The organism is Gordonia sesuvii, from assembly GCF_036350415.1.
Classification (GTDB): domain Bacteria; phylum Actinomycetota; class Actinomycetes; order Mycobacteriales; family Mycobacteriaceae; genus Gordonia; species Gordonia sesuvii.
Genome location: NZ_JAZDUF010000007.1, coordinates 57,122 through 113,261, shown reverse-complemented (window position 1 = coordinate 113,261; position 56,140 = coordinate 57,122). Strand labels below are relative to the sequence as shown.

Below are 56,140 nucleotides of genomic sequence, written 5' to 3'. Positions count from 1 at the left end.
GTCCTCCATCGCCGAGCAGCCGCCCTGTCCGATGTCGGGCGTGGTGTTGTGTGCGGCGTCGCCGAGCACGGCGACCCGACCCTTCACCCAGGTGTGGAACGGATCGAGGTCGAGGATCTCCACGCGGTTGGTCGTCGCGGGGTCGAGTTTGTCGATCAGCTTCTGCACGCCCGGTGCCCAGCCGGTGAAGTTCTCGGCGAGGACCTCCCGCGCGGTGCCACGCTCGAAGGGCTGTCCCTCGGGCATCGTCACGTCGAAGAAGAAGTAGAAGCGGTTGTCGGCGATGGGCATCACCGAGACCCGCTTGCCGTCGGCGACATAGGTCGTCCATTCCGTGGCCGGTCCGATCGCTTCGTCGACCTCCACGAGGCCGTTGAAGTTGACGTAACCGGCGTAGCGGCGCTCCACGGGGTGTCCCAGAACGTATTCGCGGGTCAGTGATCTGGCGCCGTCGGCGCCGATGACGAAGTCTCCTTCGGCGGTGCTGCCGTCGGCGAATGTGACTGTCGCGGAATCGGGTCCGTCGGACACGGCCACCATCTTCTTACCGAAGTTGATGTCGGCCATCCCGTAGGCCTCCATCAGCATCAGTTGCAGCTCGGCACGGGCCACGGGGTAGGGACGTTGGCCGACCTCCTCGATGAGTGGCTGCATGCTGAACCGGCACATGGTGTCGCCGGTGAGACCGTCGACGTAGGACATCGTGTCGACGATGCCGCCCAATGCCGCGGTCTCACTCTCGAGTCCGAGGTGGTTGAGGCACTTGACCCCGTTGGACCACACCGATATCGCCGCTCCGACGGGCTTGTTCTCCGTGACCTGTTCGTAGACCTCGACCTCGAGTCCGATCTTCGTGAGTGCGATACCCGCGCTCAGGCCACCCATACCGGCGCCGATGATGACAGCCTTCACCTCGTGGAGTCCCTTCTGTCTGGTGTCACCGGCCGCACACGAAGGCGATCCGACGAATCCTTCAAGGCTAAGTCGCCGGACGTGCGGGCGCAGCGCAGCCTCGGCGACCCGACGTCACGACTCGGCGACTCCGGCGGCGAGTGTGCGGACCATGCGCTCCCATTGATCGGTGATCGTCGCGAGGTCCAATCGGGCGATGTCACGCAGGTGCTTGACGGCGGCGGCGTTGAGCGGTGCCTGCACCGCAGCCGCGACGACGTCGATCTGATCTGCGAACCCCAACTGGCGCAACAGGATCTGCACATGACTGTTCGACGCCGCCCACACCGGGTGATTCATGAAGTCGCCGGTCGCGGCACCCGCCTCGATCAGCACGTCGAGGTGATCGTCGGTCAACTTGAGCCGCGCCCGGCCGTAGGCGAGTAGGCGGTCCAGCGGTGGTGCGCCGGGACCGAGGGGCTGCGGGCCGGACAGGAACGCCCGCTGGATCTCGGCCTCCGAATGGTCGAGCAGGGCGAGCATCAAACCGGTGCGGCTGCCGAATCGGCGGAAAACGGTGCCCTTGCCGACGCCTGCCTGGCGTGCGACGGCCTCCATGGTGACGGCCGCCGCCCCATGGTTGTCGATGAGGGTCTTGGCGGCGGCGAGCAGCAGTCGACGATTCCGTGCGGCATCGGCCCGTTCGGTGTCGGCACGGTCGCGGACGCCGTCGCCGATGCGCAGGGGTATGAGACCGCCGTCCGGACCGTTCGACACAGTGACGAGGGTAACGGTTGGGGTGTGGCGGGAATCGGTCGGAGTGTGCGGGCGTTCACTAGTTCGGCAAGCTAAGCATTTGCCGAACCCAACGATCAGAAGGAGCGCCGTGACCGAGCGAAATGTGGAGATCGTCGCATTGGTGGGCAGTCTGCGCCGGGAGTCGATCAACCGGCGACTGGCCCAACTGGCGGCCGACAAGGCGCCGGAGGGCGCGAGCGTCACGATCGTCGAGGGTCTCGGCAAGCTCGCGTTCTACAGCGAGGACGACGATCCGTCGACCGCGGCCGGCGCGACACTTCCGGCGGGTGTCGCCGAGCTCCGCGAGGCCGTCGCGGCCGCCGATGCGGTGCTGCTGGTGACTCCGGAGTACAACGGCACGATGCCCGCGGTGCTCAAGAACGCCATCGACTGGCTGTCGCGCCCCTTCGGGGCGGGGGCGCTCTCGGGCAAGCCGGTGGGCGTCATCGGGGCAGCCCTCGGGCGGTATGCCGGCACGTGGTCGCGTGAGGACACCCGCAAGTCGGTGAAGATCGCCGGCGGCCATGTGGTGGAGGAGGTCGAGTTCGGCATCCAGAGCGCGAACCTGACCGACGACGGTTTTGCCGATCCCGACGTCGTCGCCGGAGTGCTCGGCGCACTGAGCCGGCTCCTGGACGAGGTGTCCGTCAACGCCTGATTCTCCCGCCGAATCGACTGTCTGAATCAATCACGGCAACGCGCCGCCGTGGGCCCCGCGGCCCACGGCGGCGCGTTCGTCCGTACCGGCCTGTGGACTGTCGTGGGACACCTTGTGGATCGCCCGTGGACAGGGTGTGGACGACACGCCGGACACGCCCGGCTTCACGATTGCGGATGCCGCCCGACCTGCGACTTTCACGAATGTTATTCACAAGTTCTAGTGGTGACTCCAAATGTCGGGCACTAGGTGTAGTGTTTTGGGCACCAGCAAGGCACCGACGTACATCGATGTGATTTCACCGAGGATGCCGCCGAAGACGGTGATCTGGGTCACCATCTTCACGTTGGGAAAGTGTTGGTCACCGCACAGCGTTGAACCCTTATGAGTGTGAAATCCGAAGGGTTCGACAGAGGTGACGGTTCGCTCCCGACCGGGAGGGGACGGTGACGGCCCTGCGGGTCGTGCCCAGCGACAGCAGTGGATACGACAGACGACCGACCGACGTGAGAAACCGGCCGCCCGGCGGGCCGGGGCCGCGTCCAGCAGACCAGCCTGATCCAAGCAGACAGCCAGATTGCGCAAGGAGAACTTTGATGGCCATCACCGTCTACACCAAGCCCGCCTGCGTCCAGTGCAACGCCACCTACAAGGCCCTCGACAAGCAGGGGCTGGCGTACGACGTCGTCGACATCAGTCAGGACGACGAGGCGCGCGACTACGTGATGGCGCTCGGCTACCTGCAGGCCCCGGTCGTCGTCGTCGGTGACGACCATTGGTCCGGCTTCCGCCCGGACCGCATCAAGGCGCTGGCTGCGACTGCGGCCTGACCTCGGTCCGGTCGGCCTGATGGGGAAGTCGGGTCCGGCTCGGGTATGTCGTGGAGCAGGGCGAGTAGAGCAGCAGTCGGTGACGAGCAGTCGAGTCGGGAGCATGGAGGTCGGTCATGATCGAGACCTCGAGTCCGGTCGGCGGCGCCCCACTGGTGGTCTACTTCTCGTCGGTCTCTGAGAACACCCACCGATTCGTCGAGAAGCTGGGCATGCGCGCCGCGCGCATCCCGGTTCTCGGCGATCCGTCGACCTTCACTGTCGATGAGCCGTTCGTACTGGTCCTGCCCACCTACGGAGGTGGCAAGGCGACCGGCGACCGATCCGGCTACGTGCCGAAACAGGTCATCAAGTTCCTCAACAACCACCACAACCGGGCGTTGATCCGCGCCGTCATCGCCGCCGGCAACACCAACTTCGGCGAGGAGTTCTGCCTTGCCGGCGACATCGTGTCGCGCAAATGCCGTGTGCCCTACCTCTATCGATTCGAGCTGATGGGCACAGTCGACGACGTCGAACGGGTGCGGGAGGGTCTGGCCGAGTTCGCGCAGAGCACGGCCTTCGCCCACCCGGAGCGGACCGAACTGACCGCCGCGCGCGGCTAGTTGTCGGACCGTCCGGATATACAAGTCATCACCACCAACTGCAGGAGTCTTTCGTGTCGCCAACCGCAGCACCCGTCTCGGACACCGCCTCGGCCAGCAAGTCCGGTGTGCACGCCGGGCCGTCGGGCCACGAGCCCGGCGAACTGGACTATCACGCGCTCAACGCGATGCTGAACCTGTACGACAGGGACGGCAACATCCAGTTCGACAAGGACCGCGAGGCGGCCAATCAGTACTTCCTGCAGCACGTCAACCAGAACACGGTCTTCTTCCACGACCTCGACGAGAAGCTCGACTACCTGCTCGAGGAGAACTACTACGAGCCCGAGGTCCTGGCCAAATACGACCGTGAGTTCGTGAAACTCCTGTTCGGGCATGCGTTCTCGAAGAAGTTCCGGTTCCCGACGTTCCTCGGTGCGTTCAAGTACTACACCAGCTACACGCTCAAGACGTTCGACGGCAAGCGGTTCCTCGAGCGCTTCGAGGACCGTGTGTGCATGGTCGCGCTGACGCTGGCCGACGGGGACACCGCGCTTGCGCGCCACCTCGTCGACGAGATCATCGAGGGGCGATTCCAGCCGGCCACCCCGACCTTCCTCAACTCGGGCAAGAAGCAGCGCGGTGAGCCTGTGAGCTGCTTTTTGCTTCGCATCGAGGACAACATGGAATCGATTGGGAGATCGATCAATTCGGCTCTCCAGCTGTCCAAGCGCGGCGGAGGCGTGGCGCTGCTGCTGTCCAACATCCGCGAGCACGGTGCACCGATCAAGAAGATCGAGAACCAGAGCTCGGGCGTCATCCCGATCATGAAGCTGCTCGAGGACTCGTTCTCGTACGCCAATCAGCTCGGTGCGCGCCAGGGCGCCGGCGCGGTGTATCTGCACGCGCATCATCCCGACATCTACCGCTTCCTCGACACCAAGCGCGAGAACGCGGACGAGAAGATCCGCATCAAGACGCTGTCGCTCGGCGTGGTGATCCCTGACATCACCTTCCAGCTCGCCAAGGACAACGACGACATGTACCTGTTCAGCCCGTACGACGTCGAACGCGTCTACGGGGTGCCGTTCGCCGATGTGAACGTGACCGACAAGTACCACGAGATGGTCGAGGACAAGCGCATCCGCAAGACCAAGATCAAGGCGCGCGAGTTCTTCCAGACCCTGGCCGAGTTGCAGTTCGAGTCCGGCTACCCGTACATCATGTTCGAGGACACGGTGAACCGGGCCAACCCGATCGACGGCAAGATCACCCACTCCAATCTGTGCTCGGAGATCCTGCAGGTCTCCACCGCGTCCGAGTTCAACGACGACCTGTCCTACTCGCACATCGGCAAGGACATCTCCTGCAACCTGGGGTCGCTGAACATCGCCAAGGCGATGGACTCACCCGACTTCGGACAGACCATCGAGACGGCCATCCGTGGGCTGACCGCGGTCAGCGATCAGACGGCGATCACGTCGGTGCCGTCGATCGAGAAGGGCAACAACGAGTCCCACGCCATCGGCCTCGGTCAGATGAATCTGCACGGCTACCTCGCCCGCGAGCGGATCTTCTACGGCAGCGATGAGGGCGTCGACTTCACGAACATCTACTTCTACACCGTGCTGTTCCATGCCCTGCGGGCGTCGAACAAGATCGCGCGCGAGCGCGGCACCGCGTTCGGTGGCTTCGAGAAGTCGAAGTACGCGAGCGGGGAGTTCTTCGACAAGTACACCGAGAAGGTGTGGGAGCCGGAGACCCAGAAGGTGCGGGACCTGTTCGGGCAGGCCGGGATTCACATCCCGAACCAGGACGACTGGCGCGAGTTGAAGGCCGCCGTGCAGCGCGACGGCATCTACAACCAGAACCTGCAGGCCGTGCCTCCGACCGGCTCGATCTCCTACATCAACCACTCGACCAGCTCGATCCACCCGGTGGCGGCGAAGATCGAGATCCGCAAGGAAGGCAAGATCGGTCGCGTCTACTATCCGGCGCCGTACATGACCAACGACAACCTGCAGTACTACCAGGACGCCTACGAGATCGGGTACGAGAAGGTCATCGACACCTACGCGGCGGCCACCCAGCACGTGGATCAGGGCCTGAGCCTGACGCTGTTCTTCAAGGACACCGCCACCACCCGCGACGTCAACAGGGCCCAGATCTACGCGTGGCGCAAGGGGATCAAGACGCTGTACTACATCCGTCTGCGTCAGCTCGCTCTCGAAGGGACTGAGGTGGAGGGCTGCGTGTCGTGCATGTTGTGAGGACTGATCGTCGATGACGCCCGAACAGTGGCTGACCGTGATCCGCGCCGAGAGCGCGGTCCTCGCCGACACCGGTGCCGCGATGTTGGGCGCCGACATCCCGGCCTGCCCGGGGTGGACGGTGCACGATCTGCTGGGGCATGTGGGCGCCGTCCATCGGTGGGCGGCCGACCGGATCGACGGCACACGCCTGTACCGGGGTTACGACGGGATCGAGGTCCCCGCCGGGGAGGCGGTGATCGACTGGTACGTGGAAGGTCGTGATCAGCTGGTCCGGTCGCTCACCGGCAAGGACCCGGACGACACCGTCCCCGCGATCGGCGGACCGAAGACCGTCGCCTTCTGGTATCGCAGGCAGGCGAACGAGCTCGCCGTCCACCGGTGGGATCTCGAGTCGGCCACTGTGCCCGGCCGCCAACGTCCGATCGATCCGGCCATTGCGGTCGACGGCATCGACGAATGGCTCGACCTGTTCGCGCCCCGCTTCATCGCCCGCGGCAACGGCGTTCCCGCGGGCCTCGTCGGACGCACCGTCCATCTGCATGCCACCGACATCGACGACGGTGAATGGCTGTGGGAGATCACACCCGACGGCATCGCACACCGGCGCGGCCACGCGAAAGCCGATGTGGCGCTGCGCGGTCCGATCTCCGACCTGCTCCTCATGCTCTGGCATCGACGATCACACAAGGATCTCGACGTCGTCGGCGACGACACGTTGCCCGTCCCGATCCTCGATCTCGTACATGTGACCTGACCACCAACCCAGAACCGCTCCCATCCGCCGTAGGAGGCGACAACGATGACCGCAGCACCGCACAGCCCTGCCGACGGCGCACCCATCAAGCTGGTGAGTCGCGTCTCCGCGATCAACTGGAACCGCGTCCCGGACGAGAAGGACGCCGAGGTGTGGGATCGACTCACCGGCAACTTCTGGCTTCCGGAGAAGGTGCCGGTGTCCAACGACATCCCGTCGTGGAACACGCTCACCGAGTACGAGAAGCAGTTGACGATGCGGGTGTTCACCGGCTTGACGCTGCTCGACACCATCCAGGGCACCGTCGGCGCGGTGTCACTGATCCCGGACGCGACCACGCCGCACGAGGAGGCGGTGCTCACCAACATCGCGTTCATGGAGTCGGTGCACGCCAAGAGCTACAGCTCCATCTTCTCGACGTTGTGCTCCACCAAGGAGATCGACGAGGCGTTCCGCTGGTCGGAGGAGAACGAGCAGCTGCAGCGCAAGGCGCAGATCGTCATGGACTACTACCGTGGCGAAGACCCGCTCAAGCGCAAGGTCGCCTCGACCCTGCTCGAGTCGTTCCTGTTCTACTCCGGCTTCTATCTGCCGATGTACTGGAGCAGCCGGGCGAAGCTCACCAACACCGCCGACCTCATCCGCCTGATCATCCGCGACGAGGCCGTCCACGGCTATTACATCGGCTACAAGTACCAGCGCGGTCTCGAGGTCGAGACACCCGAGCGTCGCCAGGAGCTCAAGGACTACACGTTCGAGCTCCTGTTCGAGCTCTACGACAACGAGTCCGACTACACCGAGGCGCTCTACGACGAGGTCGGTCTCAGCGAGGACGTCAAGAAGTTCTTGCGGTACAACGCCAACAAGGCGCTGATGAACCTCGGCTACGAGGCGATGTTCCCCAAGGACGAGACCGACGTGAACCCGGCCATCCTGTCGGCGCTGTCACCGAACGCCGACGAGAACCACGACTTCTTCTCCGGTTCGGGCAGCAGCTACGTCATCGGCAAGGCGGTCAACACCGAGGACGAGGACTGGGATTTCTGAACGAGCCGCTCAGAGCCGGCAGGGCAGGAGTGCGAGTGCGGTGACCGCACACACGCTGCGGTTGCTCAGTTTCCACTCGCCGCCGGTCCACACCCACGTCAACTGTTGGGTCCGTGAGCCCTGGCCGACGAGGGTCATCTTGAGGGGTGCCGACATGGTGGATCCGTTGGTCGTCACCGGACCGACCATCTCGTAGCTGAATCCGATGTTCCCGTAGCTCGCGAGTGCCCGGGCGACGGCATCGGCCTCGCCGAGTGCACGGGCTCCGCCTTCGAGTTCGGCGGCGCGCGCGGTGCGTGAGGCCTGGGGGTTCATGATCAGGGTGACCTTGGAATTCAGCTGCGCGGGGGACAGGGCCGTGGGTGCGGCGGTCCGTGCCGGAGTCGTCGCCTCCGGTGCCGCGGGAGGCGCGGCCGCCTGGGGTGGCGCGGGCGCCGCCGGCGCGGCTGCGGCGGGCATCTGTTCGGCAGGCGCCGGAAGGGCCGGGACCCCGGCCGCAGGGTCGGTCGGCGGGAGCGCACCGGGAGCTCCGGGCGGTAGCGCTGCCGACGGAATGCCTTGCTGCCCGGCCTGTGCGCTGCCGAGGTTCACCACGGTCGGTTGGGCGGCGCTGGTGTCACCGTCTCGGACATTGTCGACCGCCAGCAACCCGATGGCGCCGATCGCCACGAACAGCGCCGACGTGACGGCGGCGACACCTGCGGAGGCGATGACCGTGGGGACGTTGATGCCCGAACCGCGCCGGCCGGATGGCGGATCGCCCGCCGAGCCGGTGTCGCGCTCGTCCCCGTACGTGGTGTCACCGTACGTCTCGTTGCCGTACGCATCGTTGCTGTGGGTCATCATCACTTCATTCCCCCGAACCGAATGTTTGGTGTCGCAGCATACAGGGCCGGGGCCATCGACTCCGCCGACCTATCGGTTCGGCTCTTCGCGGTCGCGCAGCCGCTCGTACAGCTCGTCGAGCAGATCGACGGCCTCGCCGATATCGGCGGGTGCGATACCGGAAGCGCGCAGCGCCTTGCGCAGGGCGGCCGGATCGAGCTCCATGATCGGGTTGAGTCGGGGTGGACTCGGCAGGGGCGGCAGGACGGCATTCGTCCCGTAGAAGTCGACTGCGGGCACCTCGTCGCGCTGTGCCGGCTCTCCGGGTTCGACCGACGATGTGACGTCGGTGGCGTGGTCGCTCGCACTGGCCAGCAGTTCGGCGGTGTCCGTGCCCATCACGGTGAGCAGCGTCGTCGCATCGCGGTCGATCTGGGCGGCCACCTCGTAGGCGACACACAACACGTGGATGCACCTCGTCGAGGAGTCCGGGCAGGTGCAGTCCGCGGCGATGTCGGCCGATTCGGTGGGCAGGATCAGGGCGCCGAGCGCCGCGGGCTGGTCTCCACGGGTCAGCGCCATGAGGTCGCCGATCGCATCGCGGCTGCGCAGGAGCGCTATCACGGTTGCCGGATCCACCGGGCGCATCGTCAGGGTGACGTCGAACGGGTCGAGCTGACTTCCGCGCACCGACGCCGTCACGGTGCCGCCGACGATCCGGACCGCCTCGGCGTGATGGTCACGGAAGTACCTGCGTGCCTGCGTGATCCGCCGGAGGTCCGCGTCACCGTCACGTGCGCCCTCGACGACGTCGACGAACGCACGGCCCCAACGCGTTACCGCATATCCGCGCGTCGACGACCGACCACGGGTGCGCGGGCTCACTCGCTGACCGCCTCGTCGCGCAACCGGAACAGATCGAAGAGTTCGTCGTCGCCGAGGTCGGACAGCCAGTTCTCGCCGGCGCTGACGGTCAGCCGGGACAGTTCCCGCTTGGCCGCGATCATCTCGTCGATCCGTTCCTCCAGGGTCCCCACGCACAGGAATCGGTGCACCTGGACCCGCTGATGCTGCCCGATCCGGTAGGCACGGTCGGTTGCCTGATCCTCGACGGCGGGGTTCCACCACCGATCCACATGCAGCACGTGATTCGCCGCGGTGAGGTTGAGCCCGGTGCCGCCGGCCTTCAACGTCGCGATCAACGCCGGCGGGCCGTCGCCGGCCTGGAAGCGTGCCACCATCGCGTCCCGGTCGGTGCGGCCGACTCCTCCGTGCAGTACCGGCACCGGCTCCCCGAGCGTCGGGGCCAACCACTCCGACAGCATCTGCCCGAACGCGGCGAATTGGGTGAAGACCAGGGCACGATCACCCTCCGCGGCGGCAGTGGTGAGGACATCGACCAGCAACTCGACCTTGCCGGAGCGATGTCGATTGCGGCGCAACATGTCCGACGAGTCCGCGAGGTAGTGGGCCGGGTGATTGCACACCTGTTTGAGGCGGGTCAACGCGGCCAGGATGTTGCGGCGCCGGATCGTCCGCTGCTGTTTGCTGCGCAGCGCCTCCATCAGTTCGTCGATCACCGCTCGGTACAACGCTGCCTGCTCGACGGTCAGGTTGGTGCGGACGGTGATGTCGGTCTTCTCCGGCAGGTCGCCGATGATCGTCGGGTCGGTCTTCTCCCGGCGCAGGATGAACGGGCGGGTCAGCGCGTTCAGGCGCCGGACCGTTGCGGTGTCACGATCCCGCTCGATCGGTTCGGCGAATCGGGCACGGAACTTCGACGCCGAACCCAGTAGACCGGGGTTGACCAGGTCGATCACCGCGCGCAGGTCTTCGAGCCGATTCTCGACGGGCGTGCCGGTGAGTGCGATCCGATGGTCCGCGCGGATCGCGCGCACCGCCTTCGACGCCTTGGTGGCCACGTTCTTGAGGTGCTGCGCCTCGTCGACGACGACCCGGCGCCACCGGTGTCCGGCGAGCATCTCGCGGTCCCGTGTCGCGATGGCGAACGTGGTCAGCACCACGTCGGCGCCCGACAGCACATCACCGATGGTGGACCGCACCGCGCGGGAGCTCCCGTGATGGACGACGACTCGAAGATGTGGTGCGAACCGGGCGATCTCGCGTTCCCAGTTGCCGACGACCGACATCGGACAGACGACGAGCGTCGGATCGACGGTCACCCCCGCGGGACGCTCATGACAGAGCAACGCGATGATCTGGATGGTCTTGCCCAGGCCCATGTCGTCGGCCAGGACCCCGCCGATCCGATGGGTCGACAGATAGACCAACCACTCCACTCCGCGTTGCTGGTACGGACGGAGCTCGGCGTGGAGCGTGGGTGGCGGGGCGATCGGGGTGGGCCGGAGCCTGCCACCCGCGGCGATGTCGTCGAGCCAGCGCAGGCCCTCGATCGACGTGACCGGCACCGGCACGGTGTCGACGACGAGGTTGAACAGTTCGCCCATGTCGGCCGGATGGTCGGAGGCCGCGTGGGCCTTCTGCGCCATCACGAACGCGGCGGCCCGGGTGAGAGCGGCGTGCTCGGCACGCACCCAGGTACCGCGGACCTGCACCAGATCTCCCTGTCGACGTGCGAGGTCGGCGAGGTCGGCATCCGACAGGGTCATGGCGGCGGGATCGTCGCCGAGGGCCAGCCGCCATTCGAACTCGTCGATCTCGGCGGCCCCGATCTGCGCGGCGCGCCCGGTACTGGTTGCCACCGGTCGTGCCCGGAGCCCGAGAGTGGGTCGGACCTCGGCGATCGTGCGAGGCAGGAGGACGGGGCACCCGGCCGCGGTGAGCGTGGCGGCGCCGTCGGTGAACAGCATCTCGACCTGCGGTGTGGTGAGCAGGAAGTCGAGAGTGTGGCGGTCGGGTTCGGCCTGCGACAGTTCGGGAAAGGCGCGGACCGCGGTGGCCAGCGCGCTGGTGACCCGGTCGAGTTCGTGTTGGTCGAGGCGGTGGGGTGCGACGGCGATGATGCGGCCGTCCGGGTGGCGGCGGCACACCTGAAGGCGCCACAGGGTGGTCTCCGCCGGCAGGTGGGGTCGCCAGGAGTCCTCGGATTCGTCGTCGGGTTCGTGTAGCCGCAGCAGCACGATCGAATCATCTTGCGGCCCAGCGGAGTTCCAGGCCATCCAGGCTGCGGATGCGGACCGGAGACGTTGTTGGAGCGCCATGGGCAGGTCGGGCGGGTCGATCCCCAGTCCCTCCGCCAGCCATCCGCCGGGTCGATCGTCGGTCCCGATCGGCCCCGCCGCCGCGATCCGGCCGCGGCACTCGTGGTCGAGGAGTTCGGCGATCAGATCGGTGACCGTCTCGGTACCGCCGTTCGCCGTGACGACGGCCGGGGCCGTGGCGGTGACCACCGCGACCCAGCTGCGCCAGGCGGGTGTGGGCACGGCCTGCCACCGCATCATCGTCTCGCCGGCCACGTCGGCCGCGCCCGGGGCCACCGCCCCCGATCCCACATGACGACGGATGCCGTCGAGTACGTAGCGGCACCAGGCGATCTCGCCGCTCACCGGGTGGGGTCGACTGACGTCGAGGAACGCCACCGCCGACCCGGCTCCGAGGGTCATCGTCGTGACGAACTCCCGCCGACCGGCTGGTCCGATGATCCCGAGGTCACGGCGGGCGCGTCGTGGTCGGAGCAGGTCGGCGAGGGCCTGCGGTAGGTCGTCGGGACCGGCGTCGCCGTTTGCCCACCAGAGGGCGAGTCCGACACCCGGCCGCCAGAGGCCGTGCAGCGGAAGAGTGCGCCGGTCCTCGACCGAGGACGGCGAGCGTGCGTCGAGTGGCATCGAGAACCATCATCGCCCGAGTGGCCGGACCGGGCCACCATCGCAGGGCGTCAGTGGGAAGGGCGTCACGGGGAAGGGCGTCACGGGCAGGGCGTCACGAGTTGCCGTCGAGCGACACCTTCACGTCGTTGAGCACCAGCCAGGCCGCGGCCAGGCCATCGCCGCCGTACCAGATGGCGTCGTCGACGGCGAGCACCCGCTTCCACGTGGGCGCACCCATGTCCAGCCACCGATCGCTCAGGAGGACGTCCTCTCCGTGCGCGAGTCCACGTTCGCCGAGGAAGCTCACATAGATGAGGTCGGCGTCGGCGTCGGTGAAGTTCTGATCGGTGACGGTGAACGAACCCTCCGAGCGCTGCGGCTCCGGGCGTTGCACACCGATCGACGCCAGGATCTGCCCGGCGAAGGTGTCGGTGCCGGCGATCATCTCCGACTCGCCGGTGAACCGGACGAGCGACACCTGACTGTGCGCGGCGTCCATCCGGCGCCCGGTGCGTCGGGTCTCCGTGTCGAACTCCTCGAGCAGACGCGCGCCGCTCGATGACCTGCCCAGCGCGTCCGCGACCGCCGTGAACTCCGACCGCCAGTCCCCGTCGCCGGGGATGGTCACGGCGCGGGTCTCGCCGAACGCCTCGGCCGACCCGGCAGAGCGTGGGGTGGAGAGCACGATGTCGGGAGCGGCCTCGGCCGCAGCCGCCGGGTCTGGCGTCGCCCCGATGGTCGGTACCGCGCCGAGCTGCGGCCCGAGATAGGCGGGCACCGTGCCGGCGTCGGCGGCGACCGCGACCACTTTGGGGCCGATGCCGAGCGCGCAGATCGCGTCGAGCAGCGAGGGGTCGGTCACCACGATGCGCGCGACATCGGCCTGTCCGGGATCGGGTGCCGTCGGCGCCAGACACGTGCGCGCCGGGTCCCGGTCGGCATTGACGATGTTCACCTCGGCGACGCGTGTGGTCACCGTGGAGATGGGGGAGCCGTCGGGGGTCGTCAACGGTTGCTCACCGGCACAGCCCGCCAGCGCGGCGAACGCCACGACCGATGCGACCGCACCTGCCGCCCGACTTACCCGCCGACCGTTCGGGAGCCGGCGCCGGGCCGCCGGAACAGGGGTCACGCCGCTGCGTTGCACGCGATCACGCTAGCACCGGCGCCACCGATGACCGCGCCGGGCGGCCGGCCCGTCGCAGCCACCCGTCGACGCCGTCCGCGAGCCCGTGCGCGTCGGTCTCCGCGAGGGCACTGAACTGCGGTTTCATCGCAGTTCGCGAACCAAATACGACGGATCGTAGGACCCATGCGGCCACCGCCGGTATGAGGGTTTAGGATCAGTTACCAGCGCTCGTTTTGTTCATGTGGCGACCGCGGGGAAGTGGCAGGTGACCAGCCCCGGCGGTTGCGCAACGAGGAGGATCTGTGACCGCGGTTGACCAGCCCACCACGCAAGTGGCTCCAGAGCGTCCCTTTCCGGAGCGCTATCAGCCCAAGGGTTCGTTCATCTACAAGCTGATCACCACCACCGATCACAAGCTGATCGGCATGATGTACATCACCGCCTGCTTCGCCTTCTTCCTGATCGGCGGACTCATGGCGCTGCTGATGCGTGGCGAGCTCGCCCACCCGGGCATGCAGTTCCTGTCGACCGAGCAGTTCAACCAGCTGTTCACCATGCACGGCACGGTGATGCTGCTCTTCTACGCGACCCCGATCGTCATCGGCTTCGCCAACTTCGTGCTCCCGCTGCAGATCGGATCGCCCGACGTCGCGTTCCCGCGGCTCAACGCATTCGGCTTCTGGCTGTTCGTCTTCGGCGCGACGACCGCGCTCCTCGGCTTCCTGACCCCCGGTGGTGCCGCCGACTTCGGCTGGACCGCCTACACCCCGCTGACCGACGGCATCCACTCGCCCGGCATCGGCGCCGACCTCTGGATCATGGGTCTCGGTGTCTCCGGCCTCGGCACCATCCTCGGCGCCGTGAACATGGTGACGACCGTCGTCTGTCTGCGCGCCCCCGGCATGACCATGTTCCGGATGCCGATCTTCACCTGGAACATCCTGGTGACCAGCATCCTGATCCTGCTGGCGTTCCCGCTGCTGACCGCCGCGCTGATGGGTCTGGAGGTCGACCGGCAGTTCGGTGCCCACCTCTACGATCCCGCCAATGGTGGTGTGATTCTGTGGCAGCACCTGTTCTGGTTCTTCGGCCACCCCGAGGTCTACATCATCGCGCTGCCGTTCTTCGGCATCGTCTCCGAGGTGTTCCCGGTCTTCGCCCGCAAACCGATCTTCGGCTACTCCGGCCTCGTGTACGCCACAATGGCGATCGCCGCCCTGTCCGTCGCGGTGTGGGCGCACCACATGTACGTGACCGGCGCCGTGCTGTTGCCCTTCTTCTCCTTCATGACCTTCCTCATCGCCGTACCGACCGGTGTGAAGTTCTTCAACTGGGTGGGAACGATGTGGAAGGGGAACATGACGTTCGAGACGCCGATGTTGTTCTCCGTCGGCTTCATCGTCACCTTCTTGTTCGGTGGCCTGACCGGTGTGCTGCTGGCGAGCCCGCCGCTGGACTTCCACCTGTCCGACAGCTACTTCGTGGTCGCACACTTCCACTACGTGCTCTTCGGCACGATCGTGTTCGCCACCTATGCCGGCATCTACTTCTGGTTCCCGAAGATGACCGGACGCATGCTCGACGAGCGGCTCGGCAAGATCCACTTCTGGCTGACGTTCATCGGCTTCCACACCACCTTCCTGGTGCAGCACTGGCTGGGCAACGAGGGCATGCCGCGCCGCTACGCCGACTACCTGCCGTCCGACGGCTTCACCACGCTGAACATCGTCTCCACGGTCGGTGCGTTCGTCCTCGGCCTGTCGACGCTGCCGTTCCTGTGGAACGTCTTCCGCAGCTACCGCTACGGCGAGGTCGTGACCGTCGACGATCCGTGGGGCTTCGGCAACTCGCTGGAGTGGGCCACCAGCTGCCCGCCGCCGCGGCACAACTTCACCGAACTGCCCCGAATCCGTTCGGAACGGCCGGCGTTCGAGCTGCACTACCCGCACATGATCGAACGAATGCGTGCCGAGGCACACGTCGGGGCCGGTCACAACTCGGGCAAGGATCGCCACATGGAGGACGCCCGACGTAGCCCCCTGACCGTCGGTGACCACGAGGGTTCCCCGGACCCGGATCCACGCTGACGCGCACGCACTCTGCGAAACACGTGGTCAACGAATCGAGCGACACCACAGTTCTGATCACCGTCACCGGGCCGGATAAACCCGGCGTCACCTCGGTGCTGATGGGTGCGCTGGCGGGCCAGCGCGTGAGTCTGCTCGACGTCGAGCAGGTGGTGATCCGCGGGCGACTCACCCTCGGGGTGCTGGTGTCCGCCTCGGGCGACGCCGAGGAACTGCAGGACGTCGTCGAACAGGCGATGGCGTCGATCGGTATCGACGTGATCGTCGAGGTCGGTGCCGCGAGCGCCGGACGCCGACCGTCCAGCCATGCGGTGGTGGTGCTGGGCAGCCCGGTGACCGCCCGCGCCTTCCGTGCCCTGGCCGGCCAGCTGGCGGGACAGGGTGTCAACATCGACTCCATCCGTGGTGTCGCCGACTACCCCCTCACCGGGCTGGAACTGATGGTCAGCGTCGGCCGCGACGACGTCGCCGCCGACGCCGCGTTGCGGAAGGGGCTCGCGGTGGTGGCCGCCGACCACAGCGTGGACATCGCGGTGGAGCGGGGCGGACTGGCCCGTCGCGCCAAGCGGGTCATCGTCTTCGACGTCGACTCCACCTTGATCCAGGGTGAGGTCATCGAGATGCTCGCGGCGCGTGCTGGCCGTGAAGCCGAGGTGGCCGCGGTGACCGATGCGGCGATGCGCGGTGAACTCGATTTCGCCGAGTCGCTGAACCAGCGTGTGGCGGTGCTCGCCGGGCTGGATGCCGGGGTGCTCGACGACGTCGCGAGTTCGCTGCAGCTGACTCCGGGCGCACGCACCACCATCCGGACCCTTCATCGTCTCGGCTATCACTGTGGTGTCGTGTCCGGCGGTTTCCGGCAGGTGATCGACGGGCTGGCGCACGAACTCGAACTGGACTTCGTCCGCGCCAACACCCTCGAGGTCGTCGACGGCAAACTGACCGGCCGGGTCGTCGGCGATGTCGTGGACCGGGCGGGGAAGGCGAAGGCGTTGCGTGCCTTTGCCGATCAGGTGGGCGTCCCGATGGAACAGACCATCGCGGTCGGCGACGGCGCCAACGACATCGACATGCTCAGTGTCGCCGGTCTGGGCATCGCCTTCAACGCCAAGCCCGCGCTGCGCGAGGTCGCCGATGCCGCGCTGAGCCACCCGTTCCTCGACGCGGTCCTGTTCATCCTCGGTGTCACGCGTGACGAGATCGAGGCCGCCGATGCCGCCGACGGGGTGATGCGGCGAGTGCCGCTCAGCTAGTGCCCCGCGTCGGAAATTCGTTGATGATTTCGACGCCCAGGCGGCGCCTCGCTTCGTTGGCGTCGTCGCAGGTACATCCAGTACCCGCCTCCTCCGCCGCCTCGCGATGCATCCACCTGGACCGCCGAACTCATGAAACGAATTTCCGACGCGGGACACCAGATGTCGCGTTCGTTCTAGTGTCGGTCGGTCATGGGCGACGATGATCGGTGGATCAGATCGCACCGAGAGGACTCGACCGATGACCACTTCAGAACCTGTCGCCAGCCTGGCGATGATGACACTCGATTGTGCTGACGCCCGTGTCTCGGCCGAGTTCTGGTCGGCCGTGCTGGGATGGGAGATCGTCGGGGCCGGCGACGGCTACGCGATGCTCAAAGGACCCGAGGGAGCCGCGCTGGGATTCGGGTCGGTTCCTGACCACCGGCCACCGGCATGGCCGAACGAGAACGGGTCCAAGCAGTTCCACTTCGATCTGGCGGTCGACGATCTGACGGCCGCGGAGGGCCGCTGCGTCGAGCTCGGCGCGACGGTACCGTCGGAGCAGCCGGGGGAGACCTGGCGGGTGCTGCTCGATCCCGCGGGGCACCCGTTCTGCCTGACGAAGGCCGAGAACTGGGGGTGATGCGATGTGACCGGACGGTCACCTCATCCGATCGGCGATTTCTCGGGGCCGGCTGACTCCGACACGGACACCCGGCTCGCGTTCGAGGATGCGTACCGGCGCCTGGCCGACTATCGCGGTGGTGGCAGTGATCCCGCGGATCCCGGCGACGTGCTGGCGATGCAGATGGTGATCCGGATCGAGAAGTCACATCCACCCGCGCGGGTGGACGCGTTGACCGCTGCAGCCCGTGCGGTGGCGCTGCTCTGTCTCGACGACCGTGCGGGCGGCGCAGGGCCGTGGGTGTCGGACCTGGATGCCTGGTGCGGGGCCCGCATCCGCAAGATCGCCCGCCGTGCGCGTGGCGCGCAGTGGGCTGCGGCGCAGGAGGTCTGGGGCCTGACCGTCGAGACCGGGTCGGCGCAGGCCCGGGCGCTGGTGCCCGGCCGCGTCGGTGATGTCGACCGTCGGATCGCCCGGTTGCAGATCGGCGGTACGGAACTCGATGGTTCGCTGTCGACCCAGGCGCCCGACCGCGGTGTCTGCCTCTGGATGAATCCCGATCTGCCGATGACAGTGGGCAAGGCCGCCGCCCAGGTGGGCCACGCCTCGATGCTGGCGGTGACGTCGATGACTCTCGAGCAGGCGTGGGAATGGCGTTCTGCCGGCTGCCCTCTCGTCGTCCGCGAAGCGTCCGGTCAGCGATGGGCGGATCTCCTGACCGCGGACGCCCGGGGCGCGGCGATCGCGGTGCGCGACGCCGGTTTCACCGAGATCGCCCCGGGCTCGGTGACCGTGATCGCCGAGGTGACGGACAGATGACCGACGACCGGCTCCCGGGCTGGGCGCGTGACCTCCACCTGACGCCGCACCCGGAGGGCGGTTGGTACTCCGAGACCTGGCGTAGCGCCGTGACGATACCCGGGGCAGCGCTGCCGCCGGAATTCTCCGGAGATCGCGTCGCCGCCACCGCGATCTACTTCCTCCTACTGCCCGGCGAGCAGTCGGCGTGGCACACCGTGCGAGGTGCCGAGCTGTGGCTGTTCCATCGTGGCGCCCCGGTCCTGCTCGAACTCGGCGGCGACGGCCCGGAACCTCGAACGCCCGCGGCGGTGACGGTCGGCCCCGACGTGGAGGCAGGTCACCGACCGCAGGCCCTGGTACCGCCGAGGACGTGGCAGCGGGCGCGACCTGCCGGAGACGAGCCGTCACTGGTCAGCTGCATCGTCGCCCCCGGCTTCGACTTCGCGGACTTCCGCCTCGCTCCCGACGTGGGGACTCACGGCCCTCACGCCGGATGACGGGCCACGGCCGCGAGCGCCGGCGCAGGGAACCGCACGACGCCATCGGTTCCCGCGAAGACCGCCAGATCGCGTGCGGCCGCCCGTAGCAAGTGCTCGTACTGGTCGTCGTCTATCAGGTCCCCGAGGGTCCAGCCCTTGACGTCGGTCCGGACCCACGCCTCGACCGACGGGAAACAGGCCTCTCCGTCGAGCCGGACGATCTCCACCTCGGCGAACGCGTCCGCGAGTTCGTCGCGGAGCAGCTCGGGTGTACCGATGACGAAAGGGGCGAGCAGGGCGTCGGCCTGCACGTCGCCGAACAGCCGGCGCACCAGTGTTGCCATCGCGTCGTAGCCCGGGTTCTCGGCCACCTGCGCCCACGTGAGAATGCCGAGGGAGCCACCCGGACGGAGAACTCGGGCCATCTGTGCCACCGCCCGCCGACGGTCGGTGCAGAACATCAACACGAACTGACACACCACCCGGTCGAACGAGTCGTCGGCGAACGGAAGGTCTTCTGCGACACCGGCATGGAGCAGGGCACCGGGGCACATGCGCGCCGCGACGGCCCGCATCCCGTCGTTCGGATCGATCGCCGCAACCGAGCCGTCGGGGCCGACCCATGCCAGCGCCTCGCGGGTCAGCGCACCGGTGCCGCATCCCACCTCCAGCACCCGCTCGCCCCGGCGGACCCCCGTCCTGTCCAGGAGTCGCGGTGGCCACTGGTCGAACAGCGCCGGCACGAAGAACTCCTCGTAGATCTCCGCGGCGGCATCACCGATCTGACCGGTACGGGCCTTGCTCATGGGACAAAGCGTCCCCCTCGAACGCGCCAGACCCAAGACCGAGAATCGAACTCCGGCACCCTCGGGCTTGCCTGCACCCGCATCGCCTCGCGACGATGGAGGGGTGCGCAGCTACGGCCAGTACTGTCCGATCGCGCGGGCCTCGGAGATCCTCGCGGAGCGCTGGACGCCGCTGGTCATCCGCAATGTGATGATGGGCGCCGACACCTTCACCGACATCGCGCACGGCGTCCCGCAGATGTCGCGGTCGGTTCTGGCCACGCGGCTCGCACAACTCGAACGGTTCGGTGTGCTGGTCCGAACACCGAAACAGGTGGGGCGGGGTTCGAGGTACGCGTTGACCGACGCCGGCCGCGACCTGGCGACGGTGCTCGACGAGTTCGGGCGGTGGGGTGAGCGTTGGGTGGAGATCGGACCGGAGATGACCGATCCCGGGTTCGCGTTGTGGGCGTGGTGCCACGCCCAGCTCGACACCGCACAGCTACCCCATGAGCGCACGGTGGTCGCGTTCTGCTTCCCCGACCAGCCGATGGGAAATCGCTATTACTGGTTGCTCGTCGACGCCGGTGATGCGGAAGTGTGTTACTCCGACCCCGGAGGTGAACCGGCCGCCGAAGTGGTCGCCGACTCGACGGCGTTCATCGCCTGGCACCGTGGGCAGCTGCCGTGGTCACGTGCGCTCGCCACGGGGCGGATTCGGATCGCGGGGGACCGGTCGGTGACGGCGGTTCTCCCGAGATGGAACCGCCGCACCGACGTGCCGTTCAGTCCGCCGACGACAGCGAACGCGCCGGCGCGATGAGACCCAAGGTGTTCAGCCACACGTCCCGGTCGGGTGCGATCGATGCGACGATCAGTTCGTCCGCCTGCGCATGCCCGGCGAACCACTGGAGATAGTCGTCGACCTGACTCGGGGTCCCGATCCCCGCGTACGTCATCATCGCGTCGATCTGACGACCCTGCGGCATGTCCAGGATCATGTCGGCCTCCTCGTCGGTGAAGCGACGATCACGGGCGAACAGTGCATTCACCCGCGCGCGCTTGGCCTTGCGGAGTTGGTCCTGCGCGACCTCCTCGTCGTCGTCGGCGATGGCGCACACACCTGCGATCACGTACGGGGAATCCAGTTGCTGAGACGGCTGGAACTCCCTGCGGTACAGCGCAACAGCTTCTTCCAAGGCCTGCGGGGCGAAGTGTGAGGCAAACGCGTACGGCAGCCCGAGGGCCGCGGCCAGCTGGGCGCCGAACAACGACGAGCCGAGGATGTAGAGGGGGATGTCGGTGCCCGATCCGGGGGTCGCGCTGACGCCCTCGACGCGCGAGGCGCCGCGCAGGTATCCCTGGAGTTCGAGCACGTCGGAGGGGAATCGATCCGCCGACGCCATCGTCCGGCGCAGGGCCGCGAAGGTGTTCTGGTCGCCGCCGGGTGCCCGGCCGAGGCCGAGGTCGATCCGGCCCGGGTGCAATTCCGCGAGGGTGCCGAACTGTTCGGCGATGGCCAACGGCGAGTGGTTGGGCAGCATCACCCCGCCGGCGCCGAGGCGGATGGAGTCGGTGTGGGCGGCGATGTGGGCGATCAGCACCGCTGGTGCTGCCGACGCGATACTCGACATGTTGTGGTGCTCGGCGTACCAGATCCGCCGGTAACCCCACTTCTCGGCATGCTGCGCCATGTCGACGCTCGCCGCGAAGCTCTCGCCGACCGTCTCACCGGAACCGACCTGCGCCAGGTCGAGAATGGACAACTCAACACTCATCTTCTTCTCAAGGCGCGTCGAGCGCAGCGTATTCCTTTCTCCCTGAGCACGTGTCGTCCCGGTTGGCGCGCGGGCCTGCTTCGTGGTGCACGATAGGGGGGTGACGAACGCGAGTGATCCGGCCGGTGCAGACGACGAGTACGAATCCGATCCCGACCTCCTGGTCGACTTCCGCGACGTCACGCTCGTGCGTGGGGGGAACACCCTGGTGGGCCCCGTGTCCTGGCAGGTCGAACTCGATGAGCGCTGGGTCGTCATCGGACCGAACGGCGCCGGCAAGACGTCGTTGATGCGGCTGGCATCGGCGCAAGAGCATCCGACGGCAGGCACCGCGTTCATCCTCAACGAACGCCTCGGCAAGGTCGAGGTGCGGGAACTGTCCACCCGGATCGGGGTGGCGAGTTCAGCGCTCGTGGAGCGGGTACCGCCGGACGAGATCGTCACCGACGTGGTGATCTCGGCGGGGTATTCGGTGCTGGGTCGCTGGCGGGAGAGTTACGACGACGTCGACCGCGAGCAGGCGGTCGACTCATTGGAGTCGATGGGTGCCGAGCATCTCGCCGACCGGACCTTCGGCACTCTGTCGGAGGGCGAACGCAAGCGGGTGATGGTGGCGCGGGCGTTGATGACCGATCCCGAACTGCTCCTGCTCGACGAGCCCGCCGCCGGCCTCGACCTCGGCGGTCGCGAGGAACTCGTGGACCGGCTGGGCAGACTCGCCACGGACCCGGAATCGCCGGCGATGGTGCTGGTGACCCATCACGTCGAGGAGATCCCGGACGGCTTCACCCACGCGATGCTGCTGTCCGAAGGCGAGGTGGTGGCCCAAGGGCTGCTCGACGACGTGCTCACCAGTGAGAACCTGTCGTCGGCGTTCCGGCAGCGGATCACCCTCAGCCGGCCGGGCGGTCGGTACTTCGCCCGACGGGTGCGACGGCCGGGTGGGCATCGCCGCGCAGCTGGTTGACCGGCGAGGGTTACCCTCGGTGGGATCGCCGTCGGACAGGAGACCCATGAGCACATCGCAGGCCGAGCCCGCCCCGCTGCGCGACGCAGCCACCGTGGTGCTGGTCCGGGACACGCCCGACGGGATCGAGGTGTTCCTGCAGCGCCGAGTGCGGCAGATGGCATTCGCCGGTGGTGTCACGGTGTTCCCCGGCGGCGGGGTCGACCGGCGCGACGCCGACGCCGACATCGCCTGGACCGGGCCGCCCCCCGCCTGGTGGGCCGAGGCCTTTCACACCGACGAGCACACCGCGCAGGCGCTCGTGTGTGCCGCGGTGCGCGAGACGTTCGAAGAATGTGGCGTCCTGCTGGCCACGCGATCGGACGGTTCGTTCCCTGACCCGGACGTGTACACGACCGAGCGTGACCAACTCGTCGACAAGTCGTTGTCCTTCGCGCAGTTCCTGCGCGACACCGGATTGAGCCTGCGAGCGGATCTGCTTCGGCCGTTGGCACATTGGATCACCCCGATCATCGAGGAGCGCCGCTACGACACCCGGTTCTTCCTCGCCGCGCTGCCGGACGGCCAGACCGCCGACGACAAGACCACCGAGGCCGAGGTGGCCCACTGGGCCACGCCGGCTGCGGCCCTCGATGCCTGGGCTGCCGACCAGCATGCGTTGCTCCCGCCGACGTGGGCGCAACTGAATCATCTCGCCGACTTCGACACCGTCGCCGCGGCCCTCGCGGCCGAACGCCACGTCGAGGCGATCGAACCATCGGTGACGCCCGGAGCCGGACTCGCGGGACTCAAATTCGACGGATCCGATCGCTATTTCTCCGTCATCGCCGACCGTGAGGTCCCCGGTCTGAGTCGTTGAACGGTCTGAGTCGTTGAACGGTCTGATTCGTCGACCCCGCGCGTCAACGCGGCGACGAATCCAGGCCCGCGAGGACTCCGGCTGCGGCCGGTCTCCCTGCGAAGACCATGACGATGTCGCGTATCGGGGCTTCGACGGGCCGCCCCGCTCCGAACTCGAGGTCGACGTCGGTGGCGATGAAGCGGACATCCGTGTGGTCGCGCCGGGGATGAAACGGAAACCGCATCGGCCACAGTCGTTGCGCGACCGCGCCTGCGGCGTCGGGTGGCATCGACCGGCTGATCCCCACGGGCACGGCGATGTCCTGACCGTGGATCAGCACATCGAGCAGCGGTTCCATCTCGGTGGTGCCCATCGCGTGACGTCGCGACCCGACCATGGCACGCAGCTTGTCGGCGGCTGCACGCGCCGGGGTCGGGTCGTCGACCGCGAGGCGGTGGACCATGACGTTGAACCGCAAACCCGAACGCACCATCGCCCCCAGCACTCGCGATGGAGGCATGTGCGCCTGTGTCAGGTGCACCGCCACGTCGCGCACCGACCAGCCGACACACAGTGATCCGGTGGCGAACTGGTCATCGGTGAGGGTGTCGAGGAGGTCGGCGACGTCGAGCCGTTGCTCGTCCACGTGGCGCCAGATCGTGTCGGAATCCATGGCGTGCCTCCGTGTGCTCGGCGGCAGCAGCGGCGTTGCCCTGAGCGTCCGTCAATTGGTCAGGATACCTGACTGATTTTAGTCAGGGAGGCATACTAAAGTCAATGACCATGACCGACGACCAGCCGCCGACCGGGGTGCTCATGTTCATCGCGCACCGGGCGACCGAGCAGCGGGTGATGACACGGATGGCCGAGGTGGGCGCCACCGACATCACGCTTGCCCAGGCGCGACTCCTTCAGCGCCTGGCGCCCGAGCCGATGCGGCTGACAGACCTCGCCGAACAGGCCGGCGTCACCAAGCAGACCGCGGGCGGACTCGTCGACCAGTTGGAAGCCGCCGGATACCTGCGGCGGGTGCCCGATCCGTCCGACGGCAGAGCTCGCCTGGTGACGTTGAGCGAGCGGGCTGTCGAACTGTGCGCCCTGGCCGCGCGCGAGGTCGAGGTCGTGGAATCGGAGTGGCGGGAGTACCTGGGCGCGAGTCGGTTCGACGACATGCGTGCGGCCCTGATCAGCTTGCGCGAGATCACTGATCCATATCGATGACGTCGTCGGCGTCCTCGGCGCCGATGTCGTCGCGATCGGCCCAGTCCAGCAACGTGTCCAGTCGGTAGGCGACATCGTCGATCTCCGCGTGCAGATCACCGACCTCGGCGAACCGGGCGGGCATCGTCGCGATGGTGAAATCATCCGGTGCGACATCGTCGATCTCGGACCACCGGATGGGTGCGGACACCGTGCCCCGCGGATTGCCCCGCACCGAGTACGCCGACGCCATGGTGTGGTCGCGGGTGTTCTGGTTGTAGTCGACGAATACGGCTGCCGGATCGCGATCCTTGCGCCACCACGTGGTGGTGACATCGTCGGGCGCGCGACGTTCGACCTCGCGGGCGAACGCATGGGCCGCCCGGCGCACCTGGGGGAATCCCCACTCGGGTTCGATCCGGACGTAGATGTGCAGGCCGCGGCCACCGGAGGTCTTCGGGAAGCCGCGGATACCGAGTTCGTCGAGGACCTCTTCGACCACGTGCGCGACGCGCTGGATGCGCGAGAACGGGCAGTCGGGCATCGGATCGAGGTCGATGCGCCACTCGTCGGGTGACTCCGGGTCGTCGCGGCGGGAGTTCCACGGGTGGAACTCGACGGTCGACATCTGGACCGCCCAGATCACGCTGCCGAGTTCGGTGACACACAGTTCGTCGGCGGTCCGGCCGAAGCGTGGGAACCACAGTTCGACGGTCTCGAGCCAGTCCGGCGCACCCGCCGGAATGCGCTTCTGGTGCACCTTCTTCCCGTCGACACCCTTGGGGAAACGATGCAACATGCACGGCCGGTCGCGCAGCGCACGGACGATCCCGTCACCGACCGCCAGGTAGTACTCGGCGAGGTCGCGTTTGGTCTCACCGCGCTCGGAGAAGTAGACGCGGTCGGGACTCGACAGTCGGATCGCTCGCTCGCCGACCCGCAGTTCGATCGGCTCACCCGCATCGTTCGAGGCCTGGACCATGCCACAACTGTATGGCCTGGACATCCGGGCGGGCCGGGCAAACGGTAGCCTTCGCACCATGGCTGAGTTCGTCACGCTCGAGACATTCGATGACCATCCCGGGGTCGGCACGATCCTGTTGAACCGTCCACCGATGAACGCGCTGAACCGGCAGGTGCAGACCGAGCTGGCTGCCGCGGCCGACGAGGCGACCGTGCGCGACGACATCAAGGCGGTCGTGATCTACGGCGGCCCGAAGGTGCTGGCCGCGGGTGCCGACATCAAAGAGATGAACGACATGACCTACGCCGAGATGAGCAAGGTCGCCGGCCGGCTGCAGTCCGCGCTGGGCGCCATCTCGGAGATTCCCAAGCCGACCGTCGCCGCGATCACGGGCTACGCGCTCGGCGGCGGCCTCGAGGTCGCCCTGGGTGCCGACCGCCGCATCGCCGGCGACAACGCGAAACTGGGCGTACCGGAGATCCTGCTCGGCGTCATCCCCGGCGGTGGCGGCACCCAGCGGCTCGCCCGGCTGGTGGGCCCGGCCAAGGCGAAGGACCTGATCTTCACCGGACGTTTCGTCGCCGCAGCCGAGGCGCTGGAGATCGGACTCGTCGACGAGGTGGTTGCACCCGACGACGTGTACGACACGGCGCTGGCCTGGGCCGACCAATTCGCGAACGCGGCGTCCATCGCTCTGGCGGCGGGCAAGAAGGCCGTGGACCAGGGACTCGGTGTGGACCTCGCCACCGGCCTCAAGATCGAGGAACAGCTGTTCGCCGCCCTGTTCGCCACCGAGGACCGGGCGATCGGCATGAAGTCGTTCGTCGAGAACGGGCCCGGCAAGGCGCAGTTCACCGGCAAGTGAACGAACGCCAGCGCCCAGCACCGACCATCAGGAAGTAGCCGCAGATGACGACGAACATGACACCGGGGAACATGACACCGGAGAACACGACCCCGGCTGAAACGACACCGGGGACCGATCCCGAACCCAACCCGCACGCCACCGAGGAGCAGGTGCAGGCGGCGTTGGCGGACTCCAAGCTGGCGCAGGTGCTGTACCACGACTGGGAGGCCGAGACCTACGACGACAAGTGGTCGATCTCCTACGACGAGCGCTGCATCGACTATGCGCGCGGTCGTTTCGACGCCGTCGCCGCCGATCAGCCGCTTCCGTACGAGCGTGCGATGGAACTCGGTTGCGGCACGGGCTTCTTCCTGCTGAACCTCATGCAGTCTGGCGTGGCGAAGAAGGGTTCGGTCACCGACCTGTCGCCGGGCATGGTGAAGGTCGCGCTCCGCAACGCCGAGAACCTCGGCCTCGATGTCGACGGTCGGGTCGCCGACGCCGAGAAGATCCCGTACGACGACAACACCTTCGACCTGGTCGTCGGACATGCTGTGCTGCACCACATCCCGGACGTCGAGCAGGCGTTGCGTGAAGTACTGCGCGTGCTCAAGCCGGGCGGCCGGTTCGTGTTCGCCGGCGAGCCGACCACCATCGGCGACTTCTATGCTCGGTGGATGAGCCGGGCGACCTGGGCCGCGACGACCAAGGTCACCAAGGTCGGTCCGTTGCAGTCGTGGCGGCGGCCGCAGGAGGAGCTCGACGAGTCGTCGCGGGCGGCGGCGCTCGAGGCCGTCGTCGACATCCACACTTTCGATCCCGCAGAACTGGAGCGGATGGCGCGCAGTGCCGGTGCCACCCAGGTGGGAACTGCGACAGAGGAACTCGCCGCCGCGATGCTCGGTTGGCCGGTGCGGACCTTCGAGGCGGCCGTTCCGCCCGAGAAGCTCGGGTGGGGCTGGGCGATGTTCGCGTTCAACGGTTGGAAGCGGCTGTCCTGGCTCGACGAGAAGGTGCTGCGGAAAGTGGTGCCGCCCAAGTTCTTCTACAACGCGATCGTCACCGGGATCAAGCCGCGCGCCTGAGCACCGAACCCCACGTGCACGCGTGCACGTGGGGTTCGGTTGGGCGAGATCAGTTCTCGACGGGGTTGAACGTCGAGGTGGCGACCGGGATACCGAGCACCGAGTTGATGGCCTTGTACCCGTCGTCGGTCTTGATCAGCGTGATCCGGCTGACCGGTTCGATGTCGGCATATCCGCCGGTGGGGGTGTCGACGAGGGTCAGTGGTGTCCCGGCTGAGCCGATGAGCGAATCGCCCTCGACGCGATACTCCCCGCAACGCTCCTCCACGGAACTCCCGTAGCGGGTCTGGATGCAGAGGTTGTACGTTCCGTCCTCGACCTCCGCGTTGGCGTGTCCCGCCCCCGCGACGAGCCCGGCTCCGGCGCACCCGGCGCCGATCAGAAGTGCGATCGCTGTTCTCTTCACAGCCCGAGATATTGCCTTAGGCTAACCTAACTCGTCACTCGTCGACTGTGCCCTACTTTCCGTCGACTGTGCCCTGTATCTGGTCGAGTGGGCGCCGAATATGTTCGAGTGGGTGTGCGTCGGTTCGCGCGCGTCGGGATCGTGAGCCTGTCGTCGAGGTCGCAGCGCCCAGTCGACGAGAATCAGCGCCCAGTCGACGGAATACGGCACCCAGTCGACGGAATACGGGACCCAGTCGACGCGATCGGTGACGCATGAGCAAGATGGACCGCGATGGGATACCGATTCACGCTCGACGACGTCGCCTTCCTGCGGTCTCCGCAGGGGCTCGACGCGCTCGACGACGCGGCGCGGCTGACCTTCGGCGCGTCGTCGATGCTCGCCGACATCGGCCACGTCCGGAGCCGATGCGCGCCGCATGACGGTGCGGTGGTCGAGACGGTTCTCTGTCGTCGTCGTGGGCGAGCGAAACTCCGTGCGGCCGACGACATGCTGTTCACCGACGACGCGCTGCAGCAGGCCACGCCCTCGGCTGTGGCGCGGCGCCGGGCCGAGGAGATCAGCACACGTCTCCCGGGCGCCGTCGTCCACGACCTCACCTGCTCGATCGGCGCCGAGCTGATGGAACTGTCTCGCCAGGAGGGAATTTCGGGCGTCATCGGCAGCGACATGGATCGGGTGCGGCTCGCGATGGCCCGGCACAACACCGCACTCGACGGAAGTCGGGCGACGTTGCTGGCCGCCGATGCACTCACGTCCACGTCGAGTGCCGACATCGTCCTCGCCGACCCCGGGCGCCGGGCGGGATCGTCACGAGTGTTCCGCCTCGATCAGCTGACGCCGCCCCTCCTCGATCTCCTGGACGTGTGCTCCGGTCGGCCCGCGGCGGTGAAATGCGCTCCGGGACTGGACTATCGGACGCTCCGCGATACTCACGGGTTCGTCGGACAAGTGCAGATCACCTCGCTCGACGGGGCGGTTCGCGAGGCCTGTCTGTGGACCGAACGCGACGGCGAGCCGGCACAGCGCGCCACGGTCCTGCGCACCGACGCCGACGGCTCGGTCCGGTCCTTCGACGTCACCGACCACGAGCCCGACGATGTCGCCGTCGGCGAGGTCGGGGAGTGGGTCATCGACCCGGACGGTGCCATCGTCCGCGCCGGGCTGGTCCGCAACTTCGCCCACCGGCACGGGTTGTGGCAACTCGACCCGCGGATCGCCTACCTCACCGGCGACACGGTGCCGCCCGGTGAGCGAGGGTTTCGCGTCCTCGACGTCGCCGGTGTCACCGACAAGGAGCTGCGCAAGCGTCTCACCGCGCTGGACTGCGGTTCGCTGGAGATCTTGGTCCGAGGCCTCGACATCGATCCCGATCGGCTCCGGAAACGCCTGAAACCCAAGGGCTCACGTCCGCTCGCGCTGGTCCTGACCAGGATCGGCCGCAAGGGGGTCGCCCTGATCTGCGAACCCGGGGTCCGGGTGCCGTAGCGCCACTGACCTCTCGGCGAACCGGCGTCAAGGTGACCTTGACAAGCAACGTGTTGTCAATGCATCCTTTACGCATGACCGAAGTGGACGATCTGGCGAACCAGGTCCAGCAGTTCGCTCGCAGCATCGCCGCCGGGGGCGCCGACTCCCGCGCCGCCGCGCTGACGAAGGTGTATGACGCCCTGCAACTCGGGCGGCGGGCCGAGGAGTTGCTCAGCGCGACGGCCCGCCATGCACGCGAGTGTGGCTGCACGTGGCAGGAGATCGGCGACGTCGTCGGCACCACGCGACAGGCGGCGTTCCAACGCTTCGGCAAACCCATCGACCCGAGAACAGGAGAACCGATGACCAGAACACCGATCCCCAGCGCCGAGATCATGGCCGACGATCTGCTGGACAAGTTGCGAGCAGGTCAATGGTCAACTGTCGCATCGCGATTCAACCCGACGATGGCACGTGCGCTCGACGACTCCGGCCTTGCCGATGCGTGGGCCTCGGTGATCGCCCTCGGTGGTGAGGTCGACTCCACCGGCACGCCGTTCGTACGACTGCACGGGCTGCACACGGTGGTCGATGTGCCGATCGAGCAGGAGGCGGGGGCGACCACGATGCGGGTCGCCTACGACACCGACGGCCTGATCGCCGGACTCTTCCTCCTGACACCGGAGGCCGCGCAGGAACCGCTGTAACGCAGCTACCTGCTCTCGATCGCTTCTCTGCTGTCGAAGAAGTACACCTTGCCGATGTTGGTCGCGGTGGCGATCTGCCCGGACGGTGAGACGGCGACACCGGTGGCGAAGCCGACCGACTCCGGCAGCGGCAACGTCCGTGTGGTCGCGCCGTCCTCGGTCGACACCTCGGTGAGTGACAACGTGTCCGCGCCGGCGTCGCGCACCACCGTCCACGCGGTTCCGGCATCGGTGAGGGTGGAGAGACTGACGACGGCGAGATCGTCGCGCTGCCACACCTGTTCGGCGCGGTCACCGGCATCGCGGAGCATCCTCAGCGGAGCGCCGAGAATCCCGGTCGGGATGATCAGCCCGTCCGGTGACACGCTCATCGTCGCGAAACCGTAGCCGCCGTTGTCGTAGGTCCATCGGGTATCGCCCGACTCGGCATCGAGCGCCACGATCTGCCCGAGACGGGTGAACGCGTACACCGTCGAACCGTCCGCGGACAAGGTCGGCGCTCCGATCACGCCCCCGGGCAGGTCGGCGTGCCAGATCTCGCGCATCGTGCGGTTTCCGTCGTCCGCCGCGTAGCTCATCGCCCGGATCTGTGACGCGATCGCGCCCTGCGGCCAGAAGTTCAGGAAGAACCGCTCGTTGTCGACGTCGACGGCGGGCGGGGCCGGAATCGCGCAGCGCGGCCCATTGGTCACGCACTCGCCGAACCCGAACGTCGGGTCGTCGGGGTTCGCGTCGGCGCGCAGCCGGACCTCGGGTGCGGTGAACTCGCTGGTCTGTGAGTTCAGCATCAGCAGCTGACCCTGCGTGGTCGCCACGAGTACCTCACCGGGAGCCGCGAACTTGGCCGACAGCGGGACGCCGATCACCGGCATGCGCCAGCGGATCGCCCCACCGGCGTTGAACGCCAGGAACATCGTCTCCTCGCCGACGTAGGGCTGATCGAACTGGTCGACGAGCATCGCGTTGACCTCGATGCCGGGACGCATCCGTTTGCAGAAGTTCTTGCGGCCGTTGCGGGGATCGAGGACCAGCAGGTTGCATCCGTTCGCGGGATTGGACGTGACACCCACGTTGGAGTTCCCGGAGATGGTGACCGGCGCGGTGACGGGTCCGCCGGTCGGTCGCGTCCAGCTCAGCTCGAGGTCGTCGGGCACGGCGGGGTAGGCGAAGTTCGAGTTCGCGGCATTGCCGCCGAAGCCGGACCACCCCGCGCTCGCGACCGAACGGACGTCGACCTGTCCGTCCGAGCAGGCGGCCACCATCACGGCCAGCACGCACAGCAGAACTGTCGCGGGCAGTCGACGGCGGTGTCCTCGTCGCCGGCCTGCTGCAGCCATCGGCGCTCCTGTTCTGGTCGCGATGCACCCCGTCGGTCGACGTGCCAGTCTCAGAGCCTAACGTGGGGGCGAATTCGACTCGATTAGGGTTTGTCGTCATGACCACGATGTGGAACGCCTCGTACCGGTCCCGCTGGCGTGCGGGTCGTCGACGCGATCCCGCTCAGGCCCGGTTCCTCACCCGTGACTCGCTGCGGTGGGTGCTGCGCAATCGTGCGTACACCCCGTGGTACCTGGTGCGTTACTACCGCCTGGCCCGGTTCCGGATGGCGAACCCGCACATCGTGTTGCGTGGCATGGTCTTCCTCGGACGCAACGTCGAGATCCACGCGACGCCGCAGATGTCGCGGCTCGAGATCGGCCGTTGGGTGCACATCGGCGACGGGAACTCGATCCGCTGTCACGAGGGCAGCCTGCGGATCGGCGACAAGACCGTGTTCGGCTGCAACAACGTGGTGAACTCCTATCTCGACCTCGAGATCGGTGGATCGACCCTCGTCGCGGACTGGTGCTACATCTGCGACTTCGACCACAAGATGGACGACATCACGTTGCCGATCAAGGACCAGGGCATCGTCAAGGGCCCGGTGCGAATCGGCCCGGACACGTGGATCGCCGCGAAGGTGTCGGTGTTGCGCAACACGATCGTCGGACGCGGCTGCGTGCTGGGCTCACATGCGGTGGTGCGCGGCGTGATCCCCGATTACTCGATCGCGGTGGGGGCACCCGCCCGGGTCGTGAAGAACCGCAAGGACGACTGGGCGCACAACGCGCAGGAACGCGCCGAACTCGAACGCGCCCTCGCCGACATCGAGCGCAAGAAGGCCGAATCGCGCAAGAGCAGCGGGCCGCGCGAAGCCTGACTGCCGCGCGATACCCCGGTCAGCGGGTCGCCGCGGCGGCGACACCCTCGCTCGGTTGTACGACGACGAATCCCGGACCGTGGAACGCGAGCTGGAACGACTCGCCCGAACCGCGGCCGATGAGAGATCCCATCTTGAAATCGTTCTTGACACCCGGGGTGAGATTGGCCGACCAGCACACGGCCGCCTGGGGATCGACGAAGGTGGGTTGCACCGAGCAGTCCAGGATCATCGGCGGGCCGTCGCTGGCGATCCCGACGGTGCCCTGGCCGGACAGGGTCAGGTTGAACAGCCCGCCGGCGAGCATCCCGGCGTTGCCGATCGAGGTGATCTTCCAGTCGAGTGAGGCGTCGAACGCCAGCAGGCTCGCCGTGTTGATGGTGATCGCGTCGCCTTCCAGGTCGATCGTGAACACGTCGCTGTTGGCCTTGGCGAAGAACACCTCACCCTGCCCGCGCACCCGCATCAGCTGGCCGCCCTCGTTGGTGACCGCCTTCTTCAGGAAGTTCGAGACCGAGCCGGAGCCTTCGTGGGCGAACTCGAACTGCCCCTGATAGGCGACCATCGCCCCCTTCGCCGCGAGGGCTTCGGGACCGAATCCGACCCGCAGCATCTTGCTCGACTGCATCGTCCACCGCGCGGAGCTCTGCTTCTCCTGGTTGACCTGATCGAAGATGGGGCTGCGCACAACGTCTCCTCTGCTCGGCGTCTGGCCTGTTCGGTTCCGGGCCTGTTCGGTTCCGGGAGCTACACCGATTGTGCCGGATCCCGCTCGGGCAACGGGCGTTCCGGAATCTGCGGTCGGCCGACTGGATGACGGACACGTCGCTTCGCGGCGAGATACACGGCAGCGGTGCGTTCGGCGACCTCCGTCCACGAGAAGTCGACCGTGAGCCGCTCGCGGGCGTGCCGGGCGCGGACGGCGGCTGCGGCCGGGTCGCCGAGGCCGGTCCGCACGGCGTCGGCGAGTCCGGCGACGTCGCCGGGGGAGAAGGTGAGGCCGGTCGTCGGGTCCGACACCGCCTCCCCGAGGCCGCCCGCGGTGGACACGATCAGCGGGATGCCGGTCGCGGCCGCTTCCAGTGCGACGATGCCGAAGGGCTCGTAGCGGCTGGGGAGCACGATCGCGTCGCAGCGATGCATGAGCCCCACCAGATCGTCGTGGCCGAGGGCGCCGAGGAACCGGACGGATTTCGCGACCCGATGCCGGCGGGCTTCGTCGAGCAACCACTCCTGCTGGGTGCCGTCACCTGCGATGGTGAGCGTCGTTCCGGGGTGGCTGCGGCGGATGCGTGGCAGCGCGGCGATCAGATCCTGGATGCCCTTCTCGTACTCGAGTCGGCCGGCGAACAGCAGTTCGGGTGGTCGGCCGGAACTCGCGGGGCGGGGGGCAAACGGCCATGTCCGGATGTCGATGCCGTTGTGGATGACCGACACGTCGGAGATCTCCGGGCCGAAGAGCTGAGTGACCTCGTCGCGCATCGACGCCGAACACGTGATGAGCGAATCGGATTCGTGCGCCAGCCACCATTCCACCGAGTGCACCTGCCGATTGGTGGGCCCGCTGACCCAACCGCTGTGGCGGCCTGCCTCGGTGGCGTGGATGGTGGACACCAGGGGCACATCGAAGAACTCCGCGAGCGCGATCGCCGGGTGGGCGACGAGCCAGTCGTGGGCGTGCACCACGTCGGGTTCCCATGGCCGGCCAGCTGCCGGATCACCTTGTCCGCCCAGTGATCTCAGCGCCGCTCGGATCAGTGAGTGGCCCATGGCCAGCGTCCAGGCCATCATGTCGCGCCCGAACTCGAACTCGGGCGGGTCCTCGGCGGCGGCGATGATCCGCACGCCCTCGCGTCGCGTGTCGGTGGTGGGATGGCTGACTGCGTCGGTTCCCGTCGCCCGCCGGGTGACGACGACGATGTCATGGCCCTGCGCCGCGAGTTCGGTGGTCAGGTGGTGGACGTGTCGGCCCAGGCCGCCGACCACCACCGGTGGGTACTCCCACGAGACGATCAGCACCCTCATCAGCCATCCCCCATTGCGCTCAACTGCCGGTGTCGCTCGGCAGGGCGGCGGTGTACAGCCGCCGCGCGTCCAGACCTGCGAACAGGTTGTCGGCCTGTGACCAATTGTGGGCCAGCCTCTCGGCCAGTCCCGCCCGACCGCGCAGTGCAGCGTCGCAGATCTCGCGGGTCGCATGCGCATGTTTGTGCGCCCGATCGACAGCGTAGTGCGCCGCGGTGTCCTTGGAGACCATGAACGGCCAGTCCGACGACACCGTCAGGAGTGTTTCCCGGACGATCTGGTCGGCGACGCGGCTGCGGCCGCCGCGGTATCCGCTGGGGTGGCGCGGACCGGCCGGGTCGACCAGTTTGTCGACCGCCTCGAGCGCGGTCTCGGTGACCTCGGCGTTCAGTCGCACCAGGTGCTCGACCTGCGGCCCGTTCCAGACCCGCCAGTCCTTGCCGGAACCCCAGGACGACGCGGGGAGGTCGACGGGGGCGCCGACGTACCCGTCGCGCCGGGCCGTCGCGAGGGTTCCGACGCGGACCCCGGCCTCCGGCAGACGGCGCAGTACCCGCTCCAGCCAGATCGGACCCTCGTGCCACCAGTGCCCGAACAACTCGGTGTCGAACGCGGCCACCACGAGTGCCGGGCGGCCGATCCGCTCCGACTCGCTGATGAGTCGTCGTCGCACGTGATCGACGAAATCGTCCACGTGCCTGTCGATCACGTGGTCTGCCCGCTGCGGATCGTAGGGCTTCTTGTCCGCCGACGAGACGGATCGGCCGGTGACGCGTGCCGGTTTGAGGCCGGTGAGGTGGTCGTAGGTGTGGAAGTCGCGGTACATCGGGTGCCCCGGGTAGCCGGACTTGGGGGACCACACTCGGTAGCTGATGGTGAGATCCCGCCCGAATGCGACGACGTCGGTATCGCCGACCGGTCGGCCGAGGGCGGTGTCGCCGCGCAGCGTCGGGCCGTCGACCATGAAGTGCTCGACGCCGTTCGTCGCATAGTCGAGTTCCATTCCCGGTGCGAAACCGCATTCGGGTGCCCAGATGCCCGCCGGCTGCCGCGCCCACCGACCGCGCGCGTCGGCGAGGCCCTCGCGTAGGGAGAACTGCCGCACCCGCGGGTCCAGCAGGGGTGCGAACGGGTGGGCGAGGGGACCTCCCAGGATCTCCATCACCCCGGCCGACGCAAGGCTGCGGATCTGCGGGCTCGCGCCGTGACGCCAATGCATCTCGAAGTCGGCGATCGCCGCGGCGGCGCTCTGGAACTCACGAACGCCCAGCTCGCGGCGTGTGGGGTCCGGCGCGGTCGCCGCGTCGGTCGCGCGCAGCTGCCAGTCCGCGAGCCATTCGTACATCGAGGCCGCGCAGTGGGGATCGTCGAGCTGGGCGGCCAGCACGGGGGTGACCCCGAGGGAGAGCTGATCGGTGGCGCCGTCCTCGGCGAGGCGCCGCAACATCGCGACGACCCGCAGATACGAGCCGGCCCACGATTGGTAGAGCCACTCTTCGCCCACCGGCCACCGGCCGTGGTTGGCCAGCCACGGCAGATGGGAGTGCAGGACGATGGTGAACTGGCCGGGCACCGTCCGTGTCGGGGTATTCACAGGCGGGGTGCTCACGGTCGGCGGGCGCACGTCAGGAGATCGAGGCTCGCGTCGATGTCGGTGTCCGACTCCCGTGCGTCACGGATCACGAAGTCGCCGATCGCGATTCGGGCGACATCGGCGGCCAGGTCCGCCGGCCACGGTTCGCCGGCCAGCGCGCGCACGATCTGCGCGTCGATGATCGATCCGCCCCACTTGGCGTCGAGCGCCCGCAGGCTCCCGGCGTGGTAGATGCCGCAGGTCGATTCCACGTCCAACCCGCCGTCGGTGAGCAGCTCACTCAGTTCGGCGGCGTCGAGTTCGCGCGTGTGGAAGGGGTTGAGCGGGGTGTCGCGGCCGGGCGAGAAGGTGATGCGGTTGGGGGTCGAGATCAGGAGCACGCCGCCGGGGCGCAGTACGCGTCGGCATTCGGCGATGAATCCGGCCTGATCCCAGAGGTGTTCGATCACCTGGAAATTCACGACCACGTCCACCGATTCGTCGGCCAGCGGGAGGTCGATGAGGTTGCCCCGGTGCACGGTCAGCTCCGGATAGCGGCGACGGGTGTGCGCCACCGCCGACTCGTCGTAGTCCACGCACACGACCGAACGCGCCACCTCGGCGAGCATCGCCGCACCGTATCCCTCACCCGAGCCGGCCTCGAGCACCTCTCGCCCGGCACACCGGTCGAGAATGTGGGCGTAGGCGACCTCATGGCGGCGGAACCAGTAATTCTCCTCCGGAATTCCGGGGACGGTCCGTTCGCCGGTCAGCGCCAGGGTCTCGTGGGACTCGGTCATCCCCACGACAGTAGTGGGTCGGGTCGGACGCCGATCGGCGATGCTCCTCGCGGACCACTCGTCGCCGCCGATCGCGATGATCGATCGGCCTGCCCGTTATGTGAGGTAGTCGATGTTCAGAGCCGACCGAGCAAGCGCTAAAGTAGGGGAGACCGAATCCAACTTACTGGGCAGTAAGGTGGAGAAACCGACGCAGGAGGTCGACGCAGACCCATGACAAACATTGTCGTTCTGATCAAGCAGGTCCCTGACACGTGGTCCGAGCGCAAGCTGACCGAGGGTGACTACACCCTGGACCGCGAAGCCGCTGACGCCGTTCTCGACGAGATCAACGAGCGCGCGGTCGAGGAGGCCCTGAAGATCAAGGAGGCCGAGGGCGGCGAGGTCACCGTGCTGACCGCCGGTCCCGAGCGGGCCACCGAGGCCATCCGTAAGGCGCTGTCGATGGGCGCCGACAAGGCCATCCACATCAAGGACGACCAGATGCACGGCTCCGACGCCGTTCAGACCGCCTACGTGCTCGCCCGCGCGCTGGGCACGGTCGAAGGTGTCGAACTGGTGATCGCCGGCAACGAGGCCACCGACGGCCGCGTCGGCGCGATCCCGGCGATGATCGCCGAGTACCTGGAACTCCCGCATCTCACCCATCTGCGCAAGCTGACACTGGAGGGCGAGACCCTCAAGGGCGAGCGCGAGACCGACGACGGCATCTTCCACATCGAGGCCCAGCTGCCTGCCATCGTGAGCGTCAACGAGAAGATCAACGAGCCGCGCTTCCCGTCCTTCAAGGGCATCATGGCCGCCAAGAAGAAGGAAGTTCAGGTCGTCACCCTGGCCGAGATCGACGTCGAGGCCGGCGATGTGGGCCTCGAGAACGCCGGCAGCCAGGTCACCTCTTCGGCGCCCAAGCCGCCGAAGGCCGCAGGTGAGCGCGTCAGCGACGAGGGCGACGGCGGTACCAAGGTCGCCGAGTACCTGGTCTCGCAGAAGATCATCTAGTCCGCGGGCACTGACTGACCACTGGCGAAGATAGACATTCAGGAGATAGAAGAACATGGCTGAAGTACTTGTGCTCACCGAACAGGACGCCGAAGGCGCCCTGAAGAAGGTCACCAGCGAACTGATCACCGCCGCCCGCGCTCTCGGCACCCCGTCGGCGGTCGTCGTCGGCAAGCCCGGATCCGCCGACGGCATCATCGACGGTCTCAAGGAGGCCGGCGCAGAGAAGATCTACGTCGCCGAGTCCGACGACGCCGGGTCCTACCTGGTCACCCCCCAGGTCGACGTGCTGTCGTCGATCGCCGAGCAGGCCTCGCCCGCCGGCATCCTGGTCGCCGCGACCGCCGACGGCAAGGAGATCGCGGGCCGTCTGGCCGTGCGTCTGGGCTCGGGCGTGCTCGCCGACGTCGTCGACGTCCAGGAGGGTGGGGTCGGCATCCACTCCATCTTCGGTGGCGCCTTCACCGTCGACGCCCAGGCCAAGGGCGACGTCCCGATCTTCTCGGTCCGCCCGGGTGGCGTCGAGGCGGCTCCGCAGGCCGGTGCCGGCGAGCGCGTCGACGTCGAGGTCCCGGCCGCGGCCGAGGGTGCGGTGAAGATCACCAAGGTCGAGCCGAACGTCGGTGGCGACCGCCCCGAACTCACCGAGGCCTCGATCGTCGTGTCCGGTGGGCGTGGCGTCGGCAGCGCCGAGAAGTTCTCCGTCATCGAGGAGCTCGCCGACTCGCTCGGCGCGGCCGTCGGTGCCTCCCGCGCGGCGGTCGACTCCGGTTACTACCCGGGCCAGTTCCAGGTCGGCCAGACCGGCAAGACCGTGTCGCCGCAGCTCTACGTGGCGCTCGGCATCTCCGGTGCCATCCAGCACCGCGCCGGCATGCAGACCTCGAAGACGATCGTCGCCGTCAACAAGGACGAAGAGGCGCCGATCTTCGAGATCGCCGACTACGGCGTCGTCGGCGACCTGTTCAACGTCGCACCGCAGCTGACCGAAGAGGTCAAGAAGCGCAAGTGACGCGCGCCTGATCACCACCGATGACCCCGGGTGTCCTGTGACACCCGGGGTCATCGGCGTCTGCGGGGGCGGCGCGGCGATCACCGACGTTCACCGCATGAGAACCGACACGTCACGTCGTCGTGGCTGTCGTGTCGAGCTGGGCAGATGTCATCGGGGCATGACAGTCACCGCTCTCGCCACACCGGGATACGCGCCCACGGTCCCACCCGCGGTGGCGCGGCCGATGGCCCCGGCTGTCGATCCACCGCAGGTGGCCGAGCATCTCGCGGATCCGCCACGGCACCCCTGGTACCCCCGCAGCGGGTGCGACAGCCGTTGCCGGGCGGCTGACGGTGCGAGCGCGTGGCGAGCGCCGGCACTCGTGACCCGGCGGGCGATCGGCCTGCTCGCGACGGTCGCGTTCATCGCCCTCTCCGGGCCGTTCGTCGCGGTGATGCCGCGGGTGGTCCGTCGTCGGTATCTGGGTCGGATGGCGCGGGTCCTGCTGTCCTCCATCGGGCTTCGGGTCCGCGTCGATGATCGGCGGCCGTTCGCCGGCAGCACACGCGGACTCATCGTCGCCAACCACATCTCGTTCCTCGACATCTTCGCGCTTGCGGTGGTCAGCCCGGCCCACATGGTCGCGAAGGACGACGTCGCCGCGATGCCCGTCATCTCGGGCCTGGCCCGACGCCTCGGTGTCATCACGATCGACCGGTCTGCGCTGCGGGCACTCCCCGGCACCGTCGAGCGTGCGGTGGCCCGCCTGCACCAGGACAGTTCGGTCGCGGTGTTCCCCGAGGGCACCACCTGGTGCGGTCGAGACGCGGGGCGGTTCCGGCCGGCGTTCTTCCAGGCGGCCATCGACGCCGGCGTCCCGGTCATCCCGGTCCGGCTGACGTTCACCGCCGCGGACGGATCTGTCACCGCCGCACCGAGTCTGATCGGCGACGACTCGCCGATGGACACCCTGCGGCGGGTGATGGGCGCGCGCGGGCTGACCCTGCACATCAGGGTGCACGAGGTACAGCTCCCCGATGCCGATCGGCGTGAGCTGGCCGCCCGCTGTGAGCAGATGGTCGCAGCCTGACCCAGCGTGCACGGGACTGCACAACGCCGCTGAGACACTTTCGGCGCCGCGTTTCATCGGCTGACATATCTCATATATGTTGAGGGGGGTCGAGCAATCGCTCGGCGTCGAGATCCGACCACAGGAGGACTCCCCGACATGACCACTGCACCCGGCCTGTCCCGGACCGAGGCCAAGGCCCGGTTCGCCGAACTCCGCGCAGCCACCGGCCGCGTCGACGATGCCGAGCTCGACGCGATCTGGGGGGCGTTGGAGACGCTGCGCCCCGAGGAGATGTTCGGTGCCTGGAAGGGCGGCGAGTTCACCACCGGACATCCGGTGAACGGGATGCTGGAGAAGGCCGGCTGGTTCGGCAAGACCTTCACCTCGCGTAGTGATGTCCAGCCGCTGATGTGCCGGGGTGAGGACGGAAAACTGTTCTCCGACAAGAAGCTCGGCAAAGGCGAGGCGAGCCTGTGGGCGATCGAGTTCCGGGGTGAGGTCACCGCGTCGATGGTCTACGACGGCCAGCCGGTCATCGACCACTTCAAGCGGGTCGACGAGACGACCGTGATGGGCATCATGAACGGCAAGGGCGGTGTCGTCGACGGCCGCCACCTGTACTTCTACCTCGAACGGGTCTGACGCCCGTGCAGATCGACGCGGCGGTCGTCTCCACTCCCGGCGGCCCTTTCGAGGTGAAGGGCGTCGAGATCGACGAACCCCGGGCCGGCGAGGTGCTCGTCGCGATGCGAGCGGTCGGTATCTGCCACACCGATCTCGGCATGAAGGCGACCTGGTCGAAGCGACGGCTGCCGCAGGTGTTCGGGCATGAGGGGGCCGGCGTGGTCGAGGCCGTCGGGGACGGTGTCACCGGGCTCTCACCGGGACAGTCGGTCTGCTTGACCTTCCGTAGTTGTGGGCGGTGTGGCCAGTGTCGCTCGGGCCATCCCGCCTACTGCACCGCGGGCCTCAACACCGCGGGCCGATCCGACGGCACACCGACGCTCACGCGTGACGGCGCCCCGGTGTACGGCGGCTTCTTCGGGCAATCGAGCTTCGCCACCTACGCACTTGCCCACGCGGACAATGCGATCCCGGTTCCCGCCGAGCTGGCTCCGGCGATGGCTGCCCCGCTGGGGTGTGGCGTGCAGACCGGCTACGGGACCGTCACCCGCGTGCTCCGGCCGGCACCGGGCGCGACGATGACCGTCTACGGCGCCGGCAGCGTGGGACTCTGCGCGGTGATGGCGGCGGTGCGGGCGGGTGCAGCCGTGGTGGCCGTCGATCCGATCGCCGCCCGACGTGAGCTCGCCATGAAGTTCGGAGCGGTCGGCACGGTCGATCCGACGGCCGTCGACGACGTCGCCCGGGCGGTACGCGACGTGCACGGCCGAGGAACCGATCACGCCGTCGACACGACGGCCCGCCAGGACGTGTTCGCCGCGGCCGTCGACGCCGCCGAGCCACGCGGCGACATCGCGCTCGTCGGCATCGGACGCACCCTCGAGTTCGACGTCATGCGCGTTCTGTACATGGGTCTGTCGATCCACGGCGTGATCGAGGGCGACGTGGTCCCGCGGGAGGTCATCCCCGAACTGGCCTCGCTCTACCTTGCCGGTGGGCTTCCCCTGGACGACCTGGTGACCGTCTACCCGTTCGCTGACATCGAGCAGGCCGCGGCCGATTCGCTCGCCGGCACGGCGATCAAGCCGGTGCTCGTGTTCGACGACTGACCCGGCGCTCCGGCCGGTCGGTGTGTGTCGATCGTGTCACCGCCCGACGCGCGGGAATTGGTAGGCCGTCGGTGCGCGTTTATCCTTGCAAAGACATGTCCACGCCCTCTCGAGCCCCGATCTACCTCGACCACGCCGCGTCGACGGCCATGCTGCCGGACGCCGTCGAGGCGATGACCGCTGTCTTTGCCCAGCCGGGAAATGCCTCGTCGTTGCACGGTTCCGGGCGTTGGGCCCGGCGTCGACTCGAGGAGGCGCGTGAGTCGGTGGCCGCGTCGGTGGGCGCACGCCCTTCCGAGGTCATCTTCACCGGCGGCGGTACCGAGTCCGACAACCTCGCCCTGAAGGGGATCTACTGGGCGCGCCGCCGGGCCGACGCGCGCAGACGGCGGGTGATCGTCTCCGCGGTCGAACACCACGCGATCCTCGATCCGGCGATCTGGCTGGCCGATGCCGACGACGCCGAACTCGTGATCGCGCCGGTCGATGAACAGGGTTTCGTGTCGCCGTCCTGGCTCCGCGCGGAACTCGCCGAGCACGCCGACGACACGGCCGTGATCTCGGTGATGTGGGCGAACAACGAGGTCGGGACCATCCAGCCGATCACCGAACTCGCCGCCATCGGCGCCGAGTTCGGGGTCCCGGTCCATTCCGACGCCATCCAGGCCGTCGGGCACATTCCGGTCGATTTCGGCGCGAGCGGACTGAGCGCGCTGAGTCTCGCGGCCCACAAGTTCGGCGGCCCGCAAGGTGTCGGCGCGTTGCTGTTGCGCCGCGACGTCGACTGCGTGCCCCTGCTGCACGGCGGTGGTCACGAACGCGACGTGCGGTCGGGGACACAGGATGTCGCAGGCGCGGTGGGTATGGCGGCCGCCCTGCGGTGGTCGGTCGACCACATGGACGCCAATGTCGACACGGTGACCGCGCTGCGCGAGCAGCTCTTCGCCGCCCTCCTCGCCGTCGGCGGCACCACGGCCAACGGACCGCGCGACACCCGTCGGTTGCCGGGCAACGTGCACGTGTCGTTCGACGGATGCGAGGGTGATTCACTGCTCATGCTGCTCGACGCCAACGGCGTCGAATGCTCCACCGGTTCCGCGTGTACCGCGGGCGTCGCGCAGGCCAGCCATGTGCTGTTGGCGATGGGCCTCGACGTTCCGACCGCCCGTGGGTCGCTGAGGTTCTCGCTCGCACCCACCTCGACGACGGCCGACGTCGAGGCGGTCGCCGATGTCATCGGTCAGATCGTCGATCGGGCTCGCGCTGCGGGCCTGGTCTCGTCACCGAATGGGGAGGTGCGCTGATGCGGGTACTCGCAGCGATGAGCGGGGGCGTCGACTCCTCGGTCGCGGCCGCCCGAGCCGTGGACGCCGGACATGATGTGGTGGGCGTGCACCTGGCATTGTCGACAGCGCCGGGAGCGCTGCGCAGCGGATCACGCGGGTGCTGCTCGCGGGAGGACGCTTCGGATGCCCGACGCGTCGCCGACGTTCTCGGCATCCCGTTCTACGTCTGGGATTTCGCGGACCGTTTCAAGGACGATGTCATCGACGAGTTCGTCGGCGCCTACGCCGCCGGCGAGACCCCGAATCCTTGTCTGACCTGCAACGAGAAGATCAAGTTCGCCGCACTCGCCCAGAAGGCCGTCGCCCTCGGGTTCGACGCACTCGCCACCGGGCACTACGCGCGCCTCACCGACGGTGAACTGCGCCGAGCGGTCGACGAGGACAAGGACCAGTCCTACGTGCTCGCCGTCCTCACCGCCGAACAACTCGGCCGGGCGATGTTCCCGATCGGCGACACCCCGAAGGGCGAGATCCGGGCGGAGGCGGCCCGACGCGGTCTGGCCGTCGCGGAGAAGCCCGATTCCCACGACATCTGCTTCATCCCGACCGGCGACACCCGCGCGTTCCTCGGTGCGCGCATCGGCATCCGCCCCGGAGCCGTCGTCGACGCCGACACCGGGGATCGGCTCGCCGATCACGAAGGCGTGCACGGATTCACCATCGGCCAGCGCAAGGGTCTCGGCATCGAGGCCCCGGCTGCCGATGGCCGGCCGCGCTACGTGACCGACATCGATCCCGCGTCGGGCACCGTGACGGTCGGCTCCGCTGAGCACCTCGATGTCTGGTCGATCACCGCGCACCGCGCGGTCTGGACGTCGGGTGAGGCGCCCGATGGACCCGTGGATGCGATGGTGCAGGTCCGGGCACATGGCGGTCTGGCGCCGGCGCGTGCGACACCGGTGACCCGCGACGGTGAATCGATGATCGAGATCGCCCTCGCCGAACCGCTGACGGGTGTGGCCCGGGGTCAGGCGGCGGTGCTCTACGCCCCCGATCCACGGCACGGAGACCTCGTGCTCGGGTCCGGTCGGATCGCCACGACGGACTCCGATCCCGCCACCGGTGTGCCGCGACTGCGGGCCTCGGCCGGCGCCGACCGGTGACGCGCGACGACGTCGCCGCCGATGCCCTGATCACCGGCGGCACCGGGACGGGCGTCGGCTCCATGCCCGGGACCGATCCGCGTGAGGCGGCGGCCGTCGTCAACGGTGAGCTCGACCTGGCCCATCTCGTCGAGCTGCCGGCGCGCGGCATCGGTGCCGACATGGTGGGGCGGATGGCGGCGATTCTCATCGATCTGCCGATGGATGCCGACACCTGGGGATATCGTCTCGCGGCCCGTGGCTCCGGCGCCGCCCGGAGCGCCCGCGACTTCCTGCGGGTCGACTTCGACGCCGTCGAAGAGCTCTGGGACACAGCGGGTTTCGTCGGGACCGCGCGACCCTTCAAGATCCAGGTGGCCGGGCCGTTCACGTTGTCGGCGTCGGTCGAGCTGCCGACCGGGCACAAAGTACTCCGTGACCGCGGCGCCGTGCGTGACGTCGTCGCCTCGACCGCCGAGGGCATCGGTGAACTGGTCGCCGAGGTGACCCGCCGGCTCGGTGCCGAGGTCATCGTCCAGATCGACGAACCGATGATCGGCCAGGTGATCGACGGGACCGTGCCGCCGCTGACCCGCTTCGACACCATCCCCGCCGTGCCGGTCGTCGAGGTCGCCGACGCCCTGCGCGGACTCGTCGAGCAGGTCGGACGTCCCGCCCTCGTGCACAGTTGTGCGCCTGTCCGATGGGACCTGATCCAGCGCATGCGGGGTGTCGGATGGTCGTTGGACCTCACCACGACGACAACGGAGGACCTCGACGGGCTCGGGAATCTGCTCGACCGCGGCGACCTGCTCGTGGCGGGTGTGGTCCCCGCCGTCACCGCTGAGCGCCGGGTGCGCGCCGAATCGGTGGCGCAGCGGTTGGCGGGCTTGACCGACCGCATCGGACTCGATCGAAAAGTGTTGGCGCAGAGCGTCATCGTCAGCCCCACGTGTGGGCTGGCCGGAGCCGACCCGGGATGGGCGAAGGCCGCGCTGGCGATCTGTGCGGCGGCCGGGGAACTGCTCGGCACCGATCCTGACGCGCTCTGAGCGCGCCGGTCCGGCAGTGGCCTACCGGGACTCGAGTTTCGCGATCGACTTCTTGGGTGCGATCTGCCGATAGCTCGCGTCGAGCAATTCCGACACCTCGATCCAGTCGGTGTCGTCGTCGAGCAGGATGCCCAGCCAGCCGTACGCCCCGAGGTAGGCGGGCAGATAGAACCGGGAATCCGCGAGCAGAGCCTCCCGCTCCGATGTGTCCGGGATGAAGAGCAGCGACTGGTCGTGGCGGTCCTGGCTGCCCTTGACGCTGCCCCCGTAATTGCCGAACATCTTGCCGCACCGAAATGTCGGCCGCCCGTGCGCGACGACCTCGGTCGTATCGGGCAGAGCCAGCGCGACTTCGCGGACACGCAGCAGATACGGGTCGTCGTCGGAGAACATGATCGGGTGCGGCATGCGGGGCCTCGCTCGGTCGTGATCGGATTCAGAAATCCGCGCTGACAGTTCGTCGTCGGCGGATCACCGCCCATACAACCCCCGCGATCAGCACCGTGTAAAGGACGATCGTGATCGGACTGCTGATCAGCACCATCGGATCGTTGCCGGAGTTGACCATGGCGTCGCGCAGTGAGTACTCCGCGAGTGGCCCGAGGATCACGGCGATCAGCACCGGGGCGATCGGCACGTCGTAGCGTCGCATCACGAATCCGAGCAGGCCCAGCGCCAGCATGATCAGCAGATCGGTGACGCTCGACGCTGCCACGTAGACGCCGAAGGCCGCCAGCAGGGCGATGCCGGCGTACAGGTACGCCTTGGGCACCTTGAGGAGATTTGCCCACAGCGGGGCCATCGGCAGGTTCAGGATCAGCAGCACGACCATCGCGATGAACAAGCTGGCCAGCAATGCCCACACGATCTCCCCGTTGCGCTCGAACAACAGCGGACCGGGTTGCATGCCGTACTGGCGGAACGCGATCAGCAACACCGCAGCGGTGGCCGACGTCGGCAGCCCCAATGCCAGCAGTGCGCCCATCGCGGTACCCGCGGTCGCGTTGCCGGCCGCCTCCGGCCCGGCCACGCCCTCGATGGCACCCTTGCCGAACTGTGAGTCCTTGCGCCGGCGCGCCAGAGTGCGCTCGGCGCCGTAGGACAGGAAGGTCGGCACTTCGGCGCCGCCGGCGGGGATCACGCCGAACGGCACACCGAAACCGGTGCCGCGCAACCAGGCGGGAAGCGCCTGACGGAACTCGCCGCGACTGAGGAAGGGCCGTCCGCCGCTGGAGAGCAGTTGGGCCTCATCGGGTCGACCGATGCGCGAGGCCTGGTAGATCACCTCGCCCAGCGCGAGCAACGCGACGGTGATCACCACGATGTCGATCCCGTCGAACAGTGTGCGGACACCGAAGGTGAGCCGCTCGGTACCGGTCGGCTGATCGATGCCGACCATCGCGATGGCGAGACCGATCGCCAGTCCCGCGAGGCCGCGTACCGCCGAGTCCGACACCACGGTCGAGATCGCGACGAACGCGAACACCGCGAGCGCGAAGAATTCCGCCGGGCCGAATCTGGTCGCCGCATCCGCCATGGCCGGTGCGAAGAACACGACGAGCACGGTCGCGATGATGCCGCCGAGGAACGCGCCGATCGCAGCGGTCGCAAGGGCTTGCGGGGCCCGCCCCGACCGGGCCATACGGTGGCCCTCCAACGACGACGCGATCGCCGTACTGTTGCCCGGCGTGTTCATCAGGATGCCGGCGATGGAGTCGCCGAACAGACCACCGAAATAGACGCCGGCGAACATCGCGAGGGCGCCCAACGGATTCAGGCTCGCGGTCAACGGCAGCAGCAGCGCGACCGCCATGGCCGAACCGAGGCCGGGCAGCACGCCGACAGCCGTCCCCAGCAGGGCGCCGACGAGAACGAACAGCAAGTTGTTGAGCGTGAAGACGTCGCCGAAGCCGGTGATCAGGTTGCTCAGTTGATCCATGGTGTGCTCACCCCAGGATGCCCGGCGGGATGTAGATCCCGAGCAGACCGCTGAACGCCAGTTGGATCACCGCGGCGATACCGAGTCCGCCGAGCACGCTCGCGATGTGGTTGCGGGCACCCAGACCGACAGCGACGATGGCGAACAAGAGGGTCCCGGAGATCAGCCACCCGATCGGCTCGAGTATCAGGATGAACAACAGGACGCCACCGACGACGATCACGACCGACCGCCAATTGCTGGCCTCTGCCGGTGCGTGCCCGTGATCGAGGATCAGGTCGGCCTCGTCGCCGGGGTCGGCCGATGGCGGCCGAGGCGTCGGCCGGAACACGGAGACCGCCATGAGGACCGCCACCACGTAGCAGAGCACGGCGACGATCCACGGGAATGCCTTGGCCCCGAACAGTCCTCCGTCGCCTGCCTCGTCCATCGTGACGATCCCGGCGACCACAACCGTGCCGACCAGAACGAGCACGGCCGGAATGATCAGTTCGCCGTAGTCGCGCCGCGGTGATGCGCTCGGGGTCGCGGTGCCTGAGTCGCCGGTCATACCAAACCCAACTCCTTCGTCAGATCGGTGATCCGCTGCTGTTCGACGTCGATGAACTCCGCGAACACCTCGCCCTGGGCGAAGCTCTCCACCCAACGGTTGATCTCGATCGCCTCCTGCCAGCTCTCGGTCTTGATCATCTCTTCGACGATCGCGATGAGTTCGCTGCGCTCGGAGTTGCTGATCCCCGGGGGTGCGACGAATCCGCGCCAGTTCACCAGGTCGACCTGCGGATAGCCGAGGTCGATCATCGTCGGGACATCCACTCCCGGTAGGGGTTCGGGTGCGACGACGGCCAGCGCGCGCAACCGACCACCGTCGATGAGGTCACGGAAGTCGTTGTAACCGCTGATCCCGACGTTGACGGTGCCGGCCGCCGTGGAGGTGAGCGACAGGGTGAGCTCACCGCCGCCACTGTGCGGGGTGTACACGAGGTCGGTGGGCGCGAGTCCGACCGCCTGCGCCAACTGGGCGGCCACGAGATGGTCGATCCCGCCGGCCGAGCCACCGCCGATCGGGATCGCCGCCGGGTCGCGACGCCACGCCTCGATGAAGTCGTCGAGAGTCTCGTACGGCGACGATTCGGGTACCGCGATGACCTCGAAATCCTCTGCCAGGCGGGTGATCGCGGTGGTGTCGTCGAGGGTGGTGGAGCTGCCGGCCTGGGCGATCCCGCCCAGCATCACCGTGCCCGTGACCATGAGTGTCTGGCCGTCTCCCTCGAGACCCACGAGCTGGGACAGGCCGATGGTGCCACCGGCGCCGGGGATGTTGACCACGTTGACGGTGTTGACGATGCCGTCACTGCGCAGCGCCTGCTGGGATTCGCGTGCGACGAGATCCCACCCACCGCCGACGGCGGCCGGGGCGATCAGGGTCAGCTTCGAGCGCGCACCACCCTCGCTCGACGCCCCGCGGGCCTCGATCACCGCGAGCGTGGCGACGATGACGACGATCACCACGCCGACCGCCTGCAGGGCCCGCTGTCGCGTGGCCGTCGACCCGGAAGCCATCAGCACCACCAACCTCTTGTTCCGCCACACTCGTCCGCCGATCCTGTCACATGTGTGACGCTTGTCACATCGGCTTCGCCGCATTACTGTGAGCCGCGTGACGATCGGCGTGGCGTTCAGCAGAACCCCGGCCGGTCGTGCCGCATTGCGGGTCGCTGCCCGGGAGGCGTCGATCCACCAGACGGAGTTGGTGGTGCTCAACGTGACCGACACCGCGGAGCATGCCGAGGACCGTTCCGCGACAGCGATTGTCGAGGACGAGGTCTCCCGGCAGCTCGCCGCGGGGACGGCTCCGGCGCCCGACTGGCAGGTGGTCAACGAGGCGACCCTCGGGAATCTCGCGGACGTGATCGTGGATCTGGCCACACGCGTCGACGCCGAGTTCCTGGTCATCGGCAGCAAGGAGCGTTCGGCGGTGGGCAAATTGGTGATGGGTTCGACGGTGCGCCAGGTGGTGATGAAGGCACCGATGCCGGTGCTCGTGGTGAAAACCTGAGCCGGTGCAGGTCGCCGGACATGCGTCGACAGCGACGATCTCGACGTGTCGGGGGCCTTCGATAGGCTCATGACGTGGCAGCACAAGGCGACATGTCGGATGTGAGCAGCGAGCTGCGCGAGAAGTGGACCGCGCTGGCCGAGGAGATCCGCGACCACCAGTTCCGCTATTACGTCAAGGACGCGCCGATCATCACCGACGGCGAGTTCGACCGGCTGCTGCGCGAACTGCAGGAGCTGGAGGACGCCCACCCCGAACTCGCAACGCCGGATTCCCCCACGAAGCTGGTCGGTGGCGGCTTCTCGACCGCCTTCACCCCGGTCGACCACCTCGAGCGGATGCTGTCCCTGGACAACGTGTTCGACGCCGACGAGATGCGCGCCTGGGTCGACCGTGTCCATGTCGAGACCGGCCCGGAGGCCGATTTCCTGTGCGAGCTCAAGATCGACGGCGTGGCGCTCTCGTTGGTCTACACCGACGGCACTCTCACCCGCGCGGTCACCCGCGGGGACGGGCGGACGGGGGAGGACGTCACCCTCAACGCGCGCACCATCGACGACGTCCCGCAGCGGCTGACCGAGAACTCCGACTTCCCCATACCCCATGAGCTCGAGGTCCGCGGCGAGGTCTTCTTCCGGGTCGAGGATTTCGAGGCACTCAACGCCTCTCTCGTCGCCGACGGGAAGCCGCCGTTCGCCAATCCTCGGAACTCCGCAGCCGGATCGCTGCGTCAGAAGAACCCGCAGGTGACCGCTCGTCGTCGGCTCCGGATGATCTGCCACGGCATCGGCCATACCGAGGGGTGGCGACCGAAGTCGCTGCACGACGCCTACCTCGCCCTCGGTGCATGGGGACTTCCGGTGTCGGATCACACCACCAAAGTGGGCGGCGCGCAGGAGATCCTGGACAAGGTCGGGTACTGGGGCGAGCATCGGCACGACGTCGAGCACGAGATCGACGGCATCGTGGTGAAACTCGACGACGTCACGCTGCAGCGACGTCTCGGCTCCACGTCTCGTGCGCCCCGCTGGGCAATCGCGTACAAGTATCCGCCGGAAGAGGCGACCACCGAGCTCCTCGACATCAAGGTCGGCGTCGGGAGAACCGGTCGCGTCACGCCGTTCGCGTTCATGGAGCCGGTCCTCGTCGCGGGTTCGACAGTGTCGCGGGCCACCCTGCACAACGAATCCGAGGTCCGCCGCAAGGGCGTGCTGATCGGTGACACCGTCACCATCCGCAAGGCCGGCGATGTCATCCCCGAGGTCCTCGGGCCCGTCGTGGATGTTCGTGACGGCAGCGAGCGCGAGTTCGTGATGCCGACGCACTGCCCGGAATGCGGTACATCGCTGCGGCCCGAGAAGGACAGCGACGCCGACATCCGTTGCCCCAACTCCCAATCCTGTCCGGCGCAGTTACGTGAGCGGCTCTTCCACCTCGCCGGCCGCGGTTCCTTCGACATCGAGGCGCTCGGCTACGAGGCCGCCACCGCGTTGCTGACGTCGGGTGTGCTGACCAACGAGGGGGACCTGTTCTCGCTCACTGCCGACGACCTGACCACGACCGACCTGTTCCGCACGAAGGCGGGTGCCCTGTCGGCCAACGGGAAACGGCTGCTGGCCAATCTCGAAGGTGCAAAGAAGGTTCCGTTGTGGCGTGTGCTCGTCGGACTGTCCATCCGGCACGTCGGGCCGACCGCGGCGCGCGCGCTCGCAACAGAATTCGGCTCGCTGCAGGCCATCGAGGACGCGACAGCCGAGGAACTCGCCGAGGTCGAGGGACTCGGGATAACCCTCGCGCAGAGCATCCGGGACTGGTTCACGGTCGATTGGCATCGGGATGTCGTCGAGAAGTGGCGCGCCGCCGGGGTTTCCATGGAGGACGAGCGGGACGAATCCATCGCCCGGACACTGGAGGGCAAGACGGTTGTGGTGACCGGGTCATTGCAGGACTTCTCCCGCGACGGCGCCAAGGAGGCGATCCTGCAGCGCGGCGGCAAGGCGTCGGGATCGGTCTCGAAGAAAACCGACTACGTCGTCGTCGGCGACTCGCCGGGCACGAAGGCCGCCAAGGCGGAGCAGTTGGGGGTGCCGATTCTCGACGAGGACGGGTTCAAGCAACTGCTGGAGACCGGTGAGGCGGCCACGGGGCCTGACTCAGACGGGGCCTGACTCAGTTGGGGCCTGACTTCAGCTGTCCGCGCGCAACACCGTGCTGACGATCCCGGCCAGATAGCCCAGGCGCGCGATCTCCGACGGGCGGAAGTCGGGCCCGCCGATGCGACCGAGCAGAACTGCCTTCGCGCCGTCGCCCAGTGGTGCGGCGGCCAGCCGGGTGTCCATGTCCTGCCACGCCTCGGGAACCCACTCGGCCGTCTCGTCGAGTTGGGTGGCGCGACCGATCGGCAGCCAGTCCGCCCGGGTCAGTGGGGTCTCCGGGGCCCCGGAGCTGCCGAACAACTGCAGCACGCCACCGCTGGCGCTGGTGATCACCATCGCCCACGAGACCCGCAGAACGCGTGGCGCATTGTCCACCAGCACCTGGAGCCGGTCGTTGTCGGCGGTGGCCACCTGGTCCACCAGCTCCAGCTCGCGGTGGGTGTCCAGCACCCCGGCGTACGGGCGGATCGAGTCGACCCGAACACCCTTCAGCTTCTCTGCCGCGGTGATGAGGCCGTCGGGCAGGGAACCGGGTGCGATGTCGACCACCAGATCATCGACCGCATAGCCCTCTCCACGTTCGACGACCTCGAGGGAGAGGATGTCGGCGCCCACCGATCCGAGCTGGACGGCGAGCAGACCGAGGCTGCCCGGTCGATCCTCGAGGTAGACGCGCAGCAGGTACGACACGCGGGCCATTGTCGCACTGCGCTGTGACCGTCGTGTGACGAGAGGGTCGCGGATGGCGCCGGGGTGCCGATCGGTTGCCGCGATACTGCTGGTGGCCGTGATCCCGGCCGACTACGGTGATCGGCGTGACCGGAACACCGCCGCTGCACGGACTGCATCACGCCGCATTGACGGTGACCGACCTGGCGGCATCCATCGAGTGGTACACCCGAGTCCTCGGGTTTGCCGAGGTGGCACGCTGGACGGCCGGCGGATTGGACAAGGCGCTCCTGAACCGGCCCGACACGCCGCCCATCAGCCTTGTCGCCCACAATGATTCGGCTGTCACCGGCACGTTCGACGAGCATCGGACAGGTCTTGACCACCTGTCGTTCGCCGTCGCCGACCTCGCCGAACTCCAGTTGTGGGTCGCCGTTCTCGATCAACACTCGATCCCGCACGGCGAGATCGTCGAGGGCAGGACCGGGTCGCTCGTGGCATTCCGCGATCCCGACGACATCGCGCTGGAGTTCTACACCCTCGTCTGATCTCCGCGATCGAGATGCGTCATCTCTGTCCGTTGATCGAGTAGCCGCGGACGACCCCGTCCACCCGCTGATCGAGTGCCGCGGGCGGCCCCCTTCACCCGTTGATCGAGTAGCCGCGGGCGAGCTTGCGAGACTGCGGCGTATCGAGATCCCGGTGACGGAGGTCTCGATTCGCTCCTCACTCCGTTCGTCGCACTCGACCAGCGGCTGGAGCCCGACTTCCGCGCGCTCACGGTGTGCGCACGACGCCCCCGACGGTCACCATGGGGCCATGGCAATCGACGACGACCCGCCGTCCGCCGACACGTCGGAGGCCTCCACACAGGTCACCGCGTCGGTGGCACGCCGGATAGCTCCCGGGCGCGAGCACGACTTCGTGAGCTGGACCGACGCGGGAATCGCACTCGCCCGGACCTTCCCGGGCTTTCTCGGCGGCGGGTGGCTGCGGAACTCCCGCATCGACAACGAGTACTACGTGGTCTATCGGTTCGCCGACGAGCAGACGATGGACGACTGGGTGTCGTCGCCGGTGCGCAAGGCGTGGCTCTCCCGCGGTGAGGGTGTCGCGGTCGACTATGCGACGCATCGGCTGTCGGGCATCGAGGGATGGTTCGAGCCGCAACAACATCTGACCCAGGCGGTACGCGTCCACGGTGCGCCACCGCCACGCTGGAAGCAGGCGATCACCATCTGGCTGGGCTTCTTCCCGCTGTCGGTGCTCATCAACGTGCTGGTCATCGGTCATCTCGACGGCGTACCCGTGGTGGTCACCACACTCGTCGCGACCCTCATCAACACGCCGCTCATGGTCTATCTGGTGCTGCCGTGGTTGACCGCTCGGCTGAAACGGTGGCTGCACTGACCTCCGCGTCACGGGACCCGGCACGGCTCCCATAGGCTGGTGGGGATTGCCCAGTCACGGCAAGAATCAGACACGGCAAGAATCAGACACGGCGAGAAAGGACGCGGCATGTCCAGCGGATCAGAGTCGGCGATCTCCCGGGAGGAGGTCGCGCATCTGGCTCGGCTGTCCCGGTTGGCGCTGACCGAGGACGAACTCGATCAGTACGCCCAGCAGCTCGACTCGATCCTGGCGCACGTCGCCCAGGTCGCCGAGGTGGCCGCCGACGACGTCCCCGGCACCGCCCACCCCGCCGAGCTGGCCAATGTGCTGCGCCCCGACGTCGTGGTCCCCGGGTTGACCACCGATCAGGCGCTGTCCGGTGCCCCCCGAGTCGAACAGGACAGGTTCGCCGTCCCACAGATCCTCGGGGAGGAACAATGACAGCGTCGTCCGCTCGCACCGCCGGTGACCTCACCGGGATGACCGCCGCCGATCTGGCCGACAAGATCGCGAACCGCGAGTTGTCGTCGGTCGAGGTCACCCAGGCGCACCTGGACCGGATCGCCGAGATCGACGGGGAACTGGGGGCTTTCCTGCATGTCAGCGGTGCCGAGGCGCTAGTCGCGGCCAAGGCCGCCGACGACTCGATCGCGGCAGGCGAGCAACTCTCGCCGCTCGCCGGCGTCCCGATCGCGCTGAAGGACGTCTTCACCACCGTCGACGCGCCGACGACATGCGGGTCGCGCATTCTGGAGGGCTGGGTGCCGCCGTACGACGCGGCGGTCACCGAACGATTGCGCGCCGCCGGCATCCCGATCCTCGGCAAGACGAACATGGACGAGTTCGCCATGGGGAGTTCGACGGAGAACTCGGCCTACCAGGTGACCCGTAATCCGTGGGACACCAACAGGATTCCGGGCGGCTCCGGTGGCGGCAGCGCTGCCGCTCTCGCCTCATATCAGGCCCCGCTCGCCATCGGCACCGACACCGGCGGCTCCATCCGGCAGCCGGCCGCGGTCACCGCGACCGTCGGTGTCAAACCCACCTACGGCACGGTGTCGCGGTACGGGCTGGTGGCCTGCGCGTCCTCGCTGGACCAGGGTGGCCCGTGTGGCCGCACAGTTCTCGACACCGCGATGCTGCACACCGTGATCGCCGGTCACGATCAGCGCGACTCGACCTCCATCGATGCGCCGGTGCCCGACGTGGTCGGTGCCGCACGCTTCGGGGCGGAACAGGATCTGTCCGGGGTGAAGATCGGCGTCGTGAAAGAGCTGCAGGGCGAGGGATATCAGTCGGGCGTGCTCGACTCGTTCCGCGCGGCGTTGGCGGTGCTCACCGAACGCGGTGCGGAGGTCGTCGAGGTCTCGTGCCCGCACTTCAGCTACGCACTGGGCGCCTACTACCTGATCCTGCCGTCGGAGGTGTCGTCGAACCTCGCACGATTCGACGCGATGCGCTACGGCCTGCGTGTGGGTGACGACGGCACCCACAGTGCCGAAGAGGTGATGGCGCTGACCCGCGACGCCGGATTCGGGCCCGAGGTCAAGCGCCGCATCATGATCGGCACCTACGCCCTGTCGTCGGGCTACTACGACGCCTACTACGGACAGGCGCAGAAGGTGCGGACCCTGATCGCCCGCGATTTCGCTGCCGCGTACGAGAAGGTCGACGTCCTCGTGTCACCCACCACGCCGACAACGGCTTTCGCGCTGGGGGAGAAGGTCGACGATCCGCTGGCGATGTACCTGTTCGACCTGTGCACACTGCCGGTCAACCTGGCCGGTGTGGGTGCGATGTCGGTGCCGTCGGGGCTGTCGGCCGACGACGGCATGCCGGTCGGTCTCCAGATCATGGCGCCGGCCCTCGCCGACGATCGGCTGTACCGGGTCGGCGCGGCCTACGAGGCGGCCCGCGGACCCATCGCGTGACGCGTCAGCCGGCGTCCGACAGACTCGACGTCTGACTCGCGCCGTAACGGTGCCCGACGCCGGGATCCCCGTCGAGTGAGCCCAGCAGGTCGGCGGAGGTCTGCAGGAACCCGATGACCGGAAGCCACGGTGGCTGACGTGCCGGGCGGCCGACGATCCGGGCGTCGTGTGGTTGCCGCGTCGGCCGCCAGATCGACGCCAGGGACCACCGCGGTATCGGGTCGGAGGCGTTCGCGAGGATCACGCGATCCGAGTCGTCGCCGCTGCGACGAGCCACGCTGTCGCCGGGCACCCCGGACAGCACCGTCTCGGTGACCGCGCCCGGTCGTTCGGCAACCGCCCACACCCGCGCGGCCTCCGCGCCGACCGCCCCGACGCTCTGTCCGTACACGTGGACGGCCGGGCGTTCGCCCGGAGCCCGGCCGGCGACCGTGTCGAGGACGGCACGGAGGAGGACGATCGCGCTGTGACCCGCCGCGGACCGGTCCGCGACGAATGTCTGCCACGAGGGACGAGCCGAGTATTGCAACGCCAGCACGTCGACGTCGCCGCCGAAGCGGTCGACATAGCCCCGCACCGCGGACGGATCCACCCACCCCGATCCGGTCGGTACCGCGATCACCACGGCCTCGCGATCCAGACCGCCGTCACCGACCCACCGGGCGACGAGCTCGGCGGCGCGTTGGTCGGCGGAGCCCGCCTCGCCCGGCCCGTACAGCACGCCGGCGGGCGTCGGTGGGGGCTCGGCAGGGCCGTCGTCGGCGCCGGCGGGTAGTGCACCGGCGACGAGCGCGGCGATCATCGCACATCCGACCGCGGTGGTACGGGGAAGCCACACGACCAGCCCGAACACGACCATCGCCGACAGCGCGGACATCACGACCCACTCGGCCCCCACCGGCGGCGCCCCGAGGTCCGACCGCAGGTCGTTCTGCCACGCCCCGCTGATCAGAGCCGCGATCCAGGTCGCGCCGACCCCGCCCGCGGCTGCGGCGACCGCACCCACCGGGGGCACCGGGCGCCGTCGGGCGAGCAGTAGCCCCGTGATGGTCGCCACCGCGACGCATCCGGCCACCAGCGCGGCCGATATCAGCGAGGAACGCGGCAGCCCCGACGGCCACAGTGCCGCCACCGCACCGAACGCCGCCAGGCAGCTGACCAGCGGGTGCGGCAGGCCGACGGACGCCCGTCGTGGAAAACGCAGACGGTCGACAGCGACGTCGGGCGCGGTGATCATCGGGACTGCTCCGTTCCGCGATCCACG

General features: G+C 68.0%; 58 protein-coding genes (2 of these 58 cut by a window edge). 34 read left to right on the top strand and 24 right to left on the bottom strand.

Annotation, left to right across the window (positions count from 1 at the left end):
* Window positions 1-912, bottom strand: the 5' portion of a protein-coding gene (gene hpxO / locus VZC37_RS20450) for an FAD-dependent urate hydroxylase HpxO (RefSeq protein WP_330435183.1). It extends 249 nt beyond the left edge of the window; 912 of the gene's 1,161 nt are visible here — the first part of the coding sequence; its start codon is at window positions 910-912; the stop codon falls past the left edge of the window.
* Between the two features lie 114 nt (window positions 913-1,026).
* On the bottom strand, window positions 1,027-1,668 hold the full coding sequence (locus VZC37_RS20445) for a TetR/AcrR family transcriptional regulator (RefSeq protein WP_431309460.1): 642 nt from the start codon (window positions 1,666-1,668) through the stop codon (window positions 1,027-1,029).
* 109 nt (window positions 1,669-1,777) lie between these two features.
* On the opposite strand from VZC37_RS20445, the gene VZC37_RS20440 reads away from it, so the two are divergent.
* The 6 genes from VZC37_RS20440 to nrdF all read left to right on the top strand — a co-directional run bounded on the left by VZC37_RS20440 (window position 1,778) and on the right by nrdF (window position 7,835).
* Window positions 1,778-2,347: an NAD(P)H-dependent oxidoreductase gene (locus VZC37_RS20440; RefSeq protein ID WP_330435181.1), complete on the top strand. Its 570-nt coding sequence runs from the start codon at window positions 1,778-1,780 to the stop codon at window positions 2,345-2,347.
* Window positions 2,348-2,943: 596 nt separating this feature from the next.
* Window positions 2,944-3,177: a glutaredoxin-like protein NrdH gene (nrdH, locus tag VZC37_RS20435; RefSeq protein ID WP_330435180.1), complete on the top strand. Its 234-nt coding sequence runs from the start codon at window positions 2,944-2,946 to the stop codon at window positions 3,175-3,177.
* Window positions 3,178-3,293: 116 nt separating this feature from the next.
* The gene (nrdI, locus tag VZC37_RS20430; RefSeq protein WP_330435178.1) at window positions 3,294-3,782 is read left to right on the top strand and encodes a class Ib ribonucleoside-diphosphate reductase assembly flavoprotein NrdI; all 489 of its coding nucleotides are present in this window, start codon (window positions 3,294-3,296) and stop codon (window positions 3,780-3,782) included.
* Window positions 3,783-3,835: 53 nt separating this feature from the next.
* A complete protein-coding gene (gene nrdE / locus VZC37_RS20425; RefSeq protein WP_330435176.1) occupies window positions 3,836-6,031 on the top strand; it encodes a class 1b ribonucleoside-diphosphate reductase subunit alpha in 2,196 nt (731 codons plus the stop codon).
* 13 nt (window positions 6,032-6,044) lie between these two features.
* A complete protein-coding gene (locus VZC37_RS20420) occupies window positions 6,045-6,788 on the top strand; it encodes a maleylpyruvate isomerase family mycothiol-dependent enzyme (RefSeq protein WP_330435174.1) in 744 nt (247 codons plus the stop codon).
* 45 nt (window positions 6,789-6,833) lie between these two features.
* Window positions 6,834-7,835, top strand: a complete 1,002-nt coding sequence (gene nrdF / locus VZC37_RS20415; protein ID WP_330435172.1) for a class 1b ribonucleoside-diphosphate reductase subunit beta — start codon at window positions 6,834-6,836, stop codon at window positions 7,833-7,835.
* Between the two features lie 9 nt (window positions 7,836-7,844).
* On the opposite strand, the gene VZC37_RS20410 is transcribed toward nrdF, so the two are convergent.
* The 5 genes from VZC37_RS20410 to VZC37_RS20390 form a co-directional block, all read right to left on the bottom strand.
* Window positions 7,845-8,681 (bottom strand): MTB12 C-terminal domain-containing protein, encoded by an 837-nt coding sequence (locus tag VZC37_RS20410; protein WP_330435170.1) that lies wholly within the window; start codon window positions 8,679-8,681, stop codon window positions 7,845-7,847.
* 69 nt (window positions 8,682-8,750) lie between these two features.
* Window positions 8,751-9,545, bottom strand: coding sequence for an SWIM zinc finger family protein (locus VZC37_RS20405; RefSeq protein ID WP_330435169.1), 795 nt, complete (start codon window positions 9,543-9,545; stop codon window positions 8,751-8,753).
* Window positions 9,542-12,466 carry a DEAD/DEAH box helicase gene (locus VZC37_RS20400; protein ID WP_330435166.1) on the bottom strand — a complete coding sequence of 975 codons (2,925 nt, stop codon included), beginning with the start codon at window positions 12,464-12,466 and terminating at the stop codon, window positions 9,542-9,544. The genes VZC37_RS20405 and VZC37_RS20400 overlap by 4 nt, the downstream gene beginning before the upstream one ends.
* A gap of 94 nt (window positions 12,467-12,560) precedes the next feature.
* Window positions 12,561-13,499 (bottom strand): ABC transporter substrate-binding protein, encoded by a 939-nt coding sequence (locus VZC37_RS20395; RefSeq protein ID WP_330435529.1) that lies wholly within the window; start codon window positions 13,497-13,499, stop codon window positions 12,561-12,563.
* 100 nt (window positions 13,500-13,599) lie between these two features.
* On the bottom strand, window positions 13,600-13,722 hold the full coding sequence (locus VZC37_RS20390) for a hypothetical protein (RefSeq protein ID WP_330435164.1): 123 nt from the start codon (window positions 13,720-13,722) through the stop codon (window positions 13,600-13,602).
* Between the two features lie 157 nt (window positions 13,723-13,879).
* On the opposite strand from VZC37_RS20390, the gene ctaD reads away from it, so the two are divergent.
* From ctaD to VZC37_RS20365, 5 genes are all read left to right on the top strand, one after another.
* On the top strand, window positions 13,880-15,664 hold the full coding sequence (gene ctaD, locus VZC37_RS20385) for an aa3-type cytochrome oxidase subunit I (RefSeq protein WP_330435162.1): 1,785 nt from the start codon (window positions 13,880-13,882) through the stop codon (window positions 15,662-15,664).
* 23 nt (window positions 15,665-15,687) lie between these two features.
* Window positions 15,688-16,917: a phosphoserine phosphatase SerB gene (serB, locus tag VZC37_RS20380; RefSeq protein ID WP_330435160.1), complete on the top strand. Its 1,230-nt coding sequence runs from the start codon at window positions 15,688-15,690 to the stop codon at window positions 16,915-16,917.
* A 241-nt stretch (window positions 16,918-17,158) separates the two neighbouring features.
* Window positions 17,159-17,542 (top strand): VOC family protein, encoded by a 384-nt coding sequence (locus VZC37_RS20375; protein ID WP_330435158.1) that lies wholly within the window; start codon window positions 17,159-17,161, stop codon window positions 17,540-17,542.
* Window positions 17,543-17,548: 6 nt separating this feature from the next.
* On the top strand, window positions 17,549-18,343 hold the full coding sequence (locus VZC37_RS20370; RefSeq protein WP_431309459.1) for an aminoacyl-tRNA hydrolase: 795 nt from the start codon (window positions 17,549-17,551) through the stop codon (window positions 18,341-18,343).
* A complete protein-coding gene (locus VZC37_RS20365; protein WP_330435157.1) occupies window positions 18,340-18,822 on the top strand; it encodes a cupin domain-containing protein in 483 nt (160 codons plus the stop codon). Before VZC37_RS20370 ends, VZC37_RS20365 begins: the two co-directional genes overlap by 4 nt.
* On the opposite strand, the gene VZC37_RS20360 is transcribed toward VZC37_RS20365, so the two are convergent.
* Complete coding sequence (locus VZC37_RS20360; RefSeq protein ID WP_330435155.1) at window positions 18,810-19,610, bottom strand: class I SAM-dependent methyltransferase; 801 nt, start codon at window positions 19,608-19,610, stop codon at window positions 18,810-18,812. The two genes, VZC37_RS20365 and VZC37_RS20360, sit on opposite strands and share 13 nt — an antisense overlap.
* Window positions 19,611-19,713: 103 nt before the next feature.
* On the opposite strand from VZC37_RS20360, the gene VZC37_RS20355 reads away from it, so the two are divergent.
* On the top strand, window positions 19,714-20,412 hold the full coding sequence (locus tag VZC37_RS20355) for a winged helix-turn-helix transcriptional regulator (RefSeq protein ID WP_330435153.1): 699 nt from the start codon (window positions 19,714-19,716) through the stop codon (window positions 20,410-20,412).
* On the opposite strand, the gene VZC37_RS20350 is transcribed toward VZC37_RS20355, so the two are convergent.
* Entirely contained in the window at window positions 20,375-21,367 is a 993-nt protein-coding gene (locus VZC37_RS20350; RefSeq protein WP_330435152.1) for an LLM class flavin-dependent oxidoreductase, read from the bottom strand. The genes VZC37_RS20355 and VZC37_RS20350 overlap by 38 nt on opposite strands.
* A 100-nt stretch (window positions 21,368-21,467) precedes the next feature.
* Here VZC37_RS20350 and VZC37_RS20345 point away from each other — a divergent pair, with 100 nt between their 5' ends.
* Together VZC37_RS20345 and VZC37_RS20340 are read left to right on the top strand one after the other, a co-directional pair.
* Window positions 21,468-22,334, top strand: a complete 867-nt coding sequence (locus VZC37_RS20345; RefSeq protein ID WP_330435150.1) for an ABC transporter ATP-binding protein — start codon at window positions 21,468-21,470, stop codon at window positions 22,332-22,334.
* 46 nt (window positions 22,335-22,380) lie between these two features.
* Window positions 22,381-23,193: an NUDIX hydrolase gene (locus tag VZC37_RS20340; protein WP_330435148.1), complete on the top strand. Its 813-nt coding sequence runs from the start codon at window positions 22,381-22,383 to the stop codon at window positions 23,191-23,193.
* A gap of 43 nt (window positions 23,194-23,236) precedes the next feature.
* Here the strand turns inward: VZC37_RS20340 and VZC37_RS20335 are convergent, their stop codons facing one another.
* Window positions 23,237-23,848: a maleylpyruvate isomerase family mycothiol-dependent enzyme gene (locus VZC37_RS20335; protein ID WP_330435146.1), complete on the bottom strand. Its 612-nt coding sequence runs from the start codon at window positions 23,846-23,848 to the stop codon at window positions 23,237-23,239.
* Between the two features lie 110 nt (window positions 23,849-23,958).
* Here VZC37_RS20335 and VZC37_RS20330 point away from each other — a divergent pair, with 110 nt between their 5' ends.
* Window positions 23,959-24,396: a MarR family winged helix-turn-helix transcriptional regulator gene (locus tag VZC37_RS20330; protein WP_330435524.1), complete on the top strand. Its 438-nt coding sequence runs from the start codon at window positions 23,959-23,961 to the stop codon at window positions 24,394-24,396.
* On the opposite strand, the gene ligD is transcribed toward VZC37_RS20330, so the two are convergent.
* Window positions 24,377-25,357: a non-homologous end-joining DNA ligase gene (gene ligD / locus VZC37_RS20325; RefSeq protein ID WP_330435144.1), complete on the bottom strand. Its 981-nt coding sequence runs from the start codon at window positions 25,355-25,357 to the stop codon at window positions 24,377-24,379. The two genes, VZC37_RS20330 and ligD, sit on opposite strands and share 20 nt — an antisense overlap.
* A 58-nt stretch (window positions 25,358-25,415) precedes the next feature.
* Between ligD and VZC37_RS20320 the strand changes: the two genes are divergently transcribed.
* Window positions 25,416-26,204, top strand: coding sequence for an enoyl-CoA hydratase/isomerase family protein (locus VZC37_RS20320; RefSeq protein ID WP_330435142.1), 789 nt, complete (start codon window positions 25,416-25,418; stop codon window positions 26,202-26,204).
* 44 nt (window positions 26,205-26,248) lie between these two features.
* Window positions 26,249-27,271, top strand: coding sequence for a class I SAM-dependent methyltransferase (locus VZC37_RS20315; RefSeq protein ID WP_431309458.1), 1,023 nt, complete (start codon window positions 26,249-26,251; stop codon window positions 27,269-27,271).
* Between the two features lie 49 nt (window positions 27,272-27,320).
* Here the strand turns inward: VZC37_RS20315 and VZC37_RS20310 are convergent, their stop codons facing one another.
* Window positions 27,321-27,677 carry a hypothetical protein gene (locus tag VZC37_RS20310; protein WP_330435140.1) on the bottom strand — a complete coding sequence of 119 codons (357 nt, stop codon included), beginning with the start codon at window positions 27,675-27,677 and terminating at the stop codon, window positions 27,321-27,323.
* Window positions 27,678-27,950: 273 nt separating this feature from the next.
* Here VZC37_RS20310 and VZC37_RS20305 point away from each other — a divergent pair, with 273 nt between their 5' ends.
* Window positions 27,951-29,165: a THUMP-like domain-containing protein gene (locus VZC37_RS20305; protein ID WP_330435138.1), complete on the top strand. Its 1,215-nt coding sequence runs from the start codon at window positions 27,951-27,953 to the stop codon at window positions 29,163-29,165.
* A 74-nt stretch (window positions 29,166-29,239) separates the two neighbouring features.
* A complete protein-coding gene (locus VZC37_RS20300; RefSeq protein ID WP_330435136.1) occupies window positions 29,240-29,854 on the top strand; it encodes a DUF3887 domain-containing protein in 615 nt (204 codons plus the stop codon).
* A 5-nt stretch (window positions 29,855-29,859) separates the two neighbouring features.
* On the opposite strand, the gene VZC37_RS20295 is transcribed toward VZC37_RS20300, so the two are convergent.
* On the bottom strand, window positions 29,860-31,191 hold the full coding sequence (locus tag VZC37_RS20295) for an outer membrane protein assembly factor BamB family protein (RefSeq protein ID WP_330435133.1): 1,332 nt from the start codon (window positions 31,189-31,191) through the stop codon (window positions 29,860-29,862).
* Between the two features lie 98 nt (window positions 31,192-31,289).
* Here VZC37_RS20295 and VZC37_RS20290 point away from each other — a divergent pair, with 98 nt between their 5' ends.
* A complete protein-coding gene (locus VZC37_RS20290; RefSeq protein WP_330435131.1) occupies window positions 31,290-32,054 on the top strand; it encodes an acyltransferase in 765 nt (254 codons plus the stop codon).
* Window positions 32,055-32,073: 19 nt separating this feature from the next.
* On the opposite strand, the gene VZC37_RS20285 is transcribed toward VZC37_RS20290, so the two are convergent.
* From VZC37_RS20285 to VZC37_RS20270, 4 genes are read right to left on the bottom strand one after another with little or no spacing between them, the layout of a single operon-like run.
* Window positions 32,074-32,742 carry an AIM24 family protein gene (locus VZC37_RS20285; protein ID WP_330435129.1) on the bottom strand — a complete coding sequence of 223 codons (669 nt, stop codon included), beginning with the start codon at window positions 32,740-32,742 and terminating at the stop codon, window positions 32,074-32,076.
* Window positions 32,743-32,801: 59 nt separating this feature from the next.
* Window positions 32,802-34,079 (bottom strand): glycosyltransferase family 4 protein, encoded by a 1,278-nt coding sequence (locus VZC37_RS20280; protein ID WP_330435127.1) that lies wholly within the window; start codon window positions 34,077-34,079, stop codon window positions 32,802-32,804.
* A gap of 19 nt (window positions 34,080-34,098) precedes the next feature.
* Window positions 34,099-35,673, bottom strand: coding sequence for a glycoside hydrolase family 57 protein (locus VZC37_RS20275; RefSeq protein WP_330435125.1), 1,575 nt, complete (start codon window positions 35,671-35,673; stop codon window positions 34,099-34,101).
* An 11-nt stretch (window positions 35,674-35,684) separates the two neighbouring features.
* Entirely contained in the window at window positions 35,685-36,452 is a 768-nt protein-coding gene (locus VZC37_RS20270) for a class I SAM-dependent methyltransferase (protein ID WP_330435124.1), read from the bottom strand.
* Between the two features lie 213 nt (window positions 36,453-36,665).
* Here VZC37_RS20270 and VZC37_RS20265 point away from each other — a divergent pair, with 213 nt between their 5' ends.
* The 8 genes from VZC37_RS20265 to VZC37_RS20230 all read left to right on the top strand — a co-directional run bounded on the left by VZC37_RS20265 (window position 36,666) and on the right by VZC37_RS20230 (window position 44,730).
* Window positions 36,666-37,451 carry an electron transfer flavoprotein subunit beta/FixA family protein gene (locus VZC37_RS20265; protein ID WP_330435122.1) on the top strand — a complete coding sequence of 262 codons (786 nt, stop codon included), beginning with the start codon at window positions 36,666-36,668 and terminating at the stop codon, window positions 37,449-37,451.
* A gap of 55 nt (window positions 37,452-37,506) precedes the next feature.
* Window positions 37,507-38,463, top strand: coding sequence for an electron transfer flavoprotein subunit alpha/FixB family protein (locus VZC37_RS20260; RefSeq protein WP_330435120.1), 957 nt, complete (start codon window positions 37,507-37,509; stop codon window positions 38,461-38,463).
* A gap of 160 nt (window positions 38,464-38,623) precedes the next feature.
* Complete coding sequence (locus VZC37_RS20255; RefSeq protein WP_330435117.1) at window positions 38,624-39,535, top strand: lysophospholipid acyltransferase family protein; 912 nt, start codon at window positions 38,624-38,626, stop codon at window positions 39,533-39,535.
* A gap of 138 nt (window positions 39,536-39,673) precedes the next feature.
* Entirely contained in the window at window positions 39,674-40,159 is a 486-nt protein-coding gene (locus VZC37_RS20250) for a DUF4334 domain-containing protein (RefSeq protein ID WP_330435115.1), read from the top strand.
* A gap of 5 nt (window positions 40,160-40,164) precedes the next feature.
* Window positions 40,165-41,250 (top strand): NAD(P)-dependent alcohol dehydrogenase, encoded by a 1,086-nt coding sequence (locus VZC37_RS20245; RefSeq protein WP_330435113.1) that lies wholly within the window; start codon window positions 40,165-40,167, stop codon window positions 41,248-41,250.
* Between the two features lie 95 nt (window positions 41,251-41,345).
* Window positions 41,346-42,554 (top strand): cysteine desulfurase family protein, encoded by a 1,209-nt coding sequence (locus tag VZC37_RS20240; protein WP_330435111.1) that lies wholly within the window; start codon window positions 41,346-41,348, stop codon window positions 42,552-42,554.
* Entirely contained in the window at window positions 42,554-43,699 is a 1,146-nt protein-coding gene (gene mnmA, locus VZC37_RS20235) for a tRNA 2-thiouridine(34) synthase MnmA (RefSeq protein ID WP_330435109.1), read from the top strand. The genes VZC37_RS20240 and mnmA overlap by 1 nt, the downstream gene beginning before the upstream one ends.
* The gene (locus tag VZC37_RS20230; protein ID WP_330435107.1) at window positions 43,696-44,730 is read left to right on the top strand and encodes a uroporphyrinogen decarboxylase/cobalamine-independent methonine synthase family protein; all 1,035 of its coding nucleotides are present in this window, start codon (window positions 43,696-43,698) and stop codon (window positions 44,728-44,730) included. The genes mnmA and VZC37_RS20230 overlap by 4 nt, the downstream gene beginning before the upstream one ends.
* Window positions 44,731-44,751: 21 nt before the next feature.
* Here VZC37_RS20230 and VZC37_RS20225 read toward each other — a convergent pair whose 3' ends face one another.
* From VZC37_RS20225 to VZC37_RS20210, 4 genes are read right to left on the bottom strand one after another with little or no spacing between them, the layout of a single operon-like run.
* The gene (locus tag VZC37_RS20225) at window positions 44,752-45,138 is read right to left on the bottom strand and encodes an MmcQ/YjbR family DNA-binding protein (protein ID WP_330435105.1); all 387 of its coding nucleotides are present in this window, start codon (window positions 45,136-45,138) and stop codon (window positions 44,752-44,754) included.
* A gap of 28 nt (window positions 45,139-45,166) precedes the next feature.
* On the bottom strand, window positions 45,167-46,669 hold the full coding sequence (locus tag VZC37_RS20220; RefSeq protein ID WP_330435103.1) for a tripartite tricarboxylate transporter permease: 1,503 nt from the start codon (window positions 46,667-46,669) through the stop codon (window positions 45,167-45,169).
* A 7-nt stretch (window positions 46,670-46,676) separates the two neighbouring features.
* Window positions 46,677-47,219, bottom strand: coding sequence for a tripartite tricarboxylate transporter TctB family protein (locus tag VZC37_RS20215; RefSeq protein ID WP_330435101.1), 543 nt, complete (start codon window positions 47,217-47,219; stop codon window positions 46,677-46,679).
* Window positions 47,216-48,232, bottom strand: a complete 1,017-nt coding sequence (locus VZC37_RS20210) for a Bug family tripartite tricarboxylate transporter substrate binding protein (RefSeq protein ID WP_330435099.1) — start codon at window positions 48,230-48,232, stop codon at window positions 47,216-47,218. The genes VZC37_RS20215 and VZC37_RS20210 overlap by 4 nt, the downstream gene beginning before the upstream one ends.
* Before the next feature lie 97 nt (window positions 48,233-48,329).
* Between VZC37_RS20210 and VZC37_RS20205 the strand changes: the two genes are divergently transcribed.
* Both VZC37_RS20205 and ligA read left to right on the top strand, forming a co-directional pair.
* Window positions 48,330-48,728, top strand: coding sequence for a universal stress protein (locus tag VZC37_RS20205; protein WP_330435097.1), 399 nt, complete (start codon window positions 48,330-48,332; stop codon window positions 48,726-48,728).
* 92 nt (window positions 48,729-48,820) lie between these two features.
* Complete coding sequence (gene ligA, locus VZC37_RS20200; RefSeq protein WP_330435520.1) at window positions 48,821-50,896, top strand: NAD-dependent DNA ligase LigA; 2,076 nt, start codon at window positions 48,821-48,823, stop codon at window positions 50,894-50,896.
* 18 nt (window positions 50,897-50,914) lie between these two features.
* On the opposite strand, the gene VZC37_RS20195 is transcribed toward ligA, so the two are convergent.
* Entirely contained in the window at window positions 50,915-51,583 is a 669-nt protein-coding gene (locus tag VZC37_RS20195; protein WP_330435095.1) for an ACT domain-containing protein, read from the bottom strand.
* Window positions 51,584-51,699: 116 nt separating this feature from the next.
* On the opposite strand from VZC37_RS20195, the gene VZC37_RS20190 reads away from it, so the two are divergent.
* From VZC37_RS20190 to gatA, 4 genes are all read left to right on the top strand, one after another.
* Window positions 51,700-52,101 (top strand): VOC family protein, encoded by a 402-nt coding sequence (locus VZC37_RS20190; RefSeq protein ID WP_330435093.1) that lies wholly within the window; start codon window positions 51,700-51,702, stop codon window positions 52,099-52,101.
* A 271-nt stretch (window positions 52,102-52,372) separates the two neighbouring features.
* A complete protein-coding gene (locus tag VZC37_RS20185) occupies window positions 52,373-52,963 on the top strand; it encodes an antibiotic biosynthesis monooxygenase (RefSeq protein WP_330435091.1) in 591 nt (196 codons plus the stop codon).
* Between the two features lie 108 nt (window positions 52,964-53,071).
* Window positions 53,072-53,386, top strand: a complete 315-nt coding sequence (gene gatC, locus VZC37_RS20180; RefSeq protein ID WP_330435089.1) for an Asp-tRNA(Asn)/Glu-tRNA(Gln) amidotransferase subunit GatC — start codon at window positions 53,072-53,074, stop codon at window positions 53,384-53,386.
* The gene (gatA, locus tag VZC37_RS20175) at window positions 53,383-54,876 is read left to right on the top strand and encodes an Asp-tRNA(Asn)/Glu-tRNA(Gln) amidotransferase subunit GatA (RefSeq protein WP_330435087.1); all 1,494 of its coding nucleotides are present in this window, start codon (window positions 53,383-53,385) and stop codon (window positions 54,874-54,876) included. The genes gatC and gatA overlap by 4 nt, the downstream gene beginning before the upstream one ends.
* A 4-nt stretch (window positions 54,877-54,880) precedes the next feature.
* On the opposite strand, the gene VZC37_RS20170 is transcribed toward gatA, so the two are convergent.
* Window positions 54,881-56,113 (bottom strand): alpha/beta-hydrolase family protein, encoded by a 1,233-nt coding sequence (locus VZC37_RS20170; protein ID WP_330435085.1) that lies wholly within the window; start codon window positions 56,111-56,113, stop codon window positions 54,881-54,883.
* On the bottom strand, window positions 56,110-56,140 hold the 3' portion of the coding sequence (locus VZC37_RS20165) for a hypothetical protein (RefSeq protein WP_330435083.1). 626 nt of this gene lie beyond the right edge of the window; the window shows 31 of its 657 coding nt (coding positions 627-657); its start codon lies beyond the right edge, outside the window; the stop codon is at window positions 56,110-56,112. The genes VZC37_RS20170 and VZC37_RS20165 overlap by 4 nt, the downstream gene beginning before the upstream one ends.

Coding starts and splice junctions, on each gene's coding strand:
- nrdH (WP_330435180.1), top strand. CDS start 2,944: ATGGCCATCACCGTCTACACCAAGCCCGCCTGCGTCCAGTGCAACGCC.
- nrdI (WP_330435178.1), top strand. CDS start 3,294: ATGATCGAGACCTCGAGTCCGGTCGGCGGCGCCCCACTGGTGGTCTAC.
- VZC37_RS20420 (WP_330435174.1), top strand. CDS start 6,045: ATGACGCCCGAACAGTGGCTGACCGTGATCCGCGCCGAGAGCGCGGTC.
- nrdF (WP_330435172.1), top strand. CDS start 6,834: ATGACCGCAGCACCGCACAGCCCTGCCGACGGCGCACCCATCAAGCTG.
- VZC37_RS20410 (WP_330435170.1), bottom strand. CDS start 8,681: ATGATGACCCACAGCAACGATGCGTACGGCAACGAGACGTACGGTGAC.
- VZC37_RS20400 (WP_330435166.1), bottom strand. CDS start 12,466: ATGCCACTCGACGCACGCTCGCCGTCCTCGGTCGAGGACCGGCGCACT.
- VZC37_RS20390 (WP_330435164.1), bottom strand. CDS start 13,722: ATGAAACCGCAGTTCAGTGCCCTCGCGGAGACCGACGCGCACGGGCTC.
- VZC37_RS20375 (WP_330435158.1), top strand. CDS start 17,159: ATGACCACTTCAGAACCTGTCGCCAGCCTGGCGATGATGACACTCGAT.
- VZC37_RS20365 (WP_330435157.1), top strand. CDS start 18,340: ATGACCGACGACCGGCTCCCGGGCTGGGCGCGTGACCTCCACCTGACG.
- VZC37_RS20360 (WP_330435155.1), bottom strand. CDS start 19,610: ATGAGCAAGGCCCGTACCGGTCAGATCGGTGATGCCGCCGCGGAGATC.
- VZC37_RS20350 (WP_330435152.1), bottom strand. CDS start 21,367: ATGAGTGTTGAGTTGTCCATTCTCGACCTGGCGCAGGTCGGTTCCGGT.
- VZC37_RS20340 (WP_330435148.1), top strand. CDS start 22,381: ATGAGCACATCGCAGGCCGAGCCCGCCCCGCTGCGCGACGCAGCCACC.
- VZC37_RS20335 (WP_330435146.1), bottom strand. CDS start 23,848: ATGGATTCCGACACGATCTGGCGCCACGTGGACGAGCAACGGCTCGAC.
- VZC37_RS20330 (WP_330435524.1), top strand. CDS start 23,959: ATGACCGACGACCAGCCGCCGACCGGGGTGCTCATGTTCATCGCGCAC.
- ligD (WP_330435144.1), bottom strand. CDS start 25,357: ATGGTCCAGGCCTCGAACGATGCGGGTGAGCCGATCGAACTGCGGGTC.
- VZC37_RS20320 (WP_330435142.1), top strand. CDS start 25,416: ATGGCTGAGTTCGTCACGCTCGAGACATTCGATGACCATCCCGGGGTC.
- VZC37_RS20315 (WP_431309458.1), top strand. CDS start 26,249: ATGACGACGAACATGACACCGGGGAACATGACACCGGAGAACACGACC.
- VZC37_RS20305 (WP_330435138.1), top strand. CDS start 27,951: ATGGGATACCGATTCACGCTCGACGACGTCGCCTTCCTGCGGTCTCCG.
- VZC37_RS20300 (WP_330435136.1), top strand. CDS start 29,240: ATGACCGAAGTGGACGATCTGGCGAACCAGGTCCAGCAGTTCGCTCGC.
- VZC37_RS20295 (WP_330435133.1), bottom strand. CDS start 31,191: ATGGCTGCAGCAGGCCGGCGACGAGGACACCGCCGTCGACTGCCCGCG.
- VZC37_RS20290 (WP_330435131.1), top strand. CDS start 31,290: ATGACCACGATGTGGAACGCCTCGTACCGGTCCCGCTGGCGTGCGGGT.
- VZC37_RS20280 (WP_330435127.1), bottom strand. CDS start 34,079: ATGAGGGTGCTGATCGTCTCGTGGGAGTACCCACCGGTGGTGGTCGGC.
- VZC37_RS20270 (WP_330435124.1), bottom strand. CDS start 36,452: ATGACCGAGTCCCACGAGACCCTGGCGCTGACCGGCGAACGGACCGTC.
- VZC37_RS20265 (WP_330435122.1), top strand. CDS start 36,666: ATGACAAACATTGTCGTTCTGATCAAGCAGGTCCCTGACACGTGGTCC.
- VZC37_RS20260 (WP_330435120.1), top strand. CDS start 37,507: ATGGCTGAAGTACTTGTGCTCACCGAACAGGACGCCGAAGGCGCCCTG.
- VZC37_RS20255 (WP_330435117.1), top strand. CDS start 38,624: ATGACAGTCACCGCTCTCGCCACACCGGGATACGCGCCCACGGTCCCA.
- VZC37_RS20250 (WP_330435115.1), top strand. CDS start 39,674: ATGACCACTGCACCCGGCCTGTCCCGGACCGAGGCCAAGGCCCGGTTC.
- VZC37_RS20240 (WP_330435111.1), top strand. CDS start 41,346: ATGTCCACGCCCTCTCGAGCCCCGATCTACCTCGACCACGCCGCGTCG.
- mnmA (WP_330435109.1), top strand. CDS start 42,554: ATGCGGGTACTCGCAGCGATGAGCGGGGGCGTCGACTCCTCGGTCGCG.
- VZC37_RS20225 (WP_330435105.1), bottom strand. CDS start 45,138: ATGCCGCACCCGATCATGTTCTCCGACGACGACCCGTATCTGCTGCGT.
- VZC37_RS20220 (WP_330435103.1), bottom strand. CDS start 46,669: ATGGATCAACTGAGCAACCTGATCACCGGCTTCGGCGACGTCTTCACG.
- VZC37_RS20215 (WP_330435101.1), bottom strand. CDS start 47,219: ATGACCGGCGACTCAGGCACCGCGACCCCGAGCGCATCACCGCGGCGC.
- VZC37_RS20210 (WP_330435099.1), bottom strand. CDS start 48,232: ATGGCTTCCGGGTCGACGGCCACGCGACAGCGGGCCCTGCAGGCGGTC.
- ligA (WP_330435520.1), top strand. CDS start 48,821: ATGTCGGATGTGAGCAGCGAGCTGCGCGAGAAGTGGACCGCGCTGGCC.
- VZC37_RS20195 (WP_330435095.1), bottom strand. CDS start 51,583: ATGGCCCGCGTGTCGTACCTGCTGCGCGTCTACCTCGAGGATCGACCG.
- VZC37_RS20185 (WP_330435091.1), top strand. CDS start 52,373: ATGGCAATCGACGACGACCCGCCGTCCGCCGACACGTCGGAGGCCTCC.
- gatC (WP_330435089.1), top strand. CDS start 53,072: ATGTCCAGCGGATCAGAGTCGGCGATCTCCCGGGAGGAGGTCGCGCAT.
- gatA (WP_330435087.1), top strand. CDS start 53,383: ATGACAGCGTCGTCCGCTCGCACCGCCGGTGACCTCACCGGGATGACC.
- VZC37_RS20170 (WP_330435085.1), bottom strand. CDS start 56,113: ATGATCACCGCGCCCGACGTCGCTGTCGACCGTCTGCGTTTTCCACGA.